This is a genomic window from Roseinatronobacter thiooxidans, from assembly GCF_001870675.1.
In the GTDB taxonomy this organism is placed as follows: domain Bacteria; phylum Pseudomonadota; class Alphaproteobacteria; order Rhodobacterales; family Rhodobacteraceae; genus Roseinatronobacter; species Roseinatronobacter thiooxidans.
This window is the reverse complement of record NZ_MEHT01000017.1, coordinates 56,899-113,149: the sequence shown is the minus strand read 5'-3', so window position 1 is coordinate 113,149 and position 56,251 is coordinate 56,899. Positions and strand designations below refer to the sequence as shown.

Sequence of the window (56,251 nt, the reverse complement as noted above, 5' to 3'; positions counted from 1 at the left end):
TCCCAAGCAAATGTATGCTTGGACGATCCGGCGCGAACGGCACGGCACCCCGGAAAAGGCCATGCAGATAGAGGTGGTCGATATTCCCCAGCTGGACAGCCATGAAGTGCTGGTTCTGGTTATGGCGGCCGGTGTCAATTACAACGGCATCTGGGCCGGTCTGGGCGAGCCGATCTCGCCTTTCGATGTGCATAAAGCGCCCTTCCATATTGCAGGCTCCGATGCATCCGGCATCGTTTGGGCCGTAGGCTCTGCCGTTAAGCGCTGGAAAGTCGGCGATGAGGTGGTGATTCATTGCAATCAGGACGATGGCGATGACGAGCATTGTAACGGCGGCGACCCTATGTTCAGCCCCAGCCAGCGCATCTGGGGGTATGAAACCCCCGATGGCAGCTTCGCGCAGTTCACCAATGTGCAGGCCCAGCAGCTTATGCCACGCCCCAAGCATCTGACATGGGAAGAATCGGCCTGCTACACCCTGACACTGGCCACCGCCTACCGCATGTTGTTCGGGCATGAACCGCATGACCTGAAACCGGGCCAGAACGTGCTGGTCTGGGGCGCGTCGGGTGGTCTTGGGTCATATGCGATCCAGCTTGCGAATACAGCGGGCGCGAATGCCATCGGCGTCATCTCGGATGAAAGCAAGCGCCAGTTCGTGCTGGATCAGGGCGCAAAGGGCGTGATTAACCGCAAGGATTTCAACTGTTGGGGTCAATTGCCAAAGGTGAACACGCCCGAATATAATGACTGGCTGAAAGAGGCGCGCAAATTCGGCAAGGCGATCTGGGACATCACCGGCAAGGGTGTCAATGTCGATATGGTGTTTGAACACCCCGGTGAAGCGACCTTCCCTGTCTCGACCCTCGTTGTGAAAAAGGGCGGCATGGTCGTGATCTGTGCAGGCACCAGCGGGTTCAACTGCACTTTTGATGTGCGCTATATGTGGATGCACCAAAAGCGTCTGCAAGGCAGCCATTTTGCGCATCTCAAGCAGGCATCTGCCGCAAACCAGCTGATGATCGAGCGCCGCCTTGACCCCTGCATGTCCGAAGTGTTCCCTTGGGCCGAGATTCCGGCAGCGCATGTGAAGATGCTGAACAATGAACACAAGCCCGGCAATATGGCCGTGCTGGTTCAGGCCCCGCGCACAGGGCTGCGCACCTTTGAAGACGCGCTGGAAGCAGGGCCAAAGCGCTAGGCACCATCAGGCTTACCCATCGGCACACCGCCGTGCAGCATAGGCTGCACGGCGGTTTTTTTCTGCTCGTAATCGCGCATTAACCGCCCAGACGTTAGACTCGCATGTGCAGGCAAACAGACCTGTCTTGAGGGAGCGCGCCACCATGTCGCATGTCTGGTTGATCGAAACCTTGGTGGAACTTCGCATCTATGCGGTGCAAAACGGCCTGCCCGCATTGGCCGAGCATCTGGAGATGGCGATCCAGCTTGCCCATGTCGAACTGGCCTTGCGCGAAGGGGACGGCACGGGACAGGATAAATGACCAAAACCGATGCGGTTTTTGTTTTACCGCCAGTTCCAACCGAAAAAGTCTGTCAATTCTTTCTGAAATCACTTTAAGGATTTCTGCGCCGGTGCGTTGAAATGCGGTGCACTTTTGCGCAGGCATACGCTAGGTTGCCGCCATGTCAGACGCTGTCGTTCAATTTTCCGAAGATCAGGCCGAAGCTTGGGACCGCGTTGCCGCTGTGCTTGCAGCGGCGGGGGTTAATCTGGCTGATGGTCAATGCCTGCCCGCCCAAGGCGAGGCCCGCGCGACCTTGGCGATTATGGGCAAGGCGGGGTCTGGCAAGACCATGCTTCTGGCCGATCTGACCCGCGCCCTGCTGGAAATGGGGGTGGAGCTGGTCTCGGGCGAGTATGAGGGACGGCGCAAGCGCGAACGGCGCAGCCTTGCCGTGCTGGCCCCCACCAACAAGGCCGCATCCGTGCTGCGCGGGCGCGGGGTGGCCGCGACAACCATTCACCGCATTCTCTATACCCCTGTCTATGACCCTGAATATGAACGCATCGCCGAATGGCTGACAGGTGCCCTGCCGCGCCCCACAGTCGAGGGGCTAAGCGACACCGCACTTGACCGCGCGCACGCTTTCTATGCGCAGGTCAAATCCATTCCCGGGGCTTTGGCCGCCGCAGGTTTGCGCGGGTCGGATTTCATTACCGGATGGAAGCGGCGCGAAGACCCGCTGGATATCGGCTTTGTCGATGAAAGCTCGATGCTGGATGCGCGCCAGTTGGAAGATTTGCAGGAACTGTTCTCAACCCTGATCCTGTTTGGCGATCCTGCGCAGCTTGCCCCAGTTGGGCAATCAGGGTCGATGGTGTTCGACAAACTGCCAGCACCCGCGCAGCTACGGCTGTCGCGCATCCACCGTCAGGCACAGGACAACCCGATTCTGGATCTGGCCCATGCACTTGCAGACCCTGACATGGGGTTTGAAGCGTTCGAGGATAAGCTGCAAGACGCCGCCGCCCGCGATGACCGCGTGCATCTGGCAGAGCGTGTGAACAGCGATCTGATGGCGCGCTCGCCTGTGCTGGTCTGGCGCAATGCCACGCGGTTGCGCCTGATCAACGCCTTTCGCAACGCCCATGGCGCACCCGAGACCGCGTTGATGGCAGGAGAACCGCTGATCTGTGACGGGTTGGAACTGCCACTGAAGCACCGCAAGAAGCGCATCGATCTGGAAGCGCGCGGCCTGATCAAGGGCGCGCAGGTCGTCTATCTTGGCCCCGGACGCAAACCGGGCTTTTCGCGCCTGCATATCTTCGGCGCGGAAGAGCCGCAGATTTCTGTCGCCTCGATCATCAAGATCGAGAAAGACCTGGACGAAGAACCCTTCATCCCCTTTGCCGCCACAATGGGGGCTGCCTTTGTGCATGGGGCGGCGGTAACCATTCACAAGGCGCAAGGCTCGCAATGGCCCGATGTGCAGGTCTTCGCGCCCGACCTGTTCGCCGCCGCCCGTGCCGGACGATCAGAGGCGGGCATACCGCTATGGAAGCGCCTGGCCTATGTGGCCATCACCCGCGCCGAACACCGCCTGCACTGGGTCATCCGCAACCGCCTTGCCCTCCCGCAGACGCCGCTATCCACAGATGATCTCAGCACCCCCCCAGCCCCCTTGGCACTGGCCGCAGAGAGCTGACGGCCAGAGGCTTGCCATGGCGCCAACTTGCTGCAACACAAGGGGGGTAAAGCCCCAATGGCCCCCAAAGGTGCCATCCCCTGACAGGAGATTTCGATGCGCTGCGTTTTCGTCCAGTTCCGCTGCCAGCCCGGCAAAACCTATGAGGTAGCCGATGCCATCTATGACCGCGAAGTGGTGTCAGAGCTTTACTCGACCTCGGGCGAGTTTGATCTGATTGCAAAGGTCTATATCCCCGAAGATGAAGATGTAGGCCATTTCCTGACCAATAATCTGTTCGACATAGCAGGCATCAGCCGCACAGTCACAACCATGACCTTTCGGGCGTTCTGAACTGTTCAGCTGCGCAACAGCCGGAACAAGGCCGATGCCCCCCAGCCGAAAAAGACCGCCAGAAACAGCGCAAGCAGCCCGTATAGAAACGGTTGATCATAGGCCAGATTGGTCAGCCAGCGTTCCAGCACGGCCTTGCGCACATCGATGAATGTTTCAAATTCATCTATCACATCGCCATCGCGCACAAGAAAGATGCGCGCGGCATAAGACCCTTCGACAATGGTTTTGGGCAGGGTCAGGCGCGTGCTGAACAGCGTGTCGCGTTGCAAATCTACCGTGCCTTCGCGCTGCTGGTACAAGCCTTCGGATTCTCGAATGCGGATCAGCGCTTCGGTAAAGGCGGCGGGGTCTGTCCTGTCAACACCGCTGCGCGCCTCGAATATCGCCAACCGCGTGGAAATGCGGTGTGTCAGGTCTGCATCGACAGACAGAATTTCGCTAAGCGGGCCGGTTGTTGCAACCGCGTAGAAACTGGGCGCGGCGCGCAGCTCTTGGCCTTCGGTATTGACCCAGATGCCCGCGCGGCGCGCTTTGCGCCAGATGGTCGCTTGTTGGGGTGGCCCTTCAATTGCGACAATCACATCCAGCGCCGAATCTTCCGGCAACGCCAATTCGCGCCGCACTGCCCCGAAGATCAGGATTTCAGAGCCTTCAAAATTCACCGTCAGCGACACGCGGTTCTGGCTTAGGCCCACGATCACCTCTTCGGCACGCAGCGGCAGCGCGGCCAGCAGAACCAGAAATGCCAGCAAGACGCGCATCAGAACCGCCCCGCCACAGTGATCGAATACAGCTCTGACGGGGTCCATAGCAGGTCGAACGCGATTTTACCGCATACCGCCAGCACCAGAAGTGCCAGCAGAATGCGCAACTGCTCTGCCCGCAGCTTCACCCCGATCCGCGTGCCAACCTGCGCCCCGATCACCCCGCCAAGGATCAGGAAGATCGCCAGCATCACATCAACGCTCTGGTTGGTGATCGCATGCATCATGGTGGTAAAGGCCGCCACGAATGTCACCTGAAACAGCGAAGTGCCGATTACCACTTTGGTGGGCATGCCCAACAGGTAGATCATGGCAGGCACCAGCACGAAACCGCCCCCAACCCCCATAATCGCGGCCAGTATCCCAACACCCACCCCCACCAGCAGCGGCGGAAAGACCGAGATATACAGCCCCGATGTGCGGAACTTCATCTTCATCGGCAGGTTATGCACCCAGATATGCGTATGCAGCTTGCGCCGCACTGCGTTGGGGTTCTTGGAGCGCATCAATGCACGCAGGCTTTCTTGCAGCATCAGCCCGCCAATGATGCCAAGGAAGATGACATAGGACAGCTGAACAATCAGGTCGATCTGGCCCAGCCGGCTCATTAAATTAAAAAACCAGATCCCGATAAGCGAGCCGATCAGACCCCCAATCAGCAGCACGGTTCCCATCCGGATATCAACTGTCTTGCGCTTGAGATGCGCCAGAACACCGGAGATAGAGGATGCCACAACCTGATTGACACCCGTTGCCACTGCCACCGCAGGCGGCACCCCGATAAAGAACAAAAGCGGCGTAATCAGAAACCCGCCGCCCACGCCGAACATGCCAGACAGCACACCGACACCACCACCGACACCCAGCAGGGTAAAGGCGTTTACAGAAGTCTCGGCGATGGGCAGATAGATCTGCATGCCAGTCTCGGGGCCGCGCTGGGCCGGTTAGTGTTCCTTGACGTATGCAGCGCCACCGGCGCGCGGCGGTATCGCCTTGCCCACGAACCCTGCCAGAATGACAACGGTCAGGATATAGGGCAAGGCCTGCATGGCCTGAACTGGCAAATTCACCCCCAGAATATCGATATTCTGGAACCGATTGGCCACAGCTTCCAGCAATCCGAACAAAAACACGGCCCCCATTGCATGCCAAGGCCGCCATTTGGCAAAGATCATCGCCGCCAAGGCAATAAAGCCCCTGCCCGCTGTCATGTCCTTGACGAATCCCGCGGATAGCCCGGTTGAAAGATAGGCGCCAGCCAACCCGCATAGCACGCCGCAAATGGCCACCGCCCCGTAGCGCAGGCCCACAACCGAAACGCCCGCTGTATCGACGGCGGCGGGGTTTTCGCCCACTGCGCGCAGACGCAGGCCAAAGCGGGTGCGAAACAGCATGAACCATGTCAGCGGCACACATAGCAGCGCGACATAGACCAACAGCGCATGGCCCGACAGAATGCCGTGGTAGATTGGCCCGATCACTGGCACATCGCGCAGCGCCTCGGCAAAGGGCAGATCAATCCGCGCCATGCGCGCATCGCCCGACAGCGACGGCGTGCGCCCCCCCTGCCGGAACCAGTTTTGCGCAATCACAACCGTGATGCCCGCCGCAAGAAAGTTGATCGCCACGCCGGAAATCAGCTGATTGCCCCGAAACGTGATCGAGGCCAGACCATGCATCAGCGACATTGCCACCGACACGCCCACCGCCGCCGCCACGCCGATCCAGACATTGCCGGACACAAACGCGATAGAGGCCGCCATGAAAGCCGCCACCAGCATCTTGCCTTCCAGCCCGATGTCGAACACGCCCGCGCGTTCGGATATCAGGCCCGCAAGGCAGGCAAACAACAACGGCGTTGCCAGACGCATGGTCGATTCCAGCACTTGTACCAGTACCATGAAATCCATCACCGCGCCCCCCGCATTGCGAATATCCGCGCAATCGGGATGCGCACCATATTGTCCAGCGCGCCGGTGAACAGGATGACCAGCGCCTGAATGACCACGATCAATTCACGCGGAATCCCTGTCCATAGCGCCAGCTCTGCCCCGCCCTGATACAGAAACCCGAACAGGATTGCCGCCAGAAACACGCCAAACGGGTGGTTGCGCCCCATCAGTGCGACGGCAATGCCGATAAACCCCGCCCCCTCGACCGCGTTCAACACAAGGCGCTGCTGCTCGCCCATAACGGAATTGACTGCCATCAATCCCGCCAGCGCGCCAGAGATCAGCATCACATAAACCGTGATCCGCACAGGGCTGATGCCAGCATATTCCGCCGCAGGCTCTGATTCACCAAAGGCGCGGATCTGAAAGCCCAGCCGCGTGCGCCACAGCATAAACCAGACCGCGAAACACATTCCAACAGCGATCAGAAGCGAGATGTTCACAGGCGGCACAGTCGAAAACGGAATGCCGAATACGCCAAGAATTTCATGCAGCTTCGGCAAGGCCGTCTCGGAGGGAAAGCGCGGCGATGACGGGTCTTGTGCCCCTTGCGGGCGCAGCACATTGACCAGAAAATACCCCAGCAATGACGCGGCAATGAAATTGAACATAATCGTGGTGATCACGATATGGCTGCCGCGTTTGGCTTGCAGATAGCCCGGAATAAGCGCCCAGCCTGCCCCGAACACCGCCGCACCTAAGCTTGCTGCGATCAGCGCAAGCGACCAATGCGGCCACGGAATATACAGGCACACCAGCGCCACACCAAGGCCCCCCAAAAGCGCCTGCCCTTCGCCCCCGATATTGAACAGCCGCGCTTGGAACGCCACCGCCACGGCCAAACCCGTAAAGATGAAATTCGTGGCATAAAACAGCGTATAGCCCCAGCCATAGCTGGACCCGAACGCCCCTTCGACCATCAGCTTCATCGCGGCCCAAGGGCTTTCGCCGATGGCCCAGATCAGAATGCCCGAAATCACAAAGGCCAGAAAAACCGAAGCCAGCGGCACCAGCGTCACATCTGCCCAATGCGGAATGCGCCCCCTGCTCATGCCATGCCCGCCATCATAAGCCCCAATTCCTGCGCATTTGTCTGGTCCGGCGCGCGCTCTCCCATAATGCGGCCGTCAAACATGACGATGATCCGGTCAGAGAGTGACAGGATTTCATCCAGTTCCACCGAGACCAGCAAAATCGCGGCACCCGCATCGCGCAGCGTGATCAGCCGCTGGTGGATGAATTCAATCGCGCCAATATCGACCCCGCGTGTGGGCTGGCCCACCAGCAACACTTCGGGTGTGTGTTCAATCTCCCGGGCCAGCACAATTTTTTGCTGGTTGCCCCCTGAAAACCCGCTGGCCTTCAACTGCGGGTCTGGCGGGCGCACATCGAACGCCGCCATCTTGGCCTGCGTGTCGCGGATGATGGCGGCGTTATCCATTTTCCACGGGCTGGGATTATAGGCATCATCATTGTGATACCCCAGCGCGGTATTTTCCCAAGCATGGAAATTCAGCACCAGCCCGCGGCGGTGGCGGTCTTCCGGCACATGGGCTATGCGCCGCGCGCGCCGCGCCTGTGCGTCGCAATCCGGCCCTGACAGCGGCAGGGGGGCACCCTTCATCCACGCCTGACCTTCGGCGGGGCGCAGACCGGCCAGAACCTCCAGCAGTTCAGACTGGCCGTTTCCGGCAACGCCTGCAATGCCCACAATCTCACCCGCGCGCAGCGCAAAGCCGATGCTGCGCAACCGCTCCACGCCCTGCGCATCGACCAGCCGCAACCCTTCGACGCGCAGCACCTCCGGCCCCGGCATGGCTGGCGTTTTCTCTACGCGCAACAAGACCTTACGGCCCACCATTAATTCTGCAAGCTCGGTCGGGCTGGTTTCGGATGTGGTGCGGGTAGCCACCATCTCGCCGCGCCGCATGACTGAAACTTCATCCGTTACATCCATGATTTCACGCAATTTATGTGTAATCAGGATGATGGTTTTGCCCTGCTCTTTCAGCCCGCGCAGAATGCGGAACAGATGGTCTGCCTCGGACGGGGTCAGCACGCCTGTCGGCTCGTCCAAAATCAGGATATCCGCTTCTCGATACAGCGCCTTAAGGATTTCAACGCGCTGCTGGTGACCAACAGACAGGTTTTCAATCAACGCATCAGGATCAACATTCAATTCAAACTCGCGCGCCAAATCTTTCAACAGACCGCGCGCTTTGGCCAGTGAGGGGCGCAGCATTGCGCCCGCTTCGGCACCCAAGATCACGTTTTCCAACACGGTGAAATTCTCGACCAGCTTGAAATGCTGGAACACCATGCCGACCCCAGCACGGATGGCCGACAGGCTGTCAGGTATATCCGTCTGCTGGCCATTGATCAGAATTTCGCCGGAATCAGCGCGGTAAAAGCCATAGAGAATTGACATCAGCGTGGATTTGCCCGCGCCATTCTCGCCCACGATCCCGTGGATCGTGCCGCGCCGCACGCGGATCGAAATGTCCTTATTCGCCTGAACCGGCCCAAACGCCTTGGAAATGCCGCGCAATTCGATTGCGAACGCGTTGGATGCGGCAGTGTCCTGCCGCATCGCCTGTGTTTGTGCCTGTGTCATTCTCGGATCAGAACGCCGGGCAGACGCTGTCCACGCGGTAATCATGCACGCTTAACTCGCCCGCGATGATCGCCGCTTTGGCCGCCTCGACCGCTTCCTGCATCTGATCCGAGATCAGATGGGCATTATGTTCGTCCAGCGCGTACCCCACACCGCCTGCGGCAAGGTTCATCTGCACAACGCCGGTTTCCAGACCGGGGCCATCGGTAAAGGCATCATACACGGCCTGATCCACCAGCTTCAGCATCGATGTCAGAACAGAGCCGGGATGCAGATAGTTCTGGTTGGAATCAACCCCGATCGAGAAGACGCCGGAATCCTCGGCCGCCTGAAGCACGCCCAAGCCTGTGCCCCCTGCCGCAGCAAAGACCACATCCGACCCTTGGCTGATTTGCGCGCGCGCAATCTCGCCGCCGCGCACGGGGTCATTCCATGCAGCGGGCGTGTCGCCAGTGTAGTTCACGATCACATTGATGTCGGGGTTCACGGCCTTCGCACCCTGCGCATACCCGCAGGCAAAAGACGCGATCAGCGGAATTTCCATCCCGCCGACAAAGCTGACAGTGCCGGTTTCATTGGCCATTGCGGCCAGCATGCCCACCAGATAGCTGCCTTCATGTTCGGCAAAGATCACGGAACGGACATTTGGCAGATCAACCACAGCATCAATCAGCACGAAAGATGTGTCGGGGTAATCTGGCGCGACTTCTTCCAAGGTTGGGGCGTTCTGAAAGCCCATGACAACCACAGGGTTCGAGCCTGCCTCGGCCAGACGGCGGGCGAATTGCACGCGCTGCGCTGCGGCCTGCATTTCAATCTCGCGGTAGCTGCCGCCGGTTTCCGCGCGCCAGCGTTCCGCGCCGTTATAAGCTGCTTCGTTAAAAGATTTGTCGAACTTGCCGCCAAGATCGAACATCAATGCGGGGTCAGCATGTGCCATGCCCGCTGTCAGCGCCAGCAAGGACGCAGCCCCTGAGAGTGTCTTAAAACGGATCATACCTGATACTCCTGTTATGCCCCCACAAGACTGCGCTGCGCTTGAAGGATGGCGGTTTTCCGGCAAGGCTTTTGCCGTGGCTTGTTGATTAACCCTGCAACGCTGGGGGTGGTCAACACCTAAATCGGCCTGTGAAACACACAGCACAGAATGGGGCGATCCCTCAGTCAAGAATTGCCCGAAACACAAGCGCATCAACTGCGCTATGGCCTGCGGCACGGTAATAGGCTTTGCGCAAACCGACCTGCGTAAAGCCCAAAGACTGATACAGCAGAATCGCCGCGCGGTTGGTGGCGGCCACTTCCAAAAAGCAGCGCCGCGCCCCACGCGATTGCGCGCGCGCTATCGCGTCACGCATAATGTCGCGCGCCAGACCCTTGCGCCGTGCTAGGGGGGCGGTTGCCAGCGTCAGCACCTCTGCCTCATCCGCGACCACGCGAAACAGGCCAAAGGCCGCCAGCGCGCCCCCGTCGCTGCGGGTTACCAGAAAACAAGCCGGGTCAGCCCCGAAAGCCGCAAAATCCGCCGCAGGCCAGGGCGGCGGAAGGCTGAAGGCCGCGCCATGCACCCGCGCCAGATCTTCAGGCGTCATGGCAGAACTTTGGGTGGCAGATCAGCCCCCGGTGCCGCATCTGCCGACCGAATGTAGAGTGGCGCAGGGCGGGGTTGCGCTGTGCCGAACTTGCGGGCCGCCACGCGCGCGATGCCCTCGGCCAGCGGATAGCACGGAGCAAGAACCGGCAGGCCTGTGCCTTCGGCGCTGGCCCCGGACCCGACCAGCGCAGCATCCGCAGCAAAGGCCAGATCTGTTCGATCACTCAGAAACGGGGCTTCATCGCCGTCGCCGAATACTTGCACATAGACTTCGCCGCGTCGCGCATCTTCCACAACATATAGCGGGCGCGGCAGCCCTTCGGCGCGCGCCTCGAATATCGTCACACCAATGGCGGGTATGTCCAAGCCCAAGGCCAGCCCGCGCGCCGCCGACACGGCAATGCGAATGCCGGTAAAGTTCCCCGGCCCCACGCCCACTGCCAAAGCATCCAGATCGCGCCAGCCCAGGCCCGCGGCCTGCAACACCTCTTCCAGCAAGGGGACAAGGCGTTCCGCCTGCCCGCGCGCCATGTCTTCTTGTGCCTGCGCCACAACCACCCCGCCCGACAGTAAAGCGGCCGCGCAATGCGCGGCCGTTGTGTCAAAGGCCAGAATGCAAGGGTCAGACGGCAACGGGCCGCACCTCGGTCACTTCGGGAATATAATGGCGCAACAGGTTTTCGATGCCCATTTTCAGCGTCAGAGTAGACGATGGACAGCCCGCGCAAGCGCCTTTCATATGCAGGTAGACGACACCGCGTTCAAACCCGTGAAAGGTAATGTCGCCCCCGTCCTGCGCCACGGCAGGGCGCACGCGGCTGTCCAGCAATTCTTTGATCTGGCCCACAATCTCGGAATCCGGCCCATCATGGGCTGCATGGCTTGAAGCGGCCTCGCCTTCCATGACAGCGGCACCGGACTGGAAATGCTCCATTATCGCGCCAAGAATTTCAGGCTTCACATGCTGCCATTCGACATCATCTGCTTTGGTCACAGTAATGAAATCACTGCCCAGAAATACCCCCGTCACCCCCGCAACCTGAAACACCCGCTGCGCCAGTGGCGATGGGGTGGCAGACTCGGGATTGGGGAAATCAGCAGTCCCAAGCCCCAGAACTTCTTGTCCGGGAAGGAATTTCAGCGTCGCCGGATTGGGCGTGGATTCGGTCTGGATGAACATATGCGTGCCTCCTGTGCGTTAAGGGGCATATGCGCCCTGACCCATGGTCTGTCAAGGCAAGCGGCTTGACACGGGCCGCACTTGCCCGCAGCACTGCACCCAAACCACCGGAGGGGCCATGTATTTTGCATCCGACAACACTTCAGGCATGCCAGAGCGCATTGTAAACGCCATCATTCAGGCCAATTCCGGCTATGCATCCGGCTATGGCACCGATCCGTCAATGGCGCAGCTTTCCACCCGGATCAGAGAGGTGTTTGAAGCACCCGAGGCAGAGGTGTTTCTTGTCACCACAGGCTCTGCCGCGAATGCGCTGGCGCTGTCCAGCTATTGCCCGCCTTGGGGGGCTGTCTATTGCCACGCGCTGGCGCATATTGAAGTGGATGAATGCGGCGCGCCGGAATTTTACACAGGCGGCGCAAAACTGACCCATGTGGCAGGGGCCGATGGCAAGATGGACCCGCAGGCGCTGGCAGACACGCTGGCGCGCGCAGGGCGCGGGGTGGTGCATCATGTGCAACCCGGTATTGTTAGCCTGACCAACCTGACCGAATGCGGCACGCGCTACAGCGCGGCAGAGATTTCAGCGCTGGCAGAGATTGCCAGATCGCATGGGCTGCCTGTGCATCTGGACGGCGCGCGCTTTGCCAATGCGCTGGTGGCCGAAGGGTGCAGCCCTGCAGATATGAGTTGGCGCGCAGGGGTTGATGTGCTGTCACTGGGCGGCACAAAGAATGGCCTGATGGGGGTTGAGGCGGTTGTCATGTTCGACCCCGCGCGCGCGTGGGAATTCCAGCTGCGGCGCAAACGCGGCGGGCATCTCTGGTCGAAACACCGCTATCTGTCCGCGCAAATGGCGGCATGGCTGGAAGACGGGTTCTGGCTGGATCTGGCGCGCGATGCCAATGCGATGGCGGCGCGGCTGGAACAAGGCTTGCGCGCATATCCGCAGGTTGACGTGTCGTTTCCGCGCGGCGGCAATATGCTGTTCGCCCGCTGGCCCCGCGCATGGCATGCACGCCTGCATGAGGATGGCGCGAAATACTACCTTTGGCCCGACCATGAAACATTGGCAGGGCCAGAGGAAACACCCCTTGGCGCGCGGCTGGTCTGTTCCTGGAACACAAGCCCCGCGCAGGTGGACGGGTTTCTTGAACGGATGGGCGCATAAGGCGGGTGATCTGGCAGGGCGCACAGCCAATGTGTAGGCGCCCCACACTACAAGCGGCCTGATGATGGCTTTGGGGGATTTGCACATAGCACATAACGCGGGCCGCAGATGAAGCCCCGCATCACATCGCAACCTTGCAACAATGCATCGACTGCCGCGCCACAAAAGAAAAAGCGCCACCCGCAAAGGATGGCGCTTTTTTCAATTCTGTGTCGTGCTGGCTCAGGCCGCTTCAGAGATGAACTTTACCGCATCGCCAAATGTCTGGATGTTCTCTGCGGCGTCATCGGGAATCTCGATCCCGAATTCTTCCTCGAACGCCATGACCAACTCGACCGTATCCAGGCTGTCTGCGCCAAGATCATCGATGAAGGACGCGCCTTCGGTGATCTTTGCTTCGTCTACGCCCAGATGCTCGACCACGATCTTTTTTACACGATCCGCGATATCGCTCATGTTCTTCCCCTTAGGTTTTGCCGGTCTCCGGCCTGAAAAGTCCCTCGTCCGCCACGCTGTGCGACGTCACGTTGCGCGCCCAATAGGGCCAATGCTTCGGCAGGTCAAGTGCCGCAATATGGCACTGTGCCGAAACCCGCTATAGCACAAGCCTTCAGCGCCTCAAACGAATTCGCGCGCCGATCATATCATTGCCATGCCGCCATTGATATGCAGCACCGCCCCTGTCACATACGCGGCCTCTGGGCTGGCAAGATACAGCACGCCTGCCGCGATTTCTGCTGGCGTGCCCATGCGGCCCGCTGGAATGCGCATGTTGATCGCGGCTTTCTGATCGTCATTCAGCGCATCCGTCATCGGTGTGGCGATAAAGCCGGGGGCCACGCAATTCACTGTTATCCCGCGCGAGGCCACTTCTTGCGCCAGCGCTTTCGACATACCCACAAGCCCTGCCTTGGCCGCCACATAATTGGCCTGCCCCGGATTGCCGATCGCCCCGACAACCGACGAGACATTGACGATCCGCCCCCAGCGCGCCTTCATCATGCCGCGCAAGACCCCGCGCATCAGCCGCATGGATGCGGTCAGGTTCACATCCAACACGCTGTCCCACTGCTCGTCGCTCATGCGCATCAACAGATTGTCGCGCGTGATGCCTGCGTTATTGACCAGAATATCCAGCCCGCCCATGGCATCCAGCGCTGCTTTGGGCAGGGCCTCTACCGCTGCCGGGTCGGACAGGTTGCACGGCAGCACATGGGCGCGGGTGCCCAGCTCCTCGGCCAGCGCCTTCAACGGGTCTTCGCGCGTGCCCGAAACCCCCACTGTCGCACCCGCCGCGTGCAAGGCCCGCGCAATCTCTGCGCCGATGCCGCCAGAGGCCCCGGTTACAAGGGCGCATTTCCCTGTCAAATCAAACATGATGTGTCCTTATTCTGTTTTTCGGCCCGTAGTGGCCACCCTCCGCACTGTCTATATCAAGGCAATGCGCGCCATGCCAATGGCAATGCGGGCAGGCGCGGGTATGGAAGGGGCTTGTCACTGCCGCAGTGCAGGCGGCATAGATGGGACCAAAGACAGATAACCGGAGATGCCCGCACCATGCCGCTTGGCCCAGATGAGATGATCGCCTTGTTTCAAACAGGGGTGGCTGCGGCAGACCCCGAGAAAGCTGTGACCGACAGTCTGGCCCATGCACCCGTCACGCCACCCGCCGCAACCGGCAAACTGTATGTGCTGGGTCTGGGCAAGGCGGCCTGCGCAATGACACAGGCCGCACTGGCGCATCTGCCCAAACCCGCCGCAGTGCTGGTGGTCACGAATTACGAGAATGCGCGCGATGTCGCAGGCGCGCGCGTGCTGGCTGCGGGCCACCCGGTGCCCGATGAAAACGGGCTGCGTGCCGCGCAAGAGGTTGAAGCCCTGCTGGCGCAGGCCAGCGCGCATGACCGCGTGCTGGTGCTGGTGTCGGGCGGTGGCTCTGCCCTGCTGCCCGCCCCGGTCGAGGGGGTAAGCCTGATGGAAAAGGCAGAGGTCAACCGCCTGCTGCTGGGGGCCGGTCTGGACATCGGGCAGATCAATGCGGTGCGCCAACATCTCTCACGGCTCAAAGGGGGCGGGGTGCTGCGACAGGCCGCCCCTGCCCCAGTGACAGCGCTGATTCTCTCGGATGTGATCGGCGATGATCTGCGCGCCATAGCCTCTGGCCCGACAGCGGCGCCACTGATGGCGCGCGGCGCAGTGGTCGAGATGCTGAAAGACCATGGCTTGTGGGAGAAACTGCCGCCCGCCGCGCGTACAGCGCTGTGCCGGGCGCAAGACCCGGCACCTCTGCCACAGGCAGACAACCGCCTTGTCGGATCGAATCGCCTCTCGCTCGATGCGATGCTGCACGCACGGCCAGAGGCGCGCATCGTGTCCGACGCGCTGGTGGGCGATGTGGCGCAGGCCGCAGAACAGATTGTGGCCCATGCCACTACCGGCACAGGGCCGCTGGCACTGTTTGGTGGCGAAACAACTGTCATCTTGCGCGGCGACGGGCGCGGCGGGCGCAATCAGGAACTTGCGTTGCGCGTGGCCATTGCCTTGCAGGGCCAGCCCGGCTGGCGGTTTCTGTCTGGCGGCACTGACGGGCGCGATGGCCCGACCGAAGCCGCAGGCGGGCTTGTCGATGGCGGCACTGTCGCGCGCATCCGCGCCGCGGGCGGCGACCCCGAAGCGCTTTTGGCCAATAATGACAGCAACCGCGCGCTAGGGCTTGCAGGCGATCTGCTGACCATCGGGGCCACAGGCACCAATGTGGCCGATCTGCAAATTCTGTCGCGCGCCCCGTGACCTCTTGATAGCACGTCCCCTTTGGCATAAGCGAGCGCGCATGACACAGCATGAATTCTGCCTCATCATCGACTTTGGTTCTCAGGTCACGCAGCTGATTGCGCGCCGCCTGCGCGAATCCAATGTCTATTGCGAAATCCACCCGTTTCAGAAGGTGGATGAAGCGTTCTTGAAAGCGCGCCAGCCCAAAGCGGTGATCCTGTCAGGGGGGCCCGGGTCGGTCCCGCAGGCAGGCAGCCCGCGCGCACCGCAATATCTGTTCGAGATGGGCGTGCCGCTGTTTGGCATCTGTTACGGCCAACAGGTCATGATGGACCAGCTTGGGGGCCGTGTGGAATCCGGCCATCATGCAGAATTTGGCCGCGCCTATATCGAGCCTGCAAGCGGGCACAAAACAGATGGCATCTTCGCCGGTCTGTTCGAGGCCGGACGCGAACAGGTCTGGATGAGTCACGGCGACCGCGTCACGGCACTGGCACCGGGGTTTGATGTGATCGCCACATCACCCAATGCGCCTTTTGCCATCATCGCAGACGACGCGCGGCGCTTTTACGCGGTGCAATTCCACCCAGAGGTGCACCACACCCCGCATGGCGCGCGGATGCTGGGCAATTTCCTGAAACTTGCAGGCTTCAGCGGCGACTGGACAATGGGTGCCTACCGCGAGGAAGCGATTGCCAAAATCAGGGCGCAGGTTGGTGACAAGCGGGTAATTTGCGGGCTTTCGGGCGGTGTTGACAGCTCGGTTGCGGCCGTGCTGATCCACGAAGCCATCGGCGATCAGTTGACCTGCGTCTTTGTCGATCACGGGCTTTTGCGGCTGAATGAAGCCGAAGAAGTCGTGACCATGTTCCGCGACAATTACAATATTCCGCTTATCCATGCCGACGAATCCGATCTGTTTCTGGGCAAACTGGAAGGCGTTTCTGACCCCGAAACAAAGCGTAAGATTATTGGCGGATTGTTCATTGATGTATTCCAGAAATACGCCAATGAGATTGAGGGCGCAGAGTTTCTGGCCCAAGGCACGCTCTATCCTGATGTCATCGAATCGGTCAGCTTTTCGGGCGGCCCTTCGGTGACGATCAAAAGCCACCACAATGTCGGCGGCCTGCCCGAGAAGATGGGGCTGAAACTGGTCGAGCCGTTGCGCGAATTGTTCAAGGACGAAGTGCGCGCACTGGGCCGCGAATTGGGTCTGCCTGCCAGCTTCATTGGCCGCCACCCTTTCCCCGGCCCCGGTCTTGCGATCCGCTGCCCGGGCGAGATCACGCGCGAAAAGCTGGAAATCCTGCGCCGCGCAGATGCGGTCTATATCGACCAGATTCGCCGTCACGGGCTGTATGATGACATCTGGCAGGCTTTCGCAGCCATCCTGCCCATGCGCACTGTGGGCGTCATGGGCGACGGACGCACCTATGACTATGCGCTGGGGCTGCGGGCGGTCACCTCGGTCGATGGGATGACAGCGGATTACTACCCGTTCACCCATGAATTTCTGGGCGAGACGTCAACCCGCATCATCAACGAAGTGCGCGGCATCAACCGCGTGTTCTACGACTGCACCTCGAAACCGCCCGGAACGATCGAGCTGGAATAGCGCGCGCGCGTCACGCCGCGCGAAGTTTGGACAGGGGCAGAAACACATGCGTGTGTCGCAGCCAAGTTGGCCGAAAAATCTTCCCCTGTCGAAAACACCATGCTAGGCATTTCAACAAGGCGGTCAAAACCGCCGTATTTGCATGGGTCAACCTGCAAGTAAGACGATAACAAACCTATGGGAGATTTCTTATGAAAAAGCTTCTTCTTGCCAGCACCGCTCTGGCATTTTCGGCAGGCATGGCGCTGGCCGATGAGGTCAAGATGGGCGTTCTGCTGGGGTTCACCGGCCCCATTGAATCGATCACACCGCACATGGCCGACGGGGCCGAGATGGCGTGGAACGAGATCAATGAAAGTGGTGCTTTCCTTGGTGGGCAAACAATCACATCCGTGCGGGCTGATTCGACCTGTGTCGACTCATCTGCCGCACAAGCTGCCGCAGAGCGCATGATCTCGTCCGACGGTATCGTTGCGATCATGGGCGCGGATTGTTCCGGCGTGACCATGGCTGTGTTGCAAAACGTGGCCATGTCGGCAGGTGTGCCAATGATCTCGCCTTCGGCCACATCGCCTGCCTTCACCACCACAGAATCGAACGGGCTGTTCTTCCGCACATCGCCCTCTGACGCACGTCAGGGCGCGATTCTGGCAGGCATCGTGATGGAGCGTGGCTTCTCGGAAGTGGCGCTGACCTATACCAACAACGACTACGGTGCAGGCTTTGCCAATGCATTCGAGGAATCTTTCCTTGGCTTGGGCGGCTCGATTACCTCGAAAGTGGCGCATGAAGAAGCGCGCGGCGACTATTCCGCCGAAGTGGGCCAGCTGGCCTCTGCCGGTGGTGATGCGCTGGTGATCCTTGGCTATGTCGATGGCGGCGGGTCGATGGTGCGCACTGCATGGGAACTGGGCGCGTTTGAAAACTTCTTCATGGGCGATGGCATGTATGGCGATGAACTGATCGCCAATGTCGGTGAAGCCCTTGAAGGCACAATCGGCACGATCCCATGGGCCGCAGGCGAAGGCGCTGACCTGTTCCATGCATTGGCCGAAGCGGCCGGTGTGCAGGGTCAGTCCAGCTATACCCGCGAAAGCTATGACGCAGCAGCCCTTCTGGCGCTGGCAGCACAGGCCGCAGGCGAAGCAACACCCGAAGGCATTGCCGCAAACATTCTGAATGTGGCGAATGCACCGGGCGAAGAAATCCTGCCGGGTGATCTGGCACGCGGTCTGCAAATTCTGGCAGATGGCGGCGAGGTCAACTACATGGGTGCCACCAATGTCGAACTGGTTGGCCCCGGCGAAGCGGCTGGCAGCTACCGTGAATATGTCGTCGAAGGCGGCGAATTCGTAACGGTTCAGTTCCACTGATCTCAAAAACGGGTCCGATTGCGGATCCTGCGGCCCGAGGGGGACACCTCGGGCCGTTTTTCAAACCGAGACCTGCACAAGGGCGTCCCGCAAAGGGGAGTAGATGGCAATGGCAATGATTCGGGTCGAGAATTTGCACAAGCATTTCGGCGGCTTTCACGCAGTGGATGGTGCAACGCTGGAAATCGAGAAAGGCTCTATCACAGGGCTGATCGGTCCAAATGGCGCGGGCAAAACCACCTTGTTCAATGTGATCGCGGGGGTCTTGCCGCCCACATCGGGCAAAGTGCTGATGGATGGCGAAGACATCACCGGCCTGCCCCCGCATGCGTTGTTTTCCAAAGGATTGCTGCGCACCTTTCAGGTCGCGCATGAATTTCATTCCATGACTGTGCGCGAGAACCTGATGATGGTGCCCCCCGGACAATCGGGTGAAAACCTGTGGTCTGCGTGGTTTCACGCCGCCCGCGTGCGCGAGGAAGAAGCGCGAATCCGCGCGCGCGCCAATGAGGTGCTGGAATTCCTGACCATCGACCATATCGCCGATGAAAAGGCAGGGCAGATTTCGGGCGGGCAGAAAAAGCTGCTGGAGCTGGGCCGCACCATGATGACCGACGCCAAGATCGTCTTTCTGGACGAAGTTGGCGCAGGTGTGAACCGCACACTGCTGAACACGATTGCAGACGCGATCCTGCGCCTGAACAAGGAACAGGGCTATACATTCGTCGTGATCGAACATGACATGGATTTCATTGGCCGCATCTGTAACCCTGTTATCTGCATGGCCGAAGGCAAGGTGCTGGCCGAAGGCACGCTTGACCAGATCAAGGCCAATGAACAGGTGATCGAAGCCTATCTTGGCACCGGCCTGAAAAACAAGATTTTGAAGGAGGAAGGGCATGTCTGAAGCGCGCACCCGCGCAGCCCCTCTTGCGGGTCTTATCAGTGCCGTCTGGCTGGCACTGGCCCCCGCGCAGGCCGACACCCCCTGCCACGCCCTGCCTAACGGGTTTGAATTCTGTGCCGCCGGAACATTGTGGCAGGATGCAGAGGGTTTTGACTTTGAAGGGGCCGTGGTGCTGGAAGGCGACGATCTGTGGCTGGAAATCATGCCCCTGCCCGACCAGATGGCCGACCAGTCGCTGGAAAGCATGCTGGACAGTCTGGCATCGGAATTTGCGCAACAGGCCATGGATGAAGGCGCGCGCGCGCCCGATATACTGAACCGCACCAGATTTCAGACATCACAGATGGATGTGATCATGCTGACGATGACCGAATTTGGCAATGGCGATGACTATATCGTGGTCACCGCCGTTGCACAGGGCAATGGCCGCCACCTTATTCTGGCGCTGGACGGGGATGCCGCCTTCAGTGCAAGTGAAATGGAACAGACTATGCGCAACATCGCGGAACTGATCCGCCCCAGTGAAGAGGGTTAGACCATGACACAACCCTTTCTGATAGGCGACGGAATGACCGGCGGCTATGGCGGCGCAGATATTTTACATAACTGCACCATCGCTGTCGAAAAAGGCGAGATTGCTGTGATTGTCGGCCCCAATGGCGCGGGAAAATCCACGGCAATGAAAGCTGTCTTTGGCATGTTGAAGCTGCGCGAGGGCAGTGTCCGCTTGCAGGGCGAGGATATCACCACGCTATCCCCGCAAGCGCGTGTCAGCAAAGGCATGGGGTTTGTGCCGCAGACAAGCAATATCTTCCCGTCCATGACAGTGGAAGAAAACCTTGAAATGGGCGCCTTCATCCGCCGTGACGAGATCAGGACGACGATGGAACAGGTGTATGAGCTGTTCCCGATCCTGCGCGACAAGCGGCGGCAGGCGGCGGGCGAATTGTCAGGCGGGCAGCGCCAGCAGGTTGCCGTCGGGCGCGCGCTGATGACCAAGCCTTCGGTGCTGATGCTGGATGAACCCACTGCAGGCGTCAGCCCGATTGTCATGGATGAACTGTTCGACCGCATTATCGAGATTGCGCGCAGTGGTATTTCCATCCTGATGGTGGAACAAAACGCCCGTCAGGCGCTGAACATCGCCGATAAGGGCTATGTTCTGGTGCAGGGCGAGAACCGCTACACCGACACCGGACAGGCACTGCTGGCCGATCCGGAAGTCCGCAAAAGTTTTCTGGGGGGATAAGGATGGAACCGCTAAACGCGCTGGTCAGCCTTGCCAATTTCATGCTGATCCCGGCCTTTGCCTATGGCAGCCAGCTGGCGCTTGGCGCTTTGGGGATCACGCTGATCTACTCGATCCTGCGTTTCGCCCATTTCGCCCATGGCGACACAATGGCGCTGGGCACTGCCGCTGTCATTGGGGGTACGTTTTTCCTGCAAGCGCGCGGCATCAGCATAGACCCGTTGCCCACAGCCATTCTGGCCCTGCCCTTCGGGATTGTGGTCATGGCGGGCTATCTGCTGGCCGCAGACAGGCTGGTGTATCGCTATTACCGCAAGGTGAAAGCAAAACCCATGATCTTTGTGATGGCCAGTCTTGGGGTCATGTTCGTGACCAATGGTATCACACGTCTGTTCATGGGCGTGGGCGAGACCCGCTTTGAAGACGGGCAGCGCTTTATCTTCACCGTGCGCGATTTCCGCGAAGCGACAGGGCTTGCGGAAGGGTTGGCGCTGCGCAACGCGCAGGCGCTGACAATCGTAACTGCGCTGATTGTCATGGTGGTGTTGTTCTGGTTTCTGAACCGCACCCGTTCGGGCAAGTCGATGCGCGCCTATTCGGATAACGAGGATCTTGCCCTTTTGTCCGGCATCAACCCCGAACGGGTTGTGATGATCACATGGGTGATCACAGCGATTTTGCTGGTGCTGGCCGGCACGCTTTACGGGCTGGACAAGGGCTTTCGCCCGTTCAACTATTTCCAACTGCTGCTGCCAATGTTTGCCGCCGCCATTCTTGGGGGGCTTGGCTCTCCCATCGGGGCGATTGTGGGGGCCTATGTGGTGGCATTCGCGGAAATGGGCATCACCTATGCGTGGCGGCGGGTGTTCACCTACCTGATGCCCGAAGGGCTGGAGCCTGAATCGATGATGCAGCTTCTGCCGGTGGATTACAAATTTGCCGTGACCTTTGCCATTCTGGTCATCGTGCTGCTGTTCCGCCCGACAGGTATCTTCAAGGGGAAAGTGCTATGAGCCTGACCGCACGCGACCTGAGCCTGTTTGCGGCCATGGGGGCCGTGCTGGCCATGGTTGCCATGTTCCAAAGTCCGCAACTTGCTGTCACCATCCTGAACATGAGCCTGATTTCGGCGGTCATGGCGCTGGGTGTGAATATGCAATGGGGCTATGCGGGCCTGTTCAATGTTGGTGTCATGGGCTTTACGGCTGTGGGGGGGCTGGCGGTTGTGCTGATCGCACAGCCACCTGTGCCCGAAGCCTGGGCCGCAGGCGGGCTTGGCATTTTGCTGGGCCTGATGCTGGGGGTTGCCACCATTCTGGCCGCCGTCATCGTCTATAAGCGCATGGCACCGGGCACGCTGCGCGGCATCGCGCTGTTTGCGGTGCTGCTGGGGGGCTATCTGCTGACATCCCTTGTGTTCGGTCCTGCCAAGCAAGCTGTGCAAGCCGTCAACCCCGCATCCGAAGGGTATCTGGGCGGCGCCGGTTTGCCGGTGATCCTTGCATGGCCTGTGGGCGCGGTCTTTGCCGCAGGTGTCGCATGGCTGGTCGGCAAGGTCAGTCTTGGCCTGCGGTCTGACTATCTGGCCATTGCCACTTTGGGCATCTCCGAAATCGTGATTGCGGTATTGAAGCATGAACGCTGGCTGGCGCGTGGGGTGAACAATGTCACCGGAATTGAACGGCCCGTTGCGCGCCCGATCGAGTTGCAGCCAGTGCCTTGGGTGCAATCGCTGGCCGAAACCCTGGGGTGGAGCGTATCGCAAACCGCCTCTGTTGTGTCTGGCCTTGGCTATAGCACCTTGTTCATTATTGTGCTGGGCCTTCTGATCTGGCTGGCAGAGCGCGCGTTGAATTCCCCTTGGGGACGCATGATGCGCGCGATCCGCGACAATGAAGTGTCGGCCCGCGCGATGGGCAAGGATGTCACGCGCCGCCATCTGATGATCTTCGTGCTTGGCTCTGCTGTCTGTGGCCTTGCTGGTGCGATGATGGTGTCAATGGACGGCCAGCTGACCCCCGGCAGTTACGAGCCGCTGCGCTTTACCTTCCTGATCTGGGTGATGGTGATCGTGGGCGGATCGGGGAATAACTGGGGCGCGGTGCTGGGCGCATTCGTGATCTGGTTTCTATGGGTTCAGGTGGAACCTGCGGGGCGCTGGTTTATGGAAATTGTCACCTCTGGCATGGCCGACGGATCTGACCTGAAACAACATCTGCTGGCCTCGGCCGCCTATATGCGGTTGCTGACAATGGGTGTGGCGCTGTTGCTGATGCTGCGCTTCGCGCCGCGCGGGCTGATCCCGGAACGGTGAGCCACGCTTGCGCAATCCTGCTGCCTGCGGCTGGCGCGTCCAGCCGCATGCGCGGCGCAGACAAGCTGCTAGAGGCGGTTGGCACCCGGCCCATCCTGCGCTGTATCGCAGAGCGCGCCATAAGCGTGACGCCACATGTGGGCGTAACGCTCCGCCCCGATGATCTGCCCCGCCAGCGCGCGCTGGCAGGTTTGGGCGTCACATATCTAGACGTTACAGATGCGGCAGAGGGGATGGCGGCATCGCTGCGCGCGGGGGCACGCTGGGCGATGACGCTGGAATGTGACGCGCTGATGGTCGCCCTGCCCGATATGCCCGAAATTACAGCACAGGATATGCGCAGCCTGATCGCAGCGCAGGCGCAAGCGCCCCGGCAGCCCTTGCGCGCCAGCGCGCCACAAGGCACGCCCGGCCATCCGGTACTCTTTCCACGCGCCCTGTTTGCCGCGATGCTGGGCCTGACAGGCGATGAAGGCGCAAAAACACTGCTGCGCGCCCACCCCCCGCGCCTGCATGTCTTGGACGGTCAGCGTGCGGTGCTGGATCTGGATACACCAGAAGACTGGCAGGCGTGGCGCAAGGGTCACCCCCCCGCCTGAGCCGCCGCGTCTGCGCGCAACCTCTCTCGGTTCAGCGCCAGCCAATAGGCCGATTGCACCAGCGGCCCATTGGTCACTTCGCCAGACTGGATCAATGCCATAAGGCGGGTGAACGGAATAATATGGCTGCGAATATCCTCGGCTTCGCTGTCCAGACCGGAAACCCCCTCTGCCCCGTCGGGCAAATCAGTCAGGGCCACATATTGATACAGAAATTCTGTAATCGCGCCCGGCGACGGATAGACATTGCCGATAGATAACAGACGGTCTTTGCGCAGCGTGAGTTGCGCCTCTTCCTGTGTTTCGCGCAAGGCGCAATCTTCAGGGGTTTCAAAAGGGTCAACGCGCCCTGCCACAGGTTCCAGTATCCACGCATTGCGCGCCCCGCGCAGCCATGGGCCAAAGCGGAACTGCTCGATCACCATCACCACATCGCGCACAGGGTCATATGGCAGCACGGTCACAGCATCGCACATGACAAAGCCCGCGCGTTTTACAACAGCGCTGAAACCGCCGCCAAACTGGCGAAAGCGCAAATCATCTTCGGCAACCGAGAAATACCACGCATAGGGCCGTCTTGCCTGTGCAACCTCGACATCATGGCGGTCCCATGCGTTTCGTTGGCGCGCCGGATTGTCATCTGCCTGCGCACGCAAGGTTGACGCCGCATGCGCCAGCGCCATCGGCCAGCGGGCCTGCAACGCCTCTGCGGAAAACGCATCGGCCAGTTCCATGATTTCGGTGCAGGCACGGCGCATGACCGCCGCCTGTGTGCCGCTCCATTCCGGTGCGGCATGGCATTGCATATGCGCCGCCAGACTATATGTCAGCGCTTCGGTCTGGGTCTGATACAAGCGCGGCACAACCTGCACAGGTTTCGCGCCCATCACGGCGAAAAACACATCAAGCCGTGCGCGCGCGTCCGCGTCCAGATCCGCAATCACCCCCTCGACTGTCGCGCCAGATCTGGCAACAAGAACGGGCATCAGGGATTGGTCCACACCACAAAGTGCGTAATCGTCCAGAATCGCCCCGGCCTTTGGCGCATCTTCCCCCACGACATCACGCAGGAATGACAGATCGCAGAACGGACCAAACAGAAAAACAGGCTGTATCATCTTGCGACGCGCTTTGCTTCGGCAATTCGGTAGATCACCACCAGAAACAGGGTTATTGCCGCAGCCCCGCCAAGGCCCACTGTCGCAAAATCGGCCGTGGAAATCTGTTGCAAAATGGCCCATGCGTCATCCACACTGCCTTCCAGCGCGTCACCGAAAGTTTTGTAGCGCATCTGGTAGCCCTTGGTGAAAATTCCGTAAAGCGCCGACAAACCAAGCGCCAACAGGAATGTGGCGATATAGCCTTGTATGACCACGGAAAACGCCTGCAAGACATTGCGGTTAATGCGCTGTCCCACAAAGACCCAGCCGACCGCTGCCGCGACCACGGCAAAGAAAATATTGATCGATTGGGCCTCGGGGATATCTTCGTTCAAAGATTGGTATTTCGACGCAAGATAAAATGCCATCACAGCGAATAACACCAATGCAGCCAGTCTGGTAAGCGTGGGCATGACGCACTTTCAATAACCTGAAAACATCATCATATCCGCCCGCGCAATCAGGCGCAATCGGGGCGTTGAGGTCTGCCCTTATCCCGGTTTTGGTTTTTGCAGCACCAGTTGGGTCACATCACACAGACCGCTGCGAAACGCACCGGCGCAGGATGTCAGGTAATATTCCCACATCCGCTTGAAGCGCGCATCATATCCCATTTCGGAAATTTCCGGCCAATGCGCCTGAAAACTCTCGTTCCAGCGGCGCAGCGTCTCGCTATAGCTTTGGCCAAAATCATGCGTCTCGACATAGCGCAAACCTTGCGTTTCGGCCACCTTGCGCACAGGGCCGGGTGCGCCCAGCATGCCGCCGGGGAAAATATATTTCTGTATGAAATCGACATGGTTTCGATACGCGCTGAAACGGTCATCAGGCACCATGATAATCTGGATCACCGCTTGCGCCCCCGGTTTCAGACGCTGGCAGACCGCATTGAAATAGCGCGGCCAGTATTTCTCGCCCACTGCCTCGAACATCTCGATCGAAGCGATGCCGTCAAATTCTCCGCCTGTGTCGCGGTAATCCTGCATGCGGATTTCCACCTGATCGGACAAACCCGCCTGCACCATGCGCGCCACTGCGTAATCGCGCTGCGCCGCGCTGATTGTCAGCCCTGTGACTTTCAGCCCGCGCTTGGCGGCCGCATATTCCGCAAAGCCCCCCCAACCACAGCCGATTTCCAGCACATGATCCCCTTGTTTCACGCCCATTCTGTCGACCATGGCGCAATATTTGGCTTCTTGTGCCGCTTCCAGACTTTCCTGCCCTGTGCTGAAAAGTGCCGAAGAATAGGTCATGCTGTCATCCAGCCATAACCCGTAAAAATCATTCCCCAGATCGTAATGGTACGAGATATTCTTGCGCGCCTGCGTTTTGGAGTTCGAGCGCAGCCAATGGCGCGCGCGCTCGACAAGGCGCACCAAGCGCATGCCCACTGCCTCGTCATAGACAGAGGGGTTGTCGTCACTCACCAGATCCATAAAGGCTTGCAGGTCGGGGCTGGACCAGCCCCCCTCCATGTAAGATTCCGCAAAGCCCACATCGCCTTCGCGGATAAGGCGGCCAAACAGGTCGGCGTCATGCACATGCAGCTCTGCCACATACCCCGGTGCCGCGCCTTCCATGCGAAAGGTGCGGCCATCGGGCATGACCACATCCAGCCGCCCCTTGTTCAGCAAGGTGGCCCGCGTATAGGCTTGCCGGAAATAGCGCGGCAAATCCTGCTGCCCTTCAAGAGAAGTCAGGATCGCATCTTGCGATTTCGGTGCTTTTGCCAAGGTATTCATCTGCGGATATGTCCCTGTATGTCGCCGCTTCAGGCTGTTTTTCTGTGTTCATATGCGCTGAGCGCCCGCTGCCGTCCAGTCGCAAGCTCGACCACAGGCGCGGGATAGCGCGCCTTGGGGTCCATCTGCCAGCTGCGCGGGCAGGCGTCGAAGAAAGACAGCGCCGTCTGGGGCGGTGCAGCCGACAGCTCTGCCACCCAGCGCGTGCGGTAGTGGCGCTTGGGGTCGAATTTATCGGCCTGCGTATCGGGGTTGAAAATCCGGAAATACGGCGAGGCATCCGGCCCCGATCCGGCAACCCATTGCCAGCCCATAGCGTTTGCGGCAGGGTCCCAGTCGATCAAGCACTCCTCGAACCAGCGTTGCCCCACGCGCCAATGCGTCATCATGTGTTTGGTCAGGTATGACCCGACCAGCATGCGTGCACGGTTGTGCATGCGTCCTGTGACATACAGCTCACGCATCGCGGCATCGACGATTTCTATGCCCGTGCGCCCCTGTTTCCACTGTAATGTCGTGTCTGTTTCGTCCTGCCATGGGAATGTCTCCCAGCCTGCGCGCCAGCTTTCATGGGTAATGTGGGGGGTATGATACACCAGATGATAGGCAAATTCACGCCAGACCACTTCTTTAAGAAATGTCTCGGCACCCGCCTTGCCTTCTGCCATGGCGCGCGCGCCTGCGTCCCACAGCGCGCGCGGGCTGATTTCGCCATATGTCAGGTTTTCCGACAGGCCCGAGGTTGCATCGCGGTCCATCCGGTCACGCTCGGCACTGTAGCTGTCGATCCGCGTATGGGCAAACTCGGCCAGACGCTTTTGCGCCGCCCCTTCCCCGATATGCAGATAAGGGCGCACAATCGCCGCCCCCCGCCCCATCGCGCGCCCCATCTCCCAACTGGCCAGCGCGTCGCTGCGCGGCCAAGTGGCAGGGGCGCGCAGCTCACGGGGCGGCACCAGCCTTGCGCCCGTGTCGCGCGCGCGCACGGCGCGCCAGAACGGGGTGTAGACCTGATAAAACTTCCCCTGCCCTGTCGCCACATCCCAAGGCTCGAACAACAGATGGCCATGGAAGCTTCGCGCGTCCAAGCCCGCCTCTTGCAGCGCCGATTTCACGCGTGTGTCGCGTGCAATCTGGTCGGGGTCATATTGGCGCGTCCACCAGACCGCGCCCGCGCCTGTCTCGTCAATCAGCTGCTGCAATGCGCCCAACGCATCGCCCTTGCGCAGGATCAGACGCGATCCAAGCTGGGCAAGGCTGTCGCAAAACGCCTCTACCCCCAGACCCAACCGCCATTTCGGCGCGGCCCCCAGCATGTCCACGACCTCATCCTGCACGAATACCGGAATAACGGGGCGTCCGCTGCGGGCCGCCGCATCCAGTGCAGGATGATCGCTCAGGCGCAGATCACGCCGGAACCATAGCAAAATGGGACGAGTATCGCTCAAACCGGCCTACCTGCGTTTTACTGTGTCACAGCGCCTGATCTAGCACGGTTAACAGGCGGTCAAGATCAGCTTGCGTTGCATAATGCACAAAAGACAGGCGCAAGACCCCATGCGCGGGGTCAATCCCCTGTGCGCGCAAGGCGCGATCGGCGTAAAAACTGCCACCCCCCGCCATAATCCCGTGCGCGGCAAGGGCGCGCGCCAACTCTGCTGCGGGGCGCGTATGCGCCAGCGCAACCGTGGGCGCGCGGGTGCCCGCCACGGATGGCCCCAACAGGCGCAGGTCATTGCGACCACAGAGCTGGTCCAGAAGCGGTTGCAAAAGCGCCGTTTCATGGGCGCGCATCAGGTCATGAATATCTGCGCAACGCTGTGCCGGACTTGATCCGGCACCTCCTGCCCCGCCCCCGGCGGTTTGGCCAAAATGATGCGCATGCAGCGCGTCGATGTAATCGGCCATGCCCGCACAGGCTGCAATCTGCGCATGGTCCGGCCCTGCGGGGGTAAAGCGTTTATACAACACATCCGCGTTGAAATAATGCCCCTGATGGGGCAACACATCGCCCAAGGCGCGCCGGATCACCATCAGCCCCTGATGCGGCCCATACGTCTTGTATGCGGAAAACAGGTATATATCCGCCCCAAGCCCTGCCACATCGGGCAGCCCATGCGGCGCATAAGACACGCCATCCACGCAAGAATATACACCCGCCGCGCGCAACTGCGTGCAAATCTCGCCCACCGGATTGATCTCTCCCACCACATTCGAGCAATGCGGGAAACAGACCAGCTTGACCGTGTCATCCAGCAACTCCCACAGCGCGGCAGGGTCCAGATGCCCGCTCTGCGGGTCAATCTGCCATTCCCGCACCTCGATTCCGCGCGCGGCCAGCCGGCGCCATGGGCCGGAATTGGCCTCATGGTCCTGATCGGTCACGATAATCGCATCACCCGGTGCCAGAAACTCCCCGAAAGCCTGCGCCAGCACATAGGTATTGGCCGTGGTCGAGGGGCCGAAGCTCAATTCATCCGCATCCACGCCCATCATGGCCGCAAGGCGTGTGCGCGCCTCATCCATCTCTGCGCCTGCAAGGCGCGACGCCTCGTATGCGCCATAGGGTTGCACCTTGCGACTGTGGTAAAACCGCATCAGCCGGTCGATAACGGGCTTGCACGTGTAAGACCCGCCAGCATTCTCAAAAAACACCTGCCCATGCAGGCTGGCTTCGGAAAAGGCGGGAAATTGCGCGCGGACGAATTCAAGGTCAAGGACAGGCGCGGTCATCTATGCTCCGGGGGATGCGTGGGTTTGCCCCACTCTGCGCAGGCGCGTGCCGCAGTTCAACCCCGAAAACTCAGCCCGCGCCAAGGATGATGCGGACATAGTTTTGCGTTTCGGCATAGGGCGGAATGCCGCCATGCTGTTCCACCTTGCCCGGGCCCGCATTATAGGCCGCAAGCGCCAGCTTCCAGTCGCCGAACTTGTCATACATCATGCGCAGATAGCGCGCGCCGCCCTCAAGGTTTTGTTGCGGGTCATTCGGGTCCACCCGCAGCATTTGCGCGGTGCCCGGCATCAGTTGCGCCAGCCCTATCGCCCCTTTTGACGAAATCGCACTTTGGTTCCAACGGCTTTCCTGATTGACCAGCCGCAAAAACAGGTCTTCGGGAATATTGTGCCTGCGCGCCGCCGCGCGCGCCACTTCCAGATAGGCCCCTGTATATCGGCCATTATAGCGCGGAATGGCCGCAGGTGCCGCAGCCACCGCAGATTTGGGCAGCAACCGGGCAGAAGCCGAATATTGTTCGGACAACCGCCCGTCAATCACCCTGCCCGCCGCGCGCACGGTATCAAGCCGCCCCCGATCCGCGCCCGACAGGTTCAGCCCCTGTGCCCCCACGGGGTCTGCAACGACAAGCCAAACCACGCAGGCCCCGATCAGCCGTGCCGCAAGCCCGTGCATTTTCTGTGTCATGCCCCAAGTCATGACAGTGTCATACCATCTGCCATTTTTTTTTCCAGCAAATCTTGACCATCGGCGCGCAGTTGCCTTGCGCATCTTCATTGCTTCTTTACCATGTCGCGTCGATAAGGAATGAAGGCGCAAGCATGCGCGATGCGGATTCGGCTAACACCGCCGCGCGAGAGTTCAAAAGGAAGTTCCCATGGCAGGATCAGTCAACAAGGTCATCATCATCGGAAATCTGGGCCGCGATCCAGAGGTTCGCAACTTTCCCAATGGCGGCAAGGTCTGCAACCTGCGCATTGCCACATCGGAACGCTGGCGCGACAAGGCCAGCGGCGAGCAGCGCGAAAAAACCGAATGGCACAGCGTCGCCATTTTCTCCGAACCGCTGGTGCGCGTGGCCGAGCAGTATTTGCGCAAAGGCTCCACCGTCTATATCGAAGGCCAGCTTGAAACCCGCAAATGGCAGGATCAATCCGGCGCAGACCGCTACACAACCGAGATAGTGTTGCGCCCCTACAGAAGCGAATTGACCATGCTGGGCGGGCGCGGCGATGGTGGCGGCGGTGGTGGCAGCAGCAGCGGTGGCGATTACGGCGGCGGGCAGGATCGCGGTGGCGACTATGGCAGAGGGCGCAGCCCTGCCCCGTCCGGCCCATCCGATATGGATGACGAAATCCCGTTCTGATCTGGCTTGACGCGATATAGGGCACAGAGTATTGGCATATAGAACGCGGGTGTAGCTCAATGGTAGAGCAGCAGCTTCCCAAGCTGAATACGAGGGTTCGATTCCCTTCACCCGCTCCAATATTCCCCGTAAGCGCATGAAATTAAAGGATTTTCTTGAAGGTAATTCAGCTTACCCGCCTGAATACCCATCAACGAAAAAACGCTTGTTTCATGCTACTTTCGGCATTCTGGCGAATCGATCTGGCCGATAGGCGCGCAACACCGCCTGCGGCTCGACCTGCGCAAGATCGCACACCGCCATAAAGTCGCGTGATCCTAGCCATGCCTCATCTATGCCTTTCGCGGCATCATGCAGGCCAGCGACCAGAACAGCACGCCACAAAGCAAGATCAGGATTTACCGCCACATCAAAGCCCCCTCTTGTGAAAAAGGGCAGGCCCGAAAGCCTGCCCCCTGCACTGTCAACTTCGGGTTCACAAAGCCCAGTGCTGCCGGTGTTTTCTCGAATTGCGGCACGATCCGGCTAATCCGCATCCGCCCTGCGCCTTTCGGCCCCTTGGCGGCTAGGGTAATCATTCAGGCTTGATGCCCAGCACCAGCGCCTTCACGGCCTCTGGATTGGTCACGGCACCACCCACGCGCTTTGAAACGTAGTAACGCACAAAGCCCGGTTGCGAATACGGATCGCGGATCACCTGAATTCCCATGCGGTCAACAACCGTATAGGCTTGGGCGAAATTGCCAAACAGCATTCCCACCGCATCAGTCCCCAGCGCGGGCATATCTTCGGCCAGAAACACGGGATAGCCCATCAAACGATCCGGCAACGCTTCAGACAAGGAAGGCTGCAAGAATGGGCGGCTTTCCGCGTCCTTCAGCTTGCGCAGAAGATTGCGCATGGCCCGCGTCATCATAAATGCCGCGCCGGGCAGATAATCCGCCTTCAGGCTGTCCACCAGATCGCCCAGTGTATCGATGCCGTCACTTCCAAAGCCACCATTCAGGCCAGAATACACCGTGCCAATCTGATACGCATCAGGATCAGCGCCCCATGTGAAATCCTCATCTGGAACGCGGGTGTAGTTTAAGATGCCACGCGCCTTGCCAACCCCATCACCGTTAATGAAGGCTGCGGCCTCTTGACGGCCAAAGCGGGTGCCAATCTTGGCTTGCAACCAACCTTCAACATCAAAATCAGCATCTGCCAGCAAGTGATTTGTCACGGCGGGATAAGCATAGTGTTCATGCGTTTCGATCGGGTGCCGGGTCAGGAAGCTGGCCGCTGTCGGCGCGCGGGTGCCAGTCTCTGCAACCCAAGCCGAATTCGGCTCGCCACGATCCACCAGCACTTCAAGCGTTGTCTTGCTTGTGCGCAGAACGCTTGCAGCCTGTCGCACTGGTGAAGTCTCGCGCACCAGCTTGAAGATACGATCAGACCAATCACCGCGCACCACCACGCCTTGACCATCCGAAACAATCGAAAGCGCCTTTGTCTCGAATTCACCAGATCGCGCCCATGCGTCAATCGATTTTGCTTCATCGCCCTTTTCATGCACGGCGGCTTCACCGGCAAAATCAGGACGCCCCATCACCGCTTGAAGCTGGTTCAACCGGCGGTCAAAATCGGAATGCTTTTTCTCAACCATCGCTTTAACATTGGCTGTCAAGTCAACGATTTCCTTAAGTTCAGTATTCATCGCGTGTCCTTTCTGCGATATGGTTTTCATCTCCATTTCGCAGCCCCAGCATCCCGCTGGTCAGCCACTGGAAAACCCAACCCAGCATCCCGCTGGTCTCTGGCCTCACCATCAGTAATGCATCCCGGCACTCACCCCCAACCAAGGGAATCGATCTCTTATACCGGGTGCAAATTCGTCATTCTCATGGGCGAAAACACCTTCAGCTTCCAACACCATGAAACCGCCTGTGCGGGCAGTCAGGCAAAGCGTAACAGCCCCTGCACAAGCGTTTGATCTGTCATCATGCGCGCCGGGTGCATGGTCGATCTGATCCCGCCCCCCGCGCGTGGTGCGCCGCTCCAAAGATGAAAACTGGCGCGCCATTACATCATCCGGCGGCAATTCCACCTGCCCAGCATTCAAAGCCGGTGCAAACGATGCATAAAGTTCACTGCGGTTTTGCTTTGCCGCCTGATAGCTGATCCCATGCCGCTGAAATGCCGCTGGCACCCACTGGCCCGCGTATCTGTCGCCATGCACCGTGCCGATGCCGTATGCCTTCAGCACTTCGCAAAATGCCGCAACAGCCGATTCAGGATCGCCCCTGCGACCCTGCACAAGATCAACTATAATCCGCTCGCCTTCACGGTGCGCAATCGCAAGGGAATGCTCATCAGCGCCGCCACCGCTCATGTCAACAAAGCCCGAATAGGAAACACCATCTTGACGCGGCAATTCCAACGGCCTGTCGCGCTGCGCATCTGTGACAACCTCAACGGATATGAATTGCTCAATATCCGCGCGAAACTGCGCCAAGTATTCAGCACTCGCCCTTGCCGCGTCATCCTTCAGCGCATCATCAACAACACGTTTAGGCAAGGTCGGGTTCATGGTGCGACTAGCAGCCTGCGCGACCAGCACCTGCGATGCCTTGCCATAATGCCGCTTATACGTTGTCCAAAGCATTCCGCGCCGCGCATAGGGCGATGACAGTGCAATCAGCTTGCCGCCTAGCGTTGCCAATGCAGGGCGCAAGGCGGCTATCACTTCAGCATCAGGGCGCGCACCATCGGAAAACCAAAATGCAATTTCATCGCAGATCACGGCTGCGCATGTGTAGCCGCGCACTGCCCGGTGAGATGCCGTATGCACTTCAATCGCAGTGCGGTTTTTCAGTTCCAGCCCTTCGCTTGTCTCTCGCAACACCAAGGGCTTCAACATCGGGTGTTCAAACAGGCCGCGCACATAGCGCAACAGCGTGCGCGCTTGTGATCGATCACCGGCAATAAGCATCACCGTTGCAACTTCACCCGGTGAAAGCCTGTCGCTGTAATCCTTGAAGGCCGCTTCATACGCTGCCACAAGCGCCGCTGCATGGCTCTTGCCGCCTCTGCGACCAACCACAAGCCACAACTCATCATGCGCCCCTGTGGCCTGTTCTGTGCGCCCTGTCACCTCGTTCCAGATCGCGGCCTCATCAGCGGATAGTTCCAGCCCATAAAAGCCTGATAGCAGTGCGCGCCATGCCTTGAAGCTGTCCCCTGCAAAAGTATCGCCAAACAACTGCGGATCGGTCATTGCATCGCGGATCGTGACACTCATGCAGCACCCGCCTTGCTGCGCAGATACGTTGCCAGATCGGTCACATCCTTTGCGCGGCGTTGCAGCCCAAGGGCTTTCCAAACGCCCATCAGGGCATTGATCGATTGTGTATGCACGCCCTCTTCAATCTCTTCACCGCGCGCAAGTGCAGCCTCGCGGCTCTCGATCAGGGCTTCCAGCCATACCGCGCGCCGGGTCAAGCTGCGCTCTTGATATGACAGGGAATGCGGCCCGCCCAGATCAGCTTGCAATTCAGCAAGGCGCGATTGCACCACCTTTGCCAGCGTGGTGCGACCGTCAAGCTTTTCAATCCAATCTGCGCTGTATCGCTGCGGTAAATCTGGCATATCTGCCCCCTAGTTCGCCTTGCATTGTAGCTGATTTTTGTAGGGTATGATACAGGGTTGCATTGTCACATGCTGTAATAATCAACAATAACAATGCTGTATTGCCCCCATCATGGGAATAGAACCGGCCCTTATTGAGAATGATTCGCAGGTAGTGGGTCGATCAGAAGCGATATGTTACGCCGGTAATATCGGGCCAATCTTACAACAGAGTGTAGGAAGTGTAGGTTTGCCCCTTATCCACCGTATAGGGAAAAAGACGTTCTGAATTTTGCTATACGCCCGATAACCCTAGAACCTACACTTCCTACACTTTCACCTTCATTTCAGCTTCAAGCCCAGAAAGCCTGCCCCGATATTGCGGCGTTTTACGTCATAGCCGCGTGATCTTACTTCCTTCTGAAGCGTGCGCAGCGTCCAACTATTCAGCCCTTGCTGGTCGCACCATTGTGTGAAGCGCTGGTGCAGTGCAGAAGTAGTGACAAAGGCCATTGCATCGCCGCGTTCTGTTTCATCTGTCAGAAATTGGCCTAGCGTGTCCTCATCATCAAAGTATTCACTTGATGCCGCTGCAACCTTGGCTGGCACGTCCAAGCCCTTTTCCTGCCACTGTAGCGCCCCTTCTATAGCCCATGCGAGTATCTGCCCCGCTTCGGCCTTCAGCTTGTCGGGCAGGTGCTTATCGCGCCGCTCTGGCGGTATCGTGACTGTAAACGGCACAAGCACCACGCGCGCCCTGATCGCCTCATCAACGCCCCTGAATGAAGGCTGATTGTTGCCTGCAATCATCAGGGTCAACTGTGGGTCAAAGTCGAAAAAGTCTTGGCGCATATACCGTGCGGTCATCTTATCGCCGCCGGTCAGGTCTTTGATTACGCTTTCATCCCATGTCTTGCCTTTGGGCAATTCAGAACCAGCAACCAGCCTTGCACCCTGAAGCCCTGCAACATCTGTCGGGTGTTTGTCGCCGTTGGTGTTCAGGAAGGTTTGCGCAGCCGCGCGCTTGGCATAATCGCCCCAAATATCGAACAGCATATTCAGGAAAACCGATTTCCCGTTGCGACCTGTGCCATAAAGAAACAGCAGTTTGTGTTCGCGCGTTTCGCCGGTCAGCGCATAGCCTGCGGCACGCTGCATGAAGGCGATAAGATCGGCGTCACCGTCAAAGATTTCATTCAGGAATTGCAGCCATAGGCGCGGCGTGCCTGATTGTGGCGTGACGCTGGTCAACTTCGTGATGTAATCCTCGCGCCGCGCAAGACGCATCTTGCCTGTGCGCAGATCCACCGTGCCGCCGGGTGTTCCTAGTAACAGGCGGTCAGCATCGAACAGATCAGGGCTGGCCACGCTGTCACTGTTCGACCGTGCAAGGCTTTCAATCGCTGCAACCGTGTTCTTGTTGCGTAGCGTCCGGGCTTCCTGTTCTGCCCATTTCATCAGCTTGTCGGCCTTTTCAGCTTCAAGTGTTGCCGCCTTTCGTTCTGCCCATGCCAACATCTCAGCAGCGCGCGTGCGCAGAAATTCGCGGGTGCGCGTCATGTGTTCCATACGCTCATCAACTGTCCATCTGGTTCTGTCCCAGAACAGCCATTTCCCCCATGTGGAAACATAGCGGGCATTCCGACTAAACCCGCGCCTGCCCATTTCGTTTGCAAGCGCATCATGTGACAAGTCCAAGGCGTCATCGCGCTGGTTTGGGCGCGGTTCACCATCGCTTGTGTGAGCCGGTAAATCTGATTTCGGTGTGCGCGGCTCTTTTGCCCCTGCCTGCATTCCTGATTGAATTGTGGCCTCAATCTCGACCGGCTCAAGCCCTATGCCTTGTGCTGTCACTGTCAGCCTTTCCACTACAAGCCCTTCTGACAAGCTGCCCCCTGCCATGATCTGCCCCAAGCTGAAGGCGGCTTTATTCAGCGCGGCGTTTCGCTTGCCTTCTGGCGCTGCCAGCAATTCTGCGATTTCGCCACGCAAGGCGGTTTCAGCCCATGCGTTGCCGGTGCTGCGCATAGGCATGGCCCGCTCTAAAAGTTTGGGTTCGGGCTTCAGGCAAAGGCGCAACAGCCAATCAGGACAATCACCCAGGTCGAACAGCCCCGGCGGGTTTTTCCACCTATAGGGCTTGTCGTGCCTAGGCTTCACGCTTGGCACGGCAACCACCATGCCACCATCGCCGCGCACATCAACACCCGGCGCAACCTGCCCTGCACTGTTGCGGATATCCCAGCCTTCAGGCCATTTGAAAAACAAGTGCCACGATCCAGAAGGTGAAAGCGCTTCGATTGTGTCAGGCAATGGGCCGTTCTGTTCAATCAGTGCCGCAAGATTTCCGATGCCGTCAACACTGTGGCCCGCTTCGGTGTCTGCCTCGATCACCAGAAGGCCCGATTTCGGCCCGGTCACGATTCCGATATTTGCTTCAGGCCATTGTCGCCAATCCTGCGCAATCTCTTGCAGGTCTGTGGTCGCACCCCACTTTCGCCCGTTGCTGAATTTCGCGCTCTTGTGACTTTCCTTCTTTCCAACGGGAACAGGGAAAACATGCCAGCCGCGCGCGGCGTATTCCTGCGCAGCTTGTGCGCAACCGCTGATCTTGTCCTGCATATTCATGCGTCCACCTCCGGCAATAGGTCCGCAATGCGTTCAAGGTCTGCGCATATGCAGTTTGTGCGAAATTGGATTTCGTATTCACACAACTCGCCGGTTTCGATCAGCACCATCAGGAAGCGTATTTGGCCTATAATCGAAAGAATTTCTTGCTTCATTGCAGCGGCCCCCTGTTGATAAGGTCGCGCTCAATTTCATCAGCAAGATCGCGCAAAGCGTCTATCGTCAAAGGCACGCCATAGGCTTTGATCGCCACCACCACGGCAACGCGCCATGCGGCATGTGTCGCCAATTTCGGATCAACTCGATCACACTGCGCACGAATTTTGCGCGCAAGAATATCTGCGCTGTCGCATGATTTAATCATCGCTGCGCCTCCCATGCTTCCAGATCGGCAAGCTTCCAGCGAGTGCAGCCTTGCGATAGGGTTATGGCTTTGGGAAAATCAGCACGGTCACGCGACCAGCGCCACACGGTTTGCCGCGTCACGCTGTAGCGTTCTGCAACCTGTTTGTCGGAAAGATACATCAATTCACCCTTTGTTACGGTGACCGATGCATGGCCTATGTTTCGCCTCGAAAACCGTCAGCGAATACGCGAAAAAATCGCGGGTTCACTGACTATTCATCCAGCTTTGTAGAGTGTTTGGCGCGATTTCAGACCAGCCGATTTCAGACAAAACCGAATTCAGAAAAGCCCCGAATGTTCCCTTGGCGCGCGGCTCTTTTCCAGTGTGGTCACGCCAAGCACTGGCAATCATCAAAACGCCTGCAATATCTGCGCTTCGGCTCTGCCCACCACGATCTTTTCCGTGAAAATCCAGCACAGTATCGCAATGCTGTATCAATCGCGCTGTGCATTCTTGCGATAATTTCACAAGGCCCGTGCCGTTAATCCTTCCTTCAAGAATATGCTCTTGGCTTGGATCGTCGTCTGTCTCGTATTTACCAATAGCCGCAAGAGCGCTATTCAATGCCTTTGCAGCCTCTCGGATTTCATGCGCCCTGTTTGACATTGCAATGGCTTTCCCGTCCTCATCTGCGACTTGCTTGCGGTTTGTGTGGATCATGTGCAATGCGAGGGAAACGGTTTCGCAAAATTGGGTAGCGCAATCTTGCCTTGCATGTTTGGCGAATTCTTTGCGAAAGATCGCATCAAGTTTAACGCCGGTTTCAGCTTCAACGCCTGCAACAAATAAATGCACATCTTCATCAATCCAAGTCATCCCCGCGCCCCCTGTAGCTGCACCACCTTTTCAGCCGCGCGCCCATGCAGGAAGTCGCCCCATGCCTGCATCATGCCGCGCCGCTTATCCACCTGATCGGATCGATCATAAGCCTGTTGCACCTTGCTGCCCACTTTGTGAAACAGCGCGATTTCGGCCATGTCAGCATCAAAGCCGGTGCGCTCTGCAACCCATGATCTGAAACAACTGCGCAGCCCATGCGGCACAGCGGCTTCACCTGTCGCGGCGTCCACATAGCCCTTGCCACCAGCTTTCTGATCGGCCTCGTGTATCGTGCGCATAACCTTTGCCAGCGTTGCATCGGATAGCGCCCCGCCTTTGGGTGCCCAGAATACAAGATCGTTACCCTGCGCCCTTGGCAAGGCTTCCAGAAGCGCCACCATGTCATCAGTCAAAGGAATGCGCTTTGCACTCTCGTTTGCGGGTATCTTTGACGATTGCCGCCCCGGCTGGATTGTCCAAAGGCGTTTCGCAAGATCGATTTCATCCCAAGTCGCAAAGCGGATCGCGCCGGATCGTGTCGCGGTCATCGCTTGAAAGGCCAGCGCCTTTGCGCCCATGCCATCGCGCGCCTGTAATGCCTGCCACCAGCGCCCCGCATCATCGATCTGTAATGCGGGATAATTCTTTGCGCCTGAAACCTTGGAAGGCGCGGTCAGCACCATTTCGAGATTGCCGCGCCATGCTGCCGGATTTGGCCCCTCTCGATGCCCGTTTACCGTTGCCCATGCCAATGTTTTTTCCACGCGCTCGCGCACCTTCACTGCCGTTACGGTTCTGTCATCCCAGATCGGTTGCAGCACGCGCAAGATATCCTGCAACGTGATATCTGCGACCAGCATCTTCCCCAGTTCCGGCAAGGCGTATGTTTCAACGGTTGCTTTCCATTGCCCCCTGTATCGATCTGTTGAAAACTCTTTCACCTTCTGCGCTGAAAACCGTTCCCAAGCTTCCTTGAAGGTCAGCCCCCGCGCCTGTGCGGCCACCAGCGCCGCGCGTGCGGCCTTCCTTTGCTCCACGGGGTCAATGCCCTGTCGGATCGCGTCCTTGGCCTCTCTGGCCCTCTCTCGCGCCTGTGCGAGTGTCACATCAGGAAAACCGCCCAGACCAATATCACGGCGGCGGCTTCCAACTGTGGTGCGAATCAACCATGATCGCGCGCCGGTCGGCGTGATCTGCAACAGCAGGCCAGCGACGCCTCCAACTGGAAAGACCACGTTCCGCCCCTTGCCGGGGTGTTTCAGGTCGCGCACTTCCTTGGCTGATAGCTCTCTTGCTTTCTTCGGCATGGTTCGATTCCGCCTTTCAACTCCAACATGGCAAATTGCACCCGCAATCATACCCCACAAAAAATATAACATTGGGTGTTACTGGATGCAACAGAAGGCGACAAGGAATTTTTATTCTTTTTATTTTTCAATGCTTTATGTGACAGCATGTTACGGCATTTTACCCCAGTTAGAACGCCTTCACCCGCTCCAATATCCGGCCCGCGCCCTCCCCCCAGACTTGCTGCAGATCGCCCCATTTGTGCCGCGCGATCTTTGGCAATCGCACCGATGTTTGCGCTACTTTCTCAAAACGCCGCGCCTTCGTCATTGTTTTGCCGCAAGCTGCGGATTAACCCTGCTTGAAAATAACCACCGGACAGGAGCAGACTCATGCGCGCAACCCGCATTGTTCAGAAGATACTTGCAAATTACGAAGGCGAAACCCCCGGCGTAAAGGCCAATCTGTGCCGCATGCTGATGCAGGGCAAACTTGGCGGCACTGGCAAGATGATCATTCTGCCGGTCGATCAGGGGTTTGAACACGGGCCTGCGCGCACCTTTGCCGCAAACCCCGAAGCCTATGACCCGCATTACCATTACCAACTGGCGCTGGATGCAGGGCTGAATGCCTATGCCGCACCCTTGGGCATGATCGAGGCGGGCGCCGACACCTATGCAGGCCAGATACCCACCATTCTGAAAGTGAACTCTGCCAATTCGCTGATGTCCGATACGGCAGGCAAGAATCAGGCCATTACAGCGTCGGTCGACGATGCGCTGCGCCTTGGCTGTGCGGCCATCGGCTTTACCATCTATCCCGGCAGTGATTGCGCGCTGGACATGTTCGAGGAAATCTCGGCCATGCGCGAGGAAGCCGCCGCCAAGGGCATTGCCACTGTGATCTGGTCTTATCCGCGCGGCGAGGCGATCACCAAAGACGGGGAAACCGGCATTGACGTGGCGGCATATGCCGCCCAAATTGCAGCCCTTCTGGGCGCGCATGTCATCAAGATCAAACTGTCTACCGATCACCTGATGCTGCCAGAGGCCAAAAAGGTCTATGAAGACCAGCAGATCGACATCGCCACACAGGCAGCCCGCGTGAAGCATTGCATGCAGGCCAGCTTCAATGGGCGGCGCATTGTCGTCTTCTCGGGCGGGGCCAAAAAAGGCGCGGATTCGGTCTATGACGATGCGCGCGCCATCCGCGATGGCGGCGGCAATGGCTCGATCATCGGGCGTAACAGCTTCCAGCGCCCGCGTGACGAGGCGCTGTCGATGCTTGCCAAGCTGGTCGAAATCTACAAGGGCAAGGCATAATCTGCCACTGCCACGCAAACAGCAGACCGCGCGCGCCAACTGGCGCGCGCTTTTCATTTCCCCCCTTGCACCCTGACAGCCCCGCCGCTATTTGTTATGTTATGTAATAACATTTAAGGATGCCATCATGTCCTCCCCAGCCCCCCGACTGCCCGTCACAGTTCTCTCAGGCTTTCTGGGCGCGGGCAAAACGACCCTGCTGAACCATGTGCTGAACAACCGCGACGGGCGGCGCGTTGCCGTCATTGTCAATGACATGTCCGAAGTGAATATCGACGCCGATCTGATCGCGGCAGGTGTGGACCTGAAGCGCGGCGAGGAAAAACTGGTTGAAATGTCAAATGGCTGCATCTGCTGCACCCTGCGCGACGACCTGCTGGCCGAGGTGCGCAGACTGGCAGCTGAAGGGCGCTTTGATTATCTGCTGATCGAATCCACCGGCATCTCTGAACCCTTGCCAGTTGCCGCAACATTCGAATTTCGGGACGAGGGCGGCGACAGCCTGACGGATGTCGCCCGCCTGGATACAATGGTCACAGTGGTGGATGCGGTCAATCTGCTCAAAGATTTCTCCAGCCATGATTTCCTGTCTGACAGGGGCCAGACATTGGGCGAAGACGATGCGCGCAGTCTTGTCACCCTGCTGACAGAACAGATCGAATTCGCCAATGTCATTTTGCTGAACAAGGTCAGTGATGCCGGGCACGAGCGCGCGGATGCCGCGCGCAAGATCATCAAGGCGCTGAACCCCTATGCCGAACTGATTGAAACCGACCATTCCCAAGTCGCGGCAGAGCGTATTTTCGACACCGGCCTCTTTGATTTCGAAACAGCCCATGAACACCCGCTCTGGGCCAAGGAACTCTACGGTTTTGCCGATCATGTCCCCGAAACCGAGGAATACGGCGTCTCCAGCTTCGTTTACCGCGCACGCCAGCCCTTTGACCCGGCCAAGGTGCATGCTGTCCTCAATGGCGATCTGCCCGGCGTGATTCGTGCGAAGGGGCATTTCTGGGTGGCCACACGGCCCAACTGGGTGGCTGAATTCTCGCTTGCTGGGGCGATGTCCAGCGTTACGCCCTTGGGGGGCTGGTGGGCAGCCGTCCCGCGCGAGCGCTGGCCCGACCACCCCGAGGCCTTGGCCAAAATGCGCGAAAACTGGGTCGAGCCATGGGGCGACCGGCGGCAGGAACTGGTGTTTATCGGCGCGGGCATGGACAAGGCCGCCATTACAGCAGCGCTCGATGCCTGTTTGCTGACGGCAGAAGGGTTCGCCCCCGATCAATGGACAACCCTGATCGATCCGTTCCCGCAATGGGGCCAGCGCAAGGTGGCCTAAGCAATGGCGCGCAACATCAATACAGGTTTGGGCCGCAGGCATTCGCCCATGGCGCAGTTCGACCGCCTGCCGCGCGAATTGCGGCAATGGCTGGCAACGGCCGCTCTGCCATGGAGTGCGACATCCGCGCTCCGGCATTGGCAGACCGCATTGCAGCAAACGGGTGGCGACACAGACCATGCCCGCGCGCACCTCTCCCGGCTAGAGGCGCGTTGCATTGCACGGGATTCAGCCCATATCTGGGGCAGCCTGCACCCCGCCGCAACGCCTGCCAATTCGCCCCTCCGCCCTGCCAGACGTGCAACACAGTTCCGGCCCTGAGCCGGAACCTCGCAGGCGCCCTGCCCAGCCTGTCAGCTGCGCAGCCGCGCCAGAATATCGGCGTTGATATAGCCATCCGGCGGCAAACCGACTGATCTTTGCCATGCCTGCACCGCCGCGACCGTCGCAGGGCCGATGCGCCCGTCTATGCCTGCCGTGTCATGGCCCAGTGCCGTCAACCTGCGCTGCAATTCGGTGCGCTCTGCCAACGAAAGCGCGCGGTCGCCGCGCGGCCATTGCCCGCGCAACGCCCCGCCCCCCCGCAACCTGTCCGACAAATGCCCCAGCGCCAGCACATAGGCATCTGATATGTTATATTCCTTCAACACATCGTAATTGTCATAGGCAAGAAGCGCAGGCCCGCGCGCGCCACCGGGCAGGATCAGGCGCGACGCCCCCACAGCCAGCGCCCCGCCCCCCGCAGGGCGCAAGCCCGCCCTGCCCCATGCCTCGGCACTCTGGCGCTGGCCTGTTGCGCCAAGGTCAAACCCCGCAGGCAGTGTCACCTCAACCGCCCAAAGCTGGCCGCGCGTCCAGCCCCGCCGCGCCAGATAATTCGCGGCAGAGGCCAGCGCATCGCTGGGGTCCGCCCCCCAGACATCGCGCCGCCCGTTGCCGGTAAAATCCACCGCATAGGTCAGATAGCTGGAGGGCATGAATTGCGTATGCCCGAACGCCCCCGCCCAAGACCCGATCATCGCGTCTGCGCGAATATCGCCCGCTTGCACGATCTTCAGCGCATCGATCAACTGCCCCTCGAAAAAGGCACCGCGCCGCCCGTCCTTGGCCAGTGTTGCAAGCGTGGCCAATGTGTTTGTCGCGCCGCGATTGGCCCCGAAAGATGTCTCGATCCCCCAGATCGCCACCACCACTTCCGGCGGCACACCATAGCGCCCCTCGATCCGCGCCAGCACGCCCGCATGCTGGCGCATCGCCGCCTGCCCTTGCACGATCCGGCCAGAGGTCACAGCGCTGTCCATATATTCCCACACCCGCGCGCCAAACTCGCTTTGGCGGCGGTCCAAGGCAATGGACTGGGGCAAATACTGCATCTGGGGGCGGGCCTGCGCGATGGTGGCCTGAGAAATGCCTGCGGCGCGCGCGCGCCCCTCAAACCCTTGCAGCCAAGTGCTGAAATCGCCAGATTGCGCGCTGCCACGGCTTTCGCCGCGCGCCTCTGGCCGGGGCGAGGTTTCGACATTCGCAGCCACGCATCCGGGCAGGGACATGATCAGAACAAGGGCAAGCAGACGCGTCATCAGATACTCCCATACACTTTTCCAGATGCTAACCGCGGCGTCGGGTCTCACCAAGCCCGAAGCGCGAAAGATCGGGGAATACTGCCGATAACCAACCGGCACCGCTTAACAGCCTGTGCACAATCGGATAGAGTTATGAAAACACCATAAACGGGGCGCGCAGTGTCATGTATCTTTCCAGAAGGTTTTGTTTGTTGGGGCTGTCTGCCCTGTCTTTGTCAGCCTGTGCAGGGGGCGGTGTACAGATGAGCGCGCCTGCACGACCAGCCCCGATGCGCGCACAGGCAAACCCTGCCTTTGACAGCTGGAAAGCGCAATTCAGGGGCCGCGCCACAGCGGCGGGCATTCCCCCCTCTATCGTTGATCCTGCGCTGAACAGTGCGGGGTTCCTGCCAGATGTGATTGCACGCGACCGCAGGCAGACGGAATTTACCCGCACCTTGGAAGACTACCTTGGCATTGCCGTGTCGCCCGAGCGCCTTGCAGGCGGGCGCGCGGCCCTGTCGCGCCATGGCAGCACGCTGAACGCGATCTCGGCGCGCTACGGGGTCGAGGCTGAAGTGATCACTGCCATCTGGGGGCTGGAATCGCGCTATGGCACGGAACGCGGCGATATTCCCGTCATCTCGGCACTGGCAACACTGGCCTTTGACGGGCGGCGCGGGGCGTTTTTTGAACAGCAGCTGCTGGCTGCCCTGCGCATCTTGCAGCGCGGCGATACCAGCACCGCCAATCTGCGCGGCTCTTGGGCAGGGGCGATGGGCCATACCCAGTTCATCCCCACGACATATCAGGAATATGCGGTCGATTTTACCGGCAACGGGCGGCGCGACATCTGGTCGGAAGACCCAAGCGATGCGCTGGCCTCTGCCGCCAATTACCTGTCGCGCATGGGCTGGACGCGCGGCCAGCCTTGGGGGGTGGAAGTGCGCCTGCCAGAGGGGTTTGACATGGGCAGCACCGGGCGCGGGTCTTCGCGCGCGGTCGCGGCATGGACCAATGCAGGCGTGCGCGACATGGACGGGCGCGCGGTTGCAGACCATGGCGCGGCGTCCATTATCATACCCGACGGGCCGCGCGGGCCTGCCTTTATGACTTTCAGAAACTTCACAGTGTTAACGCGTTACAATAACTCCGAGTTTTATGTCATTGGAATTGGGCATCTTTCCGACAGATTACGCGGTGGCGGCCCGATCCGTGGGAACTTCCAGCCCGACCGCTTTGGCCTGCGGCTGGGCGAGCGGCAGGAAATCCAGCGCCGTCTGACGCAGGCGGGCTTTGACACACAGGGCGCGGATGGGGTGATCGGACCGAATTCGGAATCTGCGATCCGTGCATGGCAACAGGCCCGAGGGCAAACTGTAACGGGTCAACCCTCGCGCGCAATGCTGGAGCAGTTGCGCACGCAAACCTGACGCGGCTAGCCGCCCCCCCCCCTGTAAAGCCTTTTATTTTATGCAGATTTCCCAGATCAAAGCCGCATTGGAACAGGCCCAAAAACATGCCGCGCAGGGCGAATTCGATGCCGCGCGCGCGCTGTGTCTGCGGGTGTTTGCGCATGATCCGGGCGTGATCGGGGCCTTGCAAACCTATATGTCGGTCACCCGCGTCACGCCGGATGATCCGGTGTTGCTGCGCCTGCGCGCATTCGCGCGCAGCAAGGCGCAGATGCCCCCGATGCTGGCAAGTCAGGTGCAGTTCATGCTGGGCAAGGGGCTGGATGATATCGGCGATCACACCGCCGCCTTTGCTGCATTCCTGCGCGCCAATGCGTTGAAACCCGTGCAATTCGATGCAGACGCGCAGGCGCGGCTGGTCAAGGCCACGCTGCAGGCTGTGGCAGAGGCGCCCCAAATGCAGCTTGCCCCCACTGGCCCGCGCATGGTGTTTATTATTGGCATGCCGCGCTCTGGCAGCTCGGTTCTGGCGCAAGTGCTGGGCCAGCACCCCGATATTCAATCGGTGGGGGAAATGACCGCGCTTGGCCGCGCCTTGCACGCGATCGAGCCGAATTTGCCGCGCTTCATCCAGACCATGACGCCAGACAGGCTGTCCGCCCTGCGCAAGGCCTATCTGGCCGAAGTGGTGCCCTTGGCCCCGAATGCGCCTGTCATCGTTGACAAAATGCCCGAGAATTACTGGCTTGGCTGGCTGATCCCCATGATCTTTCCCGATGCGCTGGTGCTGGAAACCCGGCGCGCCCCCCTTGCCGTATGCTGGAGCTGCTTTCGTAATGATTTCGGCCAAGGCCATGCCTATAGTACCGATTTCCCCACCCTTTGGGCGCATTATCACCGCTACAAGGCCATGACGGACGCGTGGCGCGCCCGCGCGGGTGCGCAATGGCATGTCATCGAACTGGACGCGCTGGCCAAAGCGCCGCACATCCCCCTTGCCCCCTGCCTTGCGCAACTGGGGCTGTCATGGACCGATGCCATGGCAAGACCCCAAGATGCGACAAGCGATCTGCGCACCCTGTCGAAATGGCAAGCGCGCCAATCCCTTACGCCCCGGATTGCAGCGGCGTGGATGAATTACAGACCCATGATTCTTGATAAATGGGGGCGCAGCCTTGTGCCATCCCCCAAAGGGCAGGACTAGGGTTTTCCCTGTCACAGGCCGCAAGCCCGTTTCGTGGCCCGAAAGAACTCCTGCGAATGGTGAAAAGCGGAATTGCGTTGGGCACCCCGCTGGCGTAGCCTCTGGCGCGAAACTGTGTATCGGAGGAGACACGCATGGCTGAGAAAACACCCGGGTTCGACACGTTGCAAATTCATGCCGGAGCGCGCCCAGACCCCGCGACAGGCGCAAGGCAAGTGCCGATCTACCAGACCACCGCCTTTGTGTTTCGGGACGCAGACCACGCCGCCGCGTTGTTCAATCTGCAAGAGGTGGGCTATATCTATTCGCGCCTGACCAACCCGACAGTTGCCGCGCTGCAAGAACGCATGGCAACCCTTGAAGGGGGTGCAGGGGCGGTTTGCTGTTCCTCTGGGCATGCTGCGCAGCTTATGGCGCTGTTCCCGCTGATGGCACCGGGCATGAATGTCGTGGCGTCCAACCGGCTATATGGCGGAACTGTCACGCAGTTCAGCCACACGATCAAGCGCTTTGGCTGGTCGGCAAAATTCGTGGATTTCGATGATCTGGAAGCGGTCGAGGCCGCGATAGATGACAACACCCGCGCGGTGTTCTGCGAATCCATCGCCAATCCGGGGGGGTATATCACCGATCTGGATGCAATTGCCGCAATCAGCAACCGCGCAGGCGTGCCGCTGATCGTGGATAACACCACCGCCACCCCCTATCTGTGCCGCCCGATAGACCATGGCGCAACGCTGGTTGTGCATTCCATGACCAAATATCTGACAGGCAACGGCACTGTCACGGGGGGCGTTATCGTTGATTCTGGCACATTCGACTGGTCGGCGAGTGACAAATTCCCTGCACTTTCGCAGCCTGAACCTGCGTATCATGGGCTGAAATTCCATGAAACCTTTGGCCCGTTGGCCTTTACCTTCAACGCGATTGCCATCGGGTTGCGCGATCTGGGAATGACCCTGAACCCCCAAGCGGCACATTATACGCTGATGGGGATCGAGACACTTTCGCTGCGTATGGACCGCCATTGCGCAAATGCGGTCAAGGTTGCGCAATGGCTGGAACAGGATGAACGGGTCGCGCGTGTGACCTATGCCGGACTGCCCTCTTCGCCCTATTTCGACCGCGTCAGCCGCATCTGCCCCAAAGGGGCGTCGTCGCTGTTCACCTTCGCGCTGAAAGACGGGTATGAGGCCTGCGTGAAGCTGATAGATTCAGTCAATCTTTTCAGCCATGTGGCCAATCTGGGCGATACACGGTCGTTGATCATCCACTCCGCATCGACAACCCACCGGCAATTGACCGAAGACCAGCAAAAAGCAGCTGGCGCCGCCCCTGATGTGGTGCGCCTGTCCATCGGTCTGGAAGATGCGGATGACATCATCGCCGATCTGGATCAGGCACTAACCAAAGCCTGCGCCTGACCACAGGCTATGCACAGGCCCATTGCGCGTTTTAACTGTGCAATGGGCGAGTTTTTGCGCTAGACTTGCAGATGAGTGTATTGTGACTCCCGTTTTGTTTATCAATTGTGCTAAAGCCTCTGCATGAAACCGAATTTCGCACTTGGCCTGACTGAAGATGGGGTCACACTCTGGCACCGCGACGCAACCGGATGGTTGCGCGTCGGTGCTGTGGCGCTGGATACACCCGATATGGATGCCCAGATGCGCGACATGTCGCGCATGGCGGCTATAATCGCGCCAGAGGGGGTGCGCACCAAGCTTGTCATCCCGGACGAGCAGATCCTGTATTGCGACCTTGCCGTGACCAGCGCCACACCAGAGGCGCAGGAACAAGAACTGCGCGCCCAACTTGCAGGGCGCACGCCCTACCCTGTTGAAGAGTTGGTCTTTGACTGGTCGTTGAACGGGCGCAGGGCGCAAGCAGTGGTCGTCGCGCGCGAAACCCTTGTCGAGGCGGAAGATTTTGCACAGCTCTATGGGCTGAACCCCATCACCGCGGTTGCCGCAGCAAGACATGGCGCAACGCAGACAGAGCCGTTTTTCGGCACCACGCGGGCCGCGCGCAAGACTGTGCCCAATATATCCGAGATCGAGCGGGATGTAGAACCTGTGATCGAGGTGGGCATAGCCCGCCTGCCAGATCCGGAACCCGTCATCCCCGCATCCCCCCCCGCACGCGCCAGGGTGGATGCACAGCCCGATGCCGCGAAAGCTGCTGGCGCGGCGGCGGGTGCATCCTCCGACACTGCCTCCAAGCCGCCCGCCACCACGCCCCCCTCGGGCGCGAAGGCAGCGACCAAAGCACAGGCCAATCCCGCCCCATCAGCGGCCCCTGCGCAGAAAACGGACCTCGCCGCCAAAGCCGGTGCGACCAAACCCGCGGCACAGGCACAGCCAGTAGGAAAAACCGTTACGCCGCCCCCGGCAAACGCCGCACCAAAAGATGCACCCGGCACTGCTGCGAATATTGCCTCTTTCCGGTCGCGCCGCAGCGACAGCGCGGCGCAGCCCGCCCCCAAAAAAGCCGCATCAGGCGCGCGCGATCTGTCGTCGCGGCTGCGCGCAAAGGCACGCATCGCGCAAGCCGCGCTCAGCTCTGCCATGCAACGCGGCACGCGCGATGCCCCAGTGGAAGGCAGCGCGGCCGTAACGTCCATGGCAAAGGCATGGGTGTCGCCTTTGGTGAAAACCGGAAAAGCCGCCACCGCCAAGGCTGTGGCGCTGAAGGCTGCGAAACCAAAGACCACAACCCCTGCTGCGCCCCCTCCGTCGCCAGCACAATCCGCGCGCAAAAGCCCGATCGAGACTTTGCATGCGCGCGGCGGGCAAGAGCGCGAGCATAGCAGCGAAGCCGAGCGTATGACTATTTTCGGCGCGCGCAACCATCAGGACACAGCGCCCTCAGGCATGAACCGGGCCTTGCTTGTTCTGGGGGGCGTGGGGTTGTTGCTTGTCGCTGCCGCGATCTGGGCGGCCTATTTCATCGCCACGCAACCGGCTGGGCTGCAACTGGCCGATGACCCCGCGCAGGCCATTGCACTGGACCCTGAAATCACCGCGCCCGCAGAACTGGCAACCTCGCTGGAAAATGCAACGCCGCTGGACGACATAGAGGCCGCACTTGGTGTGGAAGATGCCGCGCAGCAAGCCCCGCTTGACGCGCCGATAGCAGATCCGGTTTCGGAAGGGCCTGTCGCGCAGGCCCCCGATGCCACAGCGCCGGGCGCGCAGGAGATTCAAAGCGGGCGCATAGCGGGGCTGCGCTCTGTCGCGCTGTTGGCACCGCAAGAAGCAACGCCGCTGCCCGCCCCCCCCGCAGCGCCCGCGCCATTCGGGTCTGAACCGCTTGCGCCACTGCGCGGCGCAGCGCCACAAGACGCAGCACCTGAGCTTGACCTTGACGGCGATGCAGCGCCGGTTGGCCAGACCGCCGCCGCCCTGCCCGCAGGCGAGGAGGCGCTGGATATAACCGTCTCGGATGGCGCGCCTGCAGTCGTGCCCCCAGTGCGGCCCGAAGGCTTGGCCCCCGAACTGGAAGCCGCGGCCGAGGCGGATGCAATCGCCCAAGCGCTGGCACAGGCCACCTCGGAGCAAGAGGCGCAGGCCACCCCCGCTGACCCGCTCGATGAAAGCGCGCTGGAGATTTCTGTCACATCCGGCCGCCCTGCCGCAACGCCGCCCACCCGCCCCGAAGGCATAGCCCCGCAGCCACAACCCGAAGAGATTGCGCCCGAGGCCACCGAAACCGCACCCGAAGCACCCGAGCCTGCAAGTGACGACACCGGCGCGGGCGATGAGGCCGCACTGAGCGCCCCCTCTCTCGGGGGGATTTCCCTGACGGCCCTGCGCCCTGCCGCGCGCCCCACCGCTTTGGCCGCGGATTTGCCGGACGCGGACACAACACAGAGCGCCAGTTTTGAAACTGCGACAGATCTGGCGGTTGCCGCCTCATTGCGGCCCGGCGCGCGGCCAAGCCAGTTTTCGGCAATCGTGCAGCGCACCTTGCGCAATGCACAACCCGCCGCAGCTCCTGCCCCCTCACAACAACCCGAGCCGATCCAGACCGCGCGCGCAGCCGTGCCCGCTGCGCCTGCAATCCCCAGTTCGGCCTCTGTCGCGCGCGAGGCAACACAAGCGCGCGCAATCAATCTGCGCCAGATCAACCTGCTGGGGGTGATGGGAACCAGCTCTAGCCGGCGCGCATTGGTGCGGCTGTCGAACGGGCGTGTGGTCACTGTGCGCGTGGGCGAGACACTGGATGGCGGACAGGTCACCGCCATTGGCGATGACGAGCTGCGCTACACACGGCGCGGACGCAATGTTGTGTTGCGCATTGCATCCTGACCCTTCAGCCGCAATAAAGCGGCATGGCCAGAAACAAGCAGGAAAACATCATGTCAGAGAAGCAGGTCTCCCCCGCTGTGAAGATCGGGCTGGAACTTGGGCCGGTATTCCTGTTTTTTGCAGGCTATATCACCACACGCGGGCAAAGCTACACGCTTGGCGGCACCGAATATGACGCGTTCATTCTGCTGACAGCGGCGTTCATTCCGCTGATGGCGCTGGCAACATTTGTCTTGTGGAAACTGTCAGGACGGCTCAGCCGGTTGCAACTGGTGACCTTGATCATGGTCGTGGTTTTTGGCGGGCTGACAGTCTGGCTGAATGACGAGCGGTTTTTCAAGATGAAACCCACTGCAGTCTATGCGATCTTCGCGCTGCTGCTGGGGCTTGGGCTGACCCGTGGTCAAAGCTGGCTGGAACTGGTGATGGAGGGCGCCTTGCCGCTGACCCATGACGGCTGGATGCTGCTGACCAAACGGCTGGCGCTGATGTTCGCGGCAATGGCCTGCGCCAACGAATTTGTGTGGCGCACCATGACCACAGATGCCTGGGTGAATTTCCGCACATTTGTGCTGCCGCTGGCACTGTTCGGGTTTTTCATGGCACAGGCAAAATTGTTCGAGCGCTACAAGCGCGATTTCAACGACTGAGCGGCGAGGTGCCGGGTCAAGCCCGGCACGACGGCGCGCCGGGCTTGACCCGGCGCCTCGCTGATTGTCCCCTCACTCCCGTTTGCCGAACAGAACCTTTTGCGCCTCGCGGTCGGCCTGAAGGTTCGAGCGTTTCTCGTCGCCAAGCGCGCGCCCCCGCACGACCGCCGGCCGCGCGCCAACCAGATCCAGCCAGCGGGCCAGATGGGGCTTGTCGTCCAGCGTCTGCTCTTGGCCCTCCCACAAAATAGCCCAAGGCCAGATCGCCATATCCGCAATGCTATAGTCTGCCCCCGCGACATAGTCATTTTCGGCCAGTTGTGTGTTCAGAACACCAAGCAGGCGCGCCACCTCATTGCGGTAGCGGTCCTTGGCATAGGGCAGGTCTTGGGGTGGGTCCATTGCGGGGGCGTATTTCAGGAAGTGATGCGCCTGCCCCGCCATTGGCCCAAGCCCGCCCATCTGCCACATCAGCCATTGATCCACAGCAATGCGGTCGCGCTCGGTCCGCCCACCGAACTGCCCTGTCTTGCGGGCCAGATATTGCAAAATCGCGCCCGACTCAAACATCGAGATCGGCGCGCCATCTGGCCCGTCCGGATCGGTGATCGCAGGCATGCGGTTATTGGGCGCGATTTTCAGGAAATCCGGCTTGAACTGGTCGCCCGCGCCAATATTGACGTAATGCACGTCATAGGGCAGCGCCATTTCTTCCAGTGCGATGGAAATCTTCCAGCCATTGGGCGTGGGCCAGTAATGCAGATCGATGGTCATGAACTCTCCTGTCAGATGCTTGCTGCACAAGCTAAGCATCTGGGACGAAATTCCAAGGCGCAAAGTGACAAGAGGGCCAAAGCGGCCCTCTTGTCAGCTGTGATTACACCATGTGTCAGCGCGCTGCCGCCACCGCGCGGCGGGTCATGACACCCACCAGATGCGCGCGGTATTCCGGCGTGCCATGCAGGTCCGAGATCATCTCGTCTGACGGACAGGTCAGCTCGGCAATCGCATCTGCAGAGAAATTCTGCGACAAGGCCGCTTCTGCCTCGGCCCAGCGGAACACCCCGTTTTCCGATGCCCCTGTCACCGCCACCCGTACGCCGGATGCGTATTTCGCCACAAACACCCCTGTCAGCGCAAAGCGTGACGCGGGTTGCAGGAATTTCGCATAGGCCGATTTCTCGGCAATGGGAAAGCGCACCGATGTGATGATCTCGCCCTCTTCCAGCGCAGTGGTGAACATGCCCTGAAAATAGTCATCGGCCGCAATCTCGCGCGCATTGGTGACGATTGTGGCCCCTGTGCCAAGTGCCGCTGCCGGATAGCAGGCAGAGGGGTCGTTATTGGCCAGACTGCCGCCCAAGGTGCCGCGATTGCGCACCGCAGGATCGCCGATCTGGCCTGCAAGGGCGGCAAGACCGGGGAAGTGGCTGGCCGCCTCTGCCGCGACAGTTGCATGGGGTGTAGCAGCCCCGATGACGAGGCTGCCCGCGTCCGGGCAGACGCCTTGCATCTCGGCAATTCCCATCAGGCTGACCAGCGTTTCCGGCGCATTCAGCCGTGCCTTCATCGACGGGATCAGGGTTTGCCCGCCCGACAGGGGCTGGGCTTCCTCGCTGGCAAGTGCGGCCACCGCTTCGGCCACGCTAGAGGGTTTTACGAACTCGAAATTATGCATGTGTGATCCTACCTCAAGCTTTCATGGCCGCCCAGACGCGCGAAGGCGTCAGGGGCATGTCGATATGGGTGACATGGGTGTGGCCTGCGCGGTGCAGCGCGTCGATGGCCGCATTGACCACCGCAGGGGGCGAGCCTATCGCGCCTGCTTCACCGCAGCCCTTCACCCCCAGCGGGTTATGCGTGCAAGGCGTGATGCAGCTATGATCCACCGTGAAGCCGCGCACATCATCGGCGCGGGGCATGGCGTAATCCATGAAGCTGCCGGACAGCAGCTGGCCCTGATCGTCATAGACACAGTTTTCCATCAGCGCCTGCCCGATCCCTTGAGCCAGCCCGCCATGCACCTGACCTTCAACAATCATCGGATTGACGATATTGCCGAAATCATCTGCCGCGATGAAGCGCAGAATGTCGATCTTGCCGGTTTCCGGGTCCAACTCGATCTCGCAGCCATAGGCCCCCGATGGGTAAGTGAAGTTCGACGGATCATAAAACGCTGTTTCTTCCAGCCCCGGTTCAAGGTCTTCCAGCGGGTAGTTGTGCGGCACATAGGCCGCCAGCGTCACGCCTGACCAATCGACAGATTTATCCGTGCCCGCCACGCTGAACTTGCCGTCTTTCAGCTCGATATCTTCAGGCGCTGCTTCCAGCAGATGGGCCGCGATTTTCTTGGCCTTGTCGATGATCTTATTCGTGGCCTTCACAATGGCCGACCCGCCCACCGCAAGACTGCGAGAGCCGTAAGTGCCCATGCCCATCGGTGTATTGGACGTGTCGCCATGGTGAATTTCAATGCTGGTCGCATCCACCCCGATCATCTCGGCCACGACTTGGGCAAAGCTGGTTTCATGCCCCTGCCCGTGGCTGTGGCTGCCCGTATAGACCGAGATCGAGCCGGTCGCATTCACCCGAACCGAGGCAGATTCGTACAGCCCCGCCCGCGCGCCCAACTGGCCCACAAGGTTGGATGGTGCAATGCCACATGCCTCGATATAATGCGCGATGCCAAAGCCGCGCAGCTTGCCGCGTGCTTTGCTCTCTTCCGCGCGTTTGTCGAAATTGGCGTAATCTGCCAGCTCCAGCATTTTGTCCATCGTGGCGTCATAATTGCCGGTGTCATAGACCACCGCAACCGGCGTCTGATACGGGAATTGATCCGCCTTGATGAAGTTCTTGCGCCGCAATTCGATCGGGTCCACGCCCAGTTCGCGCGCGGCCTTGTCGACCAGTCGTTCAATCTGGAAGGTGGCTTCTGGCCGCCCAGCGCCGCGATAGGCATCGACTGGCACCGTATTGGTAAACACTGCCTTGACGTTCACATAGATCAGCGGGGTTTTGTAGTTGCCCGCCATCAGCGTGCCATGCAGCCATGTGGGAATGGACGGCGCGAAGGTGGACAGATACGCGCCCATATTGGCATAGGATTCGGTGCGCAGCGCGGTGAAATTATGGTCTGCATCCAGCGCCAGTTCAATCTTGGTCTTGTGGTCGCGCCCATGCGCGTCCGAGATGAACGCCTCTGAACGCGATGAGGTCCATTTCACAGGGCGTTTCAGCACTTTCGCGGCATAAGTGCAAAAGGCTTCTTCGGCATAGTGATAAATCTTGGAGCCAAAACCACCGCCCACATCCGGCGCCACAACGCGCAGTTTATGTTCGGGGATATTCAGCACAAACGCGCCCATCAGCAGCCGGATCACATGCGGGTTCTGGCTGGTGGTATAGAGCGTGTGGCTATCACCCCACGGGTCGTAATCGCCAACGGCCACGCGCGGCTCCATCGGGTTGGCGACAAGGCGGTTATTGGTCAATTCCAGTGACACCACATGCGCGGCACTCTCGAACGCCGCATGTACCGCGTCTTTGTTTTCTTCAACAAAGCCCCAGTCATAGCACAGGTTCGACGTCAGATCGTCATGCACCTTGGGCGCGCCTTCGGCCAGCGCGGCTTTCATATCGACGACAGCTTCCAGCTGTTCGATGTCAACCTCGATCGCTTCGGCGGCATCGCGCGCCTGTTCATAGGTTTCCGCGACGACAGCTGCGATGGGGTCGCCCACATGGCGCACCTTGCCTTCGGCCAGAATCGGGTGTTTGGGTTCCTGCATCACTTCGCCGAAACGGTCCGTCACCTGCCAGCCGCAAGGAATGCCGCCCGCAGATTCGAAATCGGCCGATGTGAAAACCTTGAGCACGCCGGGCATCGCCTCAGCGGCGGCAGTGTCAATTCCCTTGATCCGCCCATGTGCCACGTCTGAACGCAGGAAATGCACGAAGCTTTGCCCGCGCAGGTTGATGTCATCGGTGTATTTGCCGTTCCCTGTCAGAAACCGGATATCCTCGCGCCGTTTGGTGCTGGCGCCAATGCCGTCATCTTTGGGCATTTCTTCCTCCTCAAGAAATCTGATGCTGGTGCATGGCTAGGGCATGCACCCAATGGATTTATTCTGCCGCAAGCGCGCCTGCGTCCTGCCCCGAGGCTGCCATCACTGCGCGCACGATGTTCTGATAGCCGGTGCAGCGGCAGATATTGCCTTCAAGGTAATGGCGCACCTCTTCTTCAGAGGGCTTGGGGTTGTCGGCCAGAAGGGCGGCAGTGGACATGACCATACCGGGGGTGCAAAAGCCGCATTGCAAGCCGTGGTAATCCTGAAACGCTTGCTGGATCGTCCCAAGGCTGCCATCGGGATTGGCCATGCCTTCAACTGTTGTCACCTCGGCCCCGTCCAGATCGGCGGCGAAAGCAGTGCAGGATTTGACCGCCTTGCCATTGACCAGCACCACACAGGCCCCGCATTGGCTGGTATCGCAGCCCACATGCGTTCCCGTCAGGCCCAGCAGGTCGCGCAGATAGCTGGACAGCAGCGTACGCCCTTCTGCATCGGCACTGACCTCGCGGCCATTTACCTTCATTTTCACCTGAGACATAAATTCCTCCCGTTTATTATCCTGAGTGCAGTTAAACACGGTTTTTTACCCTCGCCTATGCGACCTTGGGCTTAGTCTTGGGCGCGATCGGGCTGCGCGGGTTCTCCCTGCCTGCGCGGGCGGGGGCGGGTCGGTATTTCCTTAAGCAGGCCCCCCACGCCCATGGCCATAATATCGGCGGCAGTGACCTGCTGGCCGCAGATAATCCGTTCCATCACCCAATCAGCCCCGTTCAATGCGGGGCTTTTGGCGCAACCGGGCAGTCCGATGACAGGCCGCGCGCCCAAGTAACCCAGAAACAGCAGATTTCCCGGGTCTACCGGCATGCCGAAATGCACCACATGCCCGCCCGCGCGGCGCAAAGCCTCTGGTGCGGTATCATGCAGGTCCGAGGTGGCAGAGCCGGTCAGAATCAGCACAACCTCGCCCTGCGCCTGCTGCAACGCCTGCGCCAAAGGGTCGATCTGATGCGGCAC

At 59.9% G+C, this 56,251-nt stretch carries 56 protein-coding genes and 1 tRNA gene (2 of these 57 running past the window's edge); 24 read left to right on the top strand and 33 right to left on the bottom strand.

Annotated features, from left to right (window positions below; all coding sequences use genetic code 11):
* The 4 genes from ccrA to BG455_RS09200 all read left to right on the top strand — a co-directional run.
* Positions 1-1,201, top strand: partial view of a crotonyl-CoA carboxylase/reductase gene (ccrA, locus tag BG455_RS09210; protein WP_071469755.1) — the 3' portion only. 92 nt of this gene lie to the left of the window's left edge; only the last 1,201 of its 1,293 coding nucleotides appear in the window; its start codon lies beyond the left edge, outside the window; its stop codon occupies positions 1,199-1,201.
* Positions 1,202-1,346: 145 nt separating this feature from the next.
* Positions 1,347-1,505: a hypothetical protein gene (locus BG455_RS17315; RefSeq protein WP_170124742.1), complete on the top strand. Its 159-nt coding sequence runs from the start codon at positions 1,347-1,349 to the stop codon at positions 1,503-1,505.
* A 142-nt stretch (positions 1,506-1,647) separates the two neighbouring features.
* Positions 1,648-3,171 carry an ATP-dependent DNA helicase gene (locus BG455_RS09205; RefSeq protein ID WP_071469692.1) on the top strand — a complete coding sequence of 508 codons (1,524 nt, stop codon included), beginning with the start codon at positions 1,648-1,650 and terminating at the stop codon, positions 3,169-3,171.
* A gap of 96 nt (positions 3,172-3,267) precedes the next feature.
* Entirely contained in the window at positions 3,268-3,504 is a 237-nt protein-coding gene (locus tag BG455_RS09200) for an Lrp/AsnC ligand binding domain-containing protein (RefSeq protein WP_071469691.1), read from the top strand.
* 5 nt (positions 3,505-3,509) lie between these two features.
* Here the strand turns inward: BG455_RS09200 and BG455_RS09195 are convergent, their stop codons facing one another.
* From BG455_RS09195 to BG455_RS09155, 9 genes are all read right to left on the bottom strand, one after another.
* A complete protein-coding gene (locus BG455_RS09195) occupies positions 3,510-4,268 on the bottom strand; it encodes a TIGR02186 family protein (protein ID WP_071469690.1) in 759 nt (252 codons plus the stop codon).
* Positions 4,268-5,188 (bottom strand): sulfite exporter TauE/SafE family protein, encoded by a 921-nt coding sequence (locus tag BG455_RS09190; protein WP_071469689.1) that lies wholly within the window; start codon positions 5,186-5,188, stop codon positions 4,268-4,270. Before BG455_RS09190 ends, BG455_RS09195 begins: the two co-directional genes overlap by 1 nt.
* Before the next feature lie 27 nt (positions 5,189-5,215).
* Positions 5,216-6,181 carry an ABC transporter permease gene (locus BG455_RS09185; protein ID WP_071469688.1) on the bottom strand — a complete coding sequence of 322 codons (966 nt, stop codon included), beginning with the start codon at positions 6,179-6,181 and terminating at the stop codon, positions 5,216-5,218.
* Positions 6,181-7,275 (bottom strand): ABC transporter permease, encoded by a 1,095-nt coding sequence (locus tag BG455_RS09180; protein ID WP_071469687.1) that lies wholly within the window; start codon positions 7,273-7,275, stop codon positions 6,181-6,183. The genes BG455_RS09185 and BG455_RS09180 overlap by 1 nt, the downstream gene beginning before the upstream one ends.
* Positions 7,272-8,837 carry an ABC transporter ATP-binding protein gene (locus BG455_RS09175; RefSeq protein ID WP_071469686.1) on the bottom strand — a complete coding sequence of 522 codons (1,566 nt, stop codon included), beginning with the start codon at positions 8,835-8,837 and terminating at the stop codon, positions 7,272-7,274. The genes BG455_RS09180 and BG455_RS09175 overlap by 4 nt, the downstream gene beginning before the upstream one ends.
* A gap of 7 nt (positions 8,838-8,844) precedes the next feature.
* Positions 8,845-9,834, bottom strand: coding sequence for a BMP family lipoprotein (locus BG455_RS09170; RefSeq protein ID WP_071469685.1), 990 nt, complete (start codon positions 9,832-9,834; stop codon positions 8,845-8,847).
* Between the two features lie 163 nt (positions 9,835-9,997).
* On the bottom strand, positions 9,998-10,426 hold the full coding sequence (gene rimI, locus BG455_RS09165) for a ribosomal protein S18-alanine N-acetyltransferase (RefSeq protein ID WP_071469684.1): 429 nt from the start codon (positions 10,424-10,426) through the stop codon (positions 9,998-10,000).
* A complete protein-coding gene (gene tsaB, locus BG455_RS09160) occupies positions 10,423-11,061 on the bottom strand; it encodes a tRNA (adenosine(37)-N6)-threonylcarbamoyltransferase complex dimerization subunit type 1 TsaB (RefSeq protein ID WP_071469683.1) in 639 nt (212 codons plus the stop codon). The genes rimI and tsaB overlap by 4 nt, the downstream gene beginning before the upstream one ends.
* Positions 11,051-11,608 (bottom strand): NifU family protein, encoded by a 558-nt coding sequence (locus BG455_RS09155; protein ID WP_071469682.1) that lies wholly within the window; start codon positions 11,606-11,608, stop codon positions 11,051-11,053. Before BG455_RS09155 ends, tsaB begins: the two co-directional genes overlap by 11 nt.
* Before the next feature lie 118 nt (positions 11,609-11,726).
* On the opposite strand from BG455_RS09155, the gene BG455_RS09150 reads away from it, so the two are divergent.
* The gene (locus BG455_RS09150) at positions 11,727-12,779 is read left to right on the top strand and encodes a threonine aldolase family protein (RefSeq protein ID WP_071469681.1); all 1,053 of its coding nucleotides are present in this window, start codon (positions 11,727-11,729) and stop codon (positions 12,777-12,779) included.
* A gap of 222 nt (positions 12,780-13,001) precedes the next feature.
* On the opposite strand, the gene BG455_RS09145 is transcribed toward BG455_RS09150, so the two are convergent.
* Both BG455_RS09145 and fabG read right to left on the bottom strand, forming a co-directional pair.
* Positions 13,002-13,235 (bottom strand): acyl carrier protein, encoded by a 234-nt coding sequence (locus tag BG455_RS09145; RefSeq protein WP_071469680.1) that lies wholly within the window; start codon positions 13,233-13,235, stop codon positions 13,002-13,004.
* A 183-nt stretch (positions 13,236-13,418) separates the two neighbouring features.
* A complete protein-coding gene (fabG, locus tag BG455_RS09140; protein WP_071469679.1) occupies positions 13,419-14,156 on the bottom strand; it encodes a 3-oxoacyl-[acyl-carrier-protein] reductase in 738 nt (245 codons plus the stop codon).
* Between the two features lie 180 nt (positions 14,157-14,336).
* On the opposite strand from fabG, the gene BG455_RS09135 reads away from it, so the two are divergent.
* The 9 genes from BG455_RS09135 to BG455_RS09095 all read left to right on the top strand — a co-directional run bounded on the left by BG455_RS09135 (position 14,337) and on the right by BG455_RS09095 (position 23,611).
* Positions 14,337-15,569: a glycerate kinase type-2 family protein gene (locus BG455_RS09135; RefSeq protein WP_071469678.1), complete on the top strand. Its 1,233-nt coding sequence runs from the start codon at positions 14,337-14,339 to the stop codon at positions 15,567-15,569.
* A 40-nt stretch (positions 15,570-15,609) separates the two neighbouring features.
* Positions 15,610-17,169: a glutamine-hydrolyzing GMP synthase gene (gene guaA, locus BG455_RS09130; protein ID WP_071469677.1), complete on the top strand. Its 1,560-nt coding sequence runs from the start codon at positions 15,610-15,612 to the stop codon at positions 17,167-17,169.
* Positions 17,170-17,360: 191 nt separating this feature from the next.
* Positions 17,361-18,542, top strand: a complete 1,182-nt coding sequence (locus BG455_RS09125) for an ABC transporter substrate-binding protein (RefSeq protein WP_071469676.1) — start codon at positions 17,361-17,363, stop codon at positions 18,540-18,542.
* Positions 18,543-18,657: 115 nt separating this feature from the next.
* Positions 18,658-19,449, top strand: a complete 792-nt coding sequence (locus BG455_RS09120) for an ABC transporter ATP-binding protein (RefSeq protein ID WP_071469754.1) — start codon at positions 18,658-18,660, stop codon at positions 19,447-19,449.
* Positions 19,442-19,984, top strand: coding sequence for a hypothetical protein (locus BG455_RS09115; protein ID WP_071469675.1), 543 nt, complete (start codon positions 19,442-19,444; stop codon positions 19,982-19,984). The genes BG455_RS09120 and BG455_RS09115 overlap by 8 nt, the downstream gene beginning before the upstream one ends.
* A 3-nt stretch (positions 19,985-19,987) precedes the next feature.
* Positions 19,988-20,698, top strand: coding sequence for an ABC transporter ATP-binding protein (locus BG455_RS09110; protein WP_071469674.1), 711 nt, complete (start codon positions 19,988-19,990; stop codon positions 20,696-20,698).
* A gap of 2 nt (positions 20,699-20,700) precedes the next feature.
* Positions 20,701-21,711, top strand: coding sequence for a branched-chain amino acid ABC transporter permease (locus BG455_RS09105; protein WP_071469673.1), 1,011 nt, complete (start codon positions 20,701-20,703; stop codon positions 21,709-21,711).
* Positions 21,708-23,012, top strand: a complete 1,305-nt coding sequence (locus tag BG455_RS09100) for a branched-chain amino acid ABC transporter permease (protein WP_071469672.1) — start codon at positions 21,708-21,710, stop codon at positions 23,010-23,012. Before BG455_RS09105 ends, BG455_RS09100 begins: the two co-directional genes overlap by 4 nt.
* Complete coding sequence (locus BG455_RS09095; protein ID WP_245735509.1) at positions 23,009-23,611, top strand: nucleotidyltransferase family protein; 603 nt, start codon at positions 23,009-23,011, stop codon at positions 23,609-23,611. The genes BG455_RS09100 and BG455_RS09095 overlap by 4 nt, the downstream gene beginning before the upstream one ends.
* Here BG455_RS09095 and BG455_RS09090 read toward each other — a convergent pair.
* From BG455_RS09090 to BG455_RS09065, 6 genes are all read right to left on the bottom strand, one after another.
* A complete protein-coding gene (locus tag BG455_RS09090) occupies positions 23,596-24,729 on the bottom strand; it encodes an NUDIX domain-containing protein (protein WP_071469671.1) in 1,134 nt (377 codons plus the stop codon). The two genes, BG455_RS09095 and BG455_RS09090, sit on opposite strands and share 16 nt — an antisense overlap.
* Positions 24,726-25,184: a TrgA family protein gene (locus BG455_RS17120; protein WP_071469670.1), complete on the bottom strand. Its 459-nt coding sequence runs from the start codon at positions 25,182-25,184 to the stop codon at positions 24,726-24,728. The genes BG455_RS09090 and BG455_RS17120 overlap by 4 nt, the downstream gene beginning before the upstream one ends.
* 78 nt (positions 25,185-25,262) lie before the next feature.
* A complete protein-coding gene (locus BG455_RS09080; protein ID WP_071469669.1) occupies positions 25,263-26,513 on the bottom strand; it encodes an SAM-dependent methyltransferase in 1,251 nt (416 codons plus the stop codon).
* Between the two features lie 29 nt (positions 26,514-26,542).
* Positions 26,543-27,961, bottom strand: a complete 1,419-nt coding sequence (locus tag BG455_RS09075) for a cryptochrome/photolyase family protein (RefSeq protein ID WP_071469668.1) — start codon at positions 27,959-27,961, stop codon at positions 26,543-26,545.
* 25 nt (positions 27,962-27,986) lie between these two features.
* The gene (locus BG455_RS09070) at positions 27,987-29,246 is read right to left on the bottom strand and encodes an aminotransferase class V-fold PLP-dependent enzyme (RefSeq protein WP_071469667.1); all 1,260 of its coding nucleotides are present in this window, start codon (positions 29,244-29,246) and stop codon (positions 27,987-27,989) included.
* Between the two features lie 70 nt (positions 29,247-29,316).
* Positions 29,317-29,937, bottom strand: a complete 621-nt coding sequence (locus tag BG455_RS09065; RefSeq protein ID WP_245735508.1) for a lytic transglycosylase domain-containing protein — start codon at positions 29,935-29,937, stop codon at positions 29,317-29,319.
* Between the two features lie 190 nt (positions 29,938-30,127).
* Between BG455_RS09065 and ssb the strand changes: the two genes are divergently transcribed.
* On the top strand, positions 30,128-30,616 hold the full coding sequence (gene ssb / locus BG455_RS09060; protein ID WP_071469666.1) for a single-stranded DNA-binding protein: 489 nt from the start codon (positions 30,128-30,130) through the stop codon (positions 30,614-30,616).
* A 45-nt stretch (positions 30,617-30,661) separates the two neighbouring features.
* Positions 30,662-30,735 (top strand) — tRNA-Gly (locus BG455_RS09055).
* A gap of 91 nt (positions 30,736-30,826) precedes the next feature.
* On the opposite strand, the gene BG455_RS09050 is transcribed toward BG455_RS09055, so the two are convergent.
* From BG455_RS09050 to BG455_RS09005, 10 genes are all read right to left on the bottom strand, one after another.
* The gene (locus tag BG455_RS09050; protein WP_071469665.1) at positions 30,827-31,024 is read right to left on the bottom strand and encodes a hypothetical protein; all 198 of its coding nucleotides are present in this window, start codon (positions 31,022-31,024) and stop codon (positions 30,827-30,829) included.
* Positions 31,015-31,194, bottom strand: a complete 180-nt coding sequence (locus BG455_RS09045; protein ID WP_071469664.1) for a hypothetical protein — start codon at positions 31,192-31,194, stop codon at positions 31,015-31,017. Before BG455_RS09045 ends, BG455_RS09050 begins: the two co-directional genes overlap by 10 nt.
* Positions 31,191-32,345, bottom strand: a complete 1,155-nt coding sequence (locus tag BG455_RS09040) for a phage major capsid protein (protein ID WP_084386225.1) — start codon at positions 32,343-32,345, stop codon at positions 31,191-31,193. Before BG455_RS09040 ends, BG455_RS09045 begins: the two co-directional genes overlap by 4 nt.
* Positions 32,346-32,426: 81 nt before the next feature.
* Positions 32,427-33,899, bottom strand: coding sequence for a hypothetical protein (locus tag BG455_RS09035; RefSeq protein WP_071469662.1), 1,473 nt, complete (start codon positions 33,897-33,899; stop codon positions 32,427-32,429).
* Positions 33,896-34,246 (bottom strand): hypothetical protein, encoded by a 351-nt coding sequence (locus tag BG455_RS09030; RefSeq protein ID WP_071469661.1) that lies wholly within the window; start codon positions 34,244-34,246, stop codon positions 33,896-33,898. Before BG455_RS09030 ends, BG455_RS09035 begins: the two co-directional genes overlap by 4 nt.
* 321 nt (positions 34,247-34,567) lie before the next feature.
* Positions 34,568-36,853, bottom strand: coding sequence for a phage/plasmid primase, P4 family (locus BG455_RS09025; RefSeq protein ID WP_071469660.1), 2,286 nt, complete (start codon positions 36,851-36,853; stop codon positions 34,568-34,570).
* A gap of 151 nt (positions 36,854-37,004) precedes the next feature.
* The gene (locus tag BG455_RS09020; RefSeq protein ID WP_143079904.1) at positions 37,005-37,232 is read right to left on the bottom strand and encodes a hypothetical protein; all 228 of its coding nucleotides are present in this window, start codon (positions 37,230-37,232) and stop codon (positions 37,005-37,007) included.
* Complete coding sequence (locus BG455_RS09015; RefSeq protein WP_071469658.1) at positions 37,214-37,378, bottom strand: helix-turn-helix transcriptional regulator; 165 nt, start codon at positions 37,376-37,378, stop codon at positions 37,214-37,216. Before BG455_RS09015 ends, BG455_RS09020 begins: the two co-directional genes overlap by 19 nt.
* 85 nt (positions 37,379-37,463) lie before the next feature.
* Complete coding sequence (locus tag BG455_RS09010; RefSeq protein WP_071469657.1) at positions 37,464-38,075, bottom strand: hypothetical protein; 612 nt, start codon at positions 38,073-38,075, stop codon at positions 37,464-37,466.
* Positions 38,072-39,385 carry a tyrosine-type recombinase/integrase gene (locus tag BG455_RS09005; protein ID WP_071469656.1) on the bottom strand — a complete coding sequence of 438 codons (1,314 nt, stop codon included), beginning with the start codon at positions 39,383-39,385 and terminating at the stop codon, positions 38,072-38,074. The genes BG455_RS09010 and BG455_RS09005 overlap by 4 nt, the downstream gene beginning before the upstream one ends.
* Positions 39,386-39,757: 372 nt before the next feature.
* Here BG455_RS09005 and BG455_RS09000 point away from each other — a divergent pair, with 372 nt between their 5' ends.
* From BG455_RS09000 to BG455_RS08990, 3 genes are all read left to right on the top strand, one after another.
* The gene (locus BG455_RS09000) at positions 39,758-40,687 is read left to right on the top strand and encodes a class I fructose-bisphosphate aldolase (protein WP_071469655.1); all 930 of its coding nucleotides are present in this window, start codon (positions 39,758-39,760) and stop codon (positions 40,685-40,687) included.
* A 127-nt stretch (positions 40,688-40,814) separates the two neighbouring features.
* Positions 40,815-42,026: a GTP-binding protein gene (locus BG455_RS08995; protein ID WP_071469654.1), complete on the top strand. Its 1,212-nt coding sequence runs from the start codon at positions 40,815-40,817 to the stop codon at positions 42,024-42,026.
* Positions 42,027-42,029: 3 nt separating this feature from the next.
* Positions 42,030-42,347 carry a DUF6525 family protein gene (locus BG455_RS08990; protein ID WP_071469653.1) on the top strand — a complete coding sequence of 106 codons (318 nt, stop codon included), beginning with the start codon at positions 42,030-42,032 and terminating at the stop codon, positions 42,345-42,347.
* 32 nt (positions 42,348-42,379) lie between these two features.
* Here the strand turns inward: BG455_RS08990 and BG455_RS08985 are convergent, their stop codons facing one another.
* Positions 42,380-43,606 carry a lytic murein transglycosylase gene (locus BG455_RS08985; RefSeq protein WP_111361271.1) on the bottom strand — a complete coding sequence of 409 codons (1,227 nt, stop codon included), beginning with the start codon at positions 43,604-43,606 and terminating at the stop codon, positions 42,380-42,382.
* Positions 43,607-43,773: 167 nt separating this feature from the next.
* Here BG455_RS08985 and BG455_RS08980 point away from each other — a divergent pair, with 167 nt between their 5' ends.
* From BG455_RS08980 to BG455_RS08960, 5 genes are all read left to right on the top strand, one after another.
* Positions 43,774-45,021, top strand: coding sequence for a lytic murein transglycosylase (locus BG455_RS08980; RefSeq protein WP_071469652.1), 1,248 nt, complete (start codon positions 43,774-43,776; stop codon positions 45,019-45,021).
* A 40-nt stretch (positions 45,022-45,061) separates the two neighbouring features.
* Positions 45,062-46,207, top strand: coding sequence for a sulfotransferase family protein (locus BG455_RS08975; protein WP_071469651.1), 1,146 nt, complete (start codon positions 45,062-45,064; stop codon positions 46,205-46,207).
* A 134-nt stretch (positions 46,208-46,341) separates the two neighbouring features.
* Entirely contained in the window at positions 46,342-47,631 is a 1,290-nt protein-coding gene (locus BG455_RS08970) for an O-acetylhomoserine aminocarboxypropyltransferase/cysteine synthase family protein (protein WP_071469650.1), read from the top strand.
* Between the two features lie 123 nt (positions 47,632-47,754).
* The gene (locus BG455_RS08965; protein ID WP_071469649.1) at positions 47,755-50,517 is read left to right on the top strand and encodes a hypothetical protein; all 2,763 of its coding nucleotides are present in this window, start codon (positions 47,755-47,757) and stop codon (positions 50,515-50,517) included.
* Positions 50,518-50,567: 50 nt separating this feature from the next.
* Entirely contained in the window at positions 50,568-51,167 is a 600-nt protein-coding gene (locus tag BG455_RS08960) for an inner membrane-spanning protein YciB (RefSeq protein WP_071469648.1), read from the top strand.
* Positions 51,168-51,239: 72 nt separating this feature from the next.
* Here BG455_RS08960 and BG455_RS08955 read toward each other — a convergent pair whose 3' ends face one another.
* The 5 genes from BG455_RS08955 to BG455_RS08935 all read right to left on the bottom strand — a co-directional run.
* Positions 51,240-51,941, bottom strand: coding sequence for a glutathione S-transferase N-terminal domain-containing protein (locus BG455_RS08955; protein WP_071469647.1), 702 nt, complete (start codon positions 51,939-51,941; stop codon positions 51,240-51,242).
* 115 nt (positions 51,942-52,056) lie between these two features.
* Positions 52,057-52,845: an FAD binding domain-containing protein gene (locus BG455_RS08950; RefSeq protein WP_071469646.1), complete on the bottom strand. Its 789-nt coding sequence runs from the start codon at positions 52,843-52,845 to the stop codon at positions 52,057-52,059.
* A 13-nt stretch (positions 52,846-52,858) separates the two neighbouring features.
* On the bottom strand, positions 52,859-55,231 hold the full coding sequence (locus BG455_RS08945; RefSeq protein ID WP_071469645.1) for a xanthine dehydrogenase family protein molybdopterin-binding subunit: 2,373 nt from the start codon (positions 55,229-55,231) through the stop codon (positions 52,859-52,861).
* 58 nt (positions 55,232-55,289) lie between these two features.
* Positions 55,290-55,775 carry a (2Fe-2S)-binding protein gene (locus BG455_RS08940; RefSeq protein ID WP_071469644.1) on the bottom strand — a complete coding sequence of 162 codons (486 nt, stop codon included), beginning with the start codon at positions 55,773-55,775 and terminating at the stop codon, positions 55,290-55,292.
* Between the two features lie 71 nt (positions 55,776-55,846).
* Positions 55,847-56,251, bottom strand: the 3' portion of a protein-coding gene (locus tag BG455_RS08935) for a molybdopterin-binding protein (RefSeq protein ID WP_342742042.1). Its footprint extends 600 nt past the window's final position; the window shows 405 of its 1,005 coding nt (coding positions 601-1,005); the start codon falls outside the window, past its right edge — the gene reads right to left on this strand; it ends in the stop codon at positions 55,847-55,849.

What these genes read in the sequence shown, in the direction of transcription:
- BG455_RS09030 (WP_071469661.1), bottom strand. Translation starts at nt 34,246, where the DNA reads ATGCCAGATTTACCGCAGCGATACAGCGCAGATTGGATTGAAAAGCTT.
- BG455_RS09015 (WP_071469658.1), bottom strand. Translation starts at nt 37,378, where the DNA reads ATGTATCTTTCCGACAAACAGGTTGCAGAACGCTACAGCGTGACGCGG.
- BG455_RS09195 (WP_071469690.1), bottom strand. Translation starts at nt 4,268, where the DNA reads ATGCGCGTCTTGCTGGCATTTCTGGTTCTGCTGGCCGCGCTGCCGCTG.
- BG455_RS09150 (WP_071469681.1), top strand. Translation starts at nt 11,727, where the DNA reads ATGTATTTTGCATCCGACAACACTTCAGGCATGCCAGAGCGCATTGTA.
- BG455_RS09190 (WP_071469689.1), bottom strand. Translation starts at nt 5,188, where the DNA reads ATGCAGATCTATCTGCCCATCGCCGAGACTTCTGTAAACGCCTTTACC.
- BG455_RS09120 (WP_071469754.1), top strand. Translation starts at nt 18,658, where the DNA reads ATGATTCGGGTCGAGAATTTGCACAAGCATTTCGGCGGCTTTCACGCA.
- BG455_RS09185 (WP_071469688.1), bottom strand. Translation starts at nt 6,181, where the DNA reads ATGGATTTCATGGTACTGGTACAAGTGCTGGAATCGACCATGCGTCTG.
- fabG (WP_071469679.1), bottom strand. Translation starts at nt 14,156, where the DNA reads ATGTTTGATTTGACAGGGAAATGCGCCCTTGTAACCGGGGCCTCTGGC.
- BG455_RS09115 (WP_071469675.1), top strand. Translation starts at nt 19,442, where the DNA reads ATGTCTGAAGCGCGCACCCGCGCAGCCCCTCTTGCGGGTCTTATCAGT.
- BG455_RS08970 (WP_071469650.1), top strand. Translation starts at nt 46,342, where the DNA reads ATGGCTGAGAAAACACCCGGGTTCGACACGTTGCAAATTCATGCCGGA.
- BG455_RS17315 (WP_170124742.1), top strand. Translation starts at nt 1,347, where the DNA reads ATGTCGCATGTCTGGTTGATCGAAACCTTGGTGGAACTTCGCATCTAT.
- BG455_RS09080 (WP_071469669.1), bottom strand. Translation starts at nt 26,513, where the DNA reads ATGAATACCTTGGCAAAAGCACCGAAATCGCAAGATGCGATCCTGACT.
- BG455_RS08965 (WP_071469649.1), top strand. Translation starts at nt 47,755, where the DNA reads ATGAAACCGAATTTCGCACTTGGCCTGACTGAAGATGGGGTCACACTC.
- BG455_RS09090 (WP_071469671.1), bottom strand. Translation starts at nt 24,729, where the DNA reads ATGATACAGCCTGTTTTTCTGTTTGGTCCGTTCTGCGATCTGTCATTC.
- rimI (WP_071469684.1), bottom strand. Translation starts at nt 10,426, where the DNA reads ATGACGCCTGAAGATCTGGCGCGGGTGCATGGCGCGGCCTTCAGCCTT.
- BG455_RS08990 (WP_071469653.1), top strand. Translation starts at nt 42,030, where the DNA reads ATGGCGCGCAACATCAATACAGGTTTGGGCCGCAGGCATTCGCCCATG.
- BG455_RS09170 (WP_071469685.1), bottom strand. Translation starts at nt 9,834, where the DNA reads ATGATCCGTTTTAAGACACTCTCAGGGGCTGCGTCCTTGCTGGCGCTG.
- BG455_RS09010 (WP_071469657.1), bottom strand. Translation starts at nt 38,075, where the DNA reads ATGACTTGGATTGATGAAGATGTGCATTTATTTGTTGCAGGCGTTGAA.
- BG455_RS09000 (WP_071469655.1), top strand. Translation starts at nt 39,758, where the DNA reads ATGCGCGCAACCCGCATTGTTCAGAAGATACTTGCAAATTACGAAGGC.
- BG455_RS09200 (WP_071469691.1), top strand. Translation starts at nt 3,268, where the DNA reads ATGCGCTGCGTTTTCGTCCAGTTCCGCTGCCAGCCCGGCAAAACCTAT.
- BG455_RS09135 (WP_071469678.1), top strand. Translation starts at nt 14,337, where the DNA reads ATGCCGCTTGGCCCAGATGAGATGATCGCCTTGTTTCAAACAGGGGTG.
- BG455_RS09125 (WP_071469676.1), top strand. Translation starts at nt 17,361, where the DNA reads ATGAAAAAGCTTCTTCTTGCCAGCACCGCTCTGGCATTTTCGGCAGGC.
- ssb (WP_071469666.1), top strand. Translation starts at nt 30,128, where the DNA reads ATGGCAGGATCAGTCAACAAGGTCATCATCATCGGAAATCTGGGCCGC.
- BG455_RS09025 (WP_071469660.1), bottom strand. Translation starts at nt 36,853, where the DNA reads ATGAATATGCAGGACAAGATCAGCGGTTGCGCACAAGCTGCGCAGGAA.
- BG455_RS08980 (WP_071469652.1), top strand. Translation starts at nt 43,774, where the DNA reads ATGTATCTTTCCAGAAGGTTTTGTTTGTTGGGGCTGTCTGCCCTGTCT.
- BG455_RS09155 (WP_071469682.1), bottom strand. Translation starts at nt 11,608, where the DNA reads ATGTTCATCCAGACCGAATCCACGCCCAATCCGGCGACGCTGAAATTC.
- BG455_RS09105 (WP_071469673.1), top strand. Translation starts at nt 20,701, where the DNA reads ATGGAACCGCTAAACGCGCTGGTCAGCCTTGCCAATTTCATGCTGATC.
- BG455_RS09100 (WP_071469672.1), top strand. Translation starts at nt 21,708, where the DNA reads ATGAGCCTGACCGCACGCGACCTGAGCCTGTTTGCGGCCATGGGGGCC.
- guaA (WP_071469677.1), top strand. Translation starts at nt 15,610, where the DNA reads ATGACACAGCATGAATTCTGCCTCATCATCGACTTTGGTTCTCAGGTC.
- BG455_RS09005 (WP_071469656.1), bottom strand. Translation starts at nt 39,385, where the DNA reads ATGCCGAAGAAAGCAAGAGAGCTATCAGCCAAGGAAGTGCGCGACCTG.
- BG455_RS17120 (WP_071469670.1), bottom strand. Translation starts at nt 25,184, where the DNA reads ATGCCCACGCTTACCAGACTGGCTGCATTGGTGTTATTCGCTGTGATG.
- BG455_RS09040 (WP_084386225.1), bottom strand. Translation starts at nt 32,345, where the DNA reads ATGAAAACCATATCGCAGAAAGGACACGCGATGAATACTGAACTTAAG.
- BG455_RS09070 (WP_071469667.1), bottom strand. Translation starts at nt 29,246, where the DNA reads ATGACCGCGCCTGTCCTTGACCTTGAATTCGTCCGCGCGCAATTTCCC.
- BG455_RS08940 (WP_071469644.1), bottom strand. Translation starts at nt 55,775, where the DNA reads ATGTCTCAGGTGAAAATGAAGGTAAATGGCCGCGAGGTCAGTGCCGAT.
- BG455_RS09175 (WP_071469686.1), bottom strand. Translation starts at nt 8,837, where the DNA reads ATGACACAGGCACAAACACAGGCGATGCGGCAGGACACTGCCGCATCC.
- BG455_RS09110 (WP_071469674.1), top strand. Translation starts at nt 19,988, where the DNA reads ATGACACAACCCTTTCTGATAGGCGACGGAATGACCGGCGGCTATGGC.
- BG455_RS08960 (WP_071469648.1), top strand. Translation starts at nt 50,568, where the DNA reads ATGTCAGAGAAGCAGGTCTCCCCCGCTGTGAAGATCGGGCTGGAACTT.
- BG455_RS08955 (WP_071469647.1), bottom strand. Translation starts at nt 51,941, where the DNA reads ATGACCATCGATCTGCATTACTGGCCCACGCCCAATGGCTGGAAGATT.
- BG455_RS09205 (WP_071469692.1), top strand. Translation starts at nt 1,648, where the DNA reads ATGTCAGACGCTGTCGTTCAATTTTCCGAAGATCAGGCCGAAGCTTGG.
- BG455_RS08950 (WP_071469646.1), bottom strand. Translation starts at nt 52,845, where the DNA reads ATGCATAATTTCGAGTTCGTAAAACCCTCTAGCGTGGCCGAAGCGGTG.
- BG455_RS08945 (WP_071469645.1), bottom strand. Translation starts at nt 55,231, where the DNA reads ATGCCCAAAGATGACGGCATTGGCGCCAGCACCAAACGGCGCGAGGAT.
- BG455_RS08985 (WP_111361271.1), bottom strand. Translation starts at nt 43,606, where the DNA reads ATGACGCGTCTGCTTGCCCTTGTTCTGATCATGTCCCTGCCCGGATGC.
- BG455_RS09045 (WP_071469664.1), bottom strand. Translation starts at nt 31,194, where the DNA reads ATGATTACCCTAGCCGCCAAGGGGCCGAAAGGCGCAGGGCGGATGCGG.
- BG455_RS08975 (WP_071469651.1), top strand. Translation starts at nt 45,062, where the DNA reads ATGCAGATTTCCCAGATCAAAGCCGCATTGGAACAGGCCCAAAAACAT.
- BG455_RS09145 (WP_071469680.1), bottom strand. Translation starts at nt 13,235, where the DNA reads ATGAGCGATATCGCGGATCGTGTAAAAAAGATCGTGGTCGAGCATCTG.
- BG455_RS09035 (WP_071469662.1), bottom strand. Translation starts at nt 33,899, where the DNA reads ATGAGTGTCACGATCCGCGATGCAATGACCGATCCGCAGTTGTTTGGC.
- BG455_RS09180 (WP_071469687.1), bottom strand. Translation starts at nt 7,275, where the DNA reads ATGAGCAGGGGGCGCATTCCGCATTGGGCAGATGTGACGCTGGTGCCG.
- BG455_RS09020 (WP_143079904.1), bottom strand. Translation starts at nt 37,232, where the DNA reads ATGGGAGGCGCAGCGATGATTAAATCATGCGACAGCGCAGATATTCTT.
- BG455_RS08995 (WP_071469654.1), top strand. Translation starts at nt 40,815, where the DNA reads ATGTCCTCCCCAGCCCCCCGACTGCCCGTCACAGTTCTCTCAGGCTTT.
- BG455_RS09065 (WP_245735508.1), bottom strand. Translation starts at nt 29,937, where the DNA reads ATGACACAGAAAATGCACGGGCTTGCGGCACGGCTGATCGGGGCCTGC.